Consider the following 45,693-nt stretch of genomic DNA (forward strand, 5'->3'; position numbering starts at 1 on the left):
CAGCATGCGGTGGTAGCGCGCGTACACGTCGGTGCCGATGTACCCCAGCGGGTGGCCGACGTGCAGCCCGGCGCCGGAGGGGTACGGGAACATGTCCATGACGAACATCGGCGTGCCGCCGTCGTTGTGCCAACCCGGCGACGGAGCGGCCAGCGGACCGGAGGGGTTCGGCGAGTGGAACGTGCCGTCGGCCTCCCAGCGGTCCTGCCAGCGCTCCTCGATCGATGCGGCCAGCGCTGCCGTATAGCGGTGCGCGGGCGCGTCGGTGGAGTTCTGCTCGCTCATCGTGGGATTCCTTGACTGAAGACTGGATAGTGGCGGGCTCGAGACACGAAAAAACCCCTCGCTATGGAGGGGTCGCCGTGCTGACCGATCGCGGGATGGCTGCGGCCGCCGGTTAGCGGGCGGTGCAGCCGCGCGTCAGCACGGCACGATAAGGAGCCCGGCACCCTTGCGGCAGGGACCGGCCACGGGGCTACGAACCTCGGCGCTCACCATGCGTGCACTATACCGCTCCGCCGATTCGGCTGCCGACGCGTATAACGCGCGCGGTGAAAAAGGTACACACCGGTACGGATGTGTTGACCAATGCCGATCGCCTGGCGGTCGGGCGGGATCCTGGAACAATAGTCGCCGGGCTTGGCATTCCCCCGCCGCCTTTCGCAAGCTTTTCGCACGTGCAGGTAAACATGTGGATCCGCGCTGGCGGATCGAGGAAGAGGGCAGTCGGTGACGACGCACGGCACGCTGGAGAACTACGGCCCCCCGGTCGATCTAGGGAGCGTCCGACTCGTCACCGACCGCATCGTCGCGAACGTCGAGCGGGTCATCGAGGGCAAGACGTCGACGATCTCGCTCGCGGTCGCCGTTCTCCTGGCCGAGGGCCACCTCCTGATCGAGGACGTGCCCGGCGTCGGCAAGACGAAGCTCGCGAAGGCGCTCGCGCGGTCGATCGACGGATCGGTACGGCGGATCCAGTTCACCCCCGACCTGCTGCCGTCCGACGTCACCGGCGTCAGCATCTACAACCCCGAGAACCGGTCGTTCGAGTTCAAGCCGGGTCCGGTGTTCGCGAACCTGGTCGTCGGTGACGAGATCAACCGCGCCTCGCCGCACGCGCAGTCCGCGCTGCTCGAGTGCATGGAAGAGCGTCAGGTGACGGTCGACGGCATCACCTACCCGCTGCAGAACCCGTTCATGGTGATCGCCACCCAGAACCCGACGCAGATGGCGGGCACCTACCCGCTGCCGGAGGCGCAGCGCGACCGGTTCACCGCGCGCCTGGCGATGGGCTACCCCGACCGGCGCTCCGAGCTCGCGATGCTCGACGGCCACGGCGAGCAGGACCCGCTCGACGGCCTGCGGCCGGTGTGCGACGGCAACGAGATCCGTCTGCTGATCGAGGCGGTCCGGCGGGTCCACGTGGCCGAGCCGGTCAAGTGGTACGTCATCGACCTGGTGAGCGCCACCCGCAACAACCCCGACCTGCGGCTCGGCGCGAGCCCGCGGGCCAGCCTGCAGCTGCTGCGCACCGCGCGCGCGTTCGCCGCGGTCGAAGGCCGGGACTACGTGCTCCCCGACGACATCCAGCGGCTGGCGGCGCCGGTGCTCACCCACCGGCTGATCCCCACCGAGGAGGCCGTGTTCAACCGGCGGACGGCCGACGTGATCCTGGCCGATCTCGTCGCCAGGGTGCCGGTGCCGGACGCCCGGGGCGGGCGTCGGACGCGGTGATCCGAGCCGCCCTACGCGGGCTGACGACGCGGGGCCGCAGTTTCCTGGCGGCCGCGGCAGCCGCGACCGTCTCCGCGTTCGCCCTCGGCGAGCGGGAACTGCTCCAGGTCGCGGGCCTGCTGGCGGCGCTGCCGATCCTGGCCGTGATCGCGGTCGCGCGCACCCGCTACCGGCTGTCCTGCACGCGCGCGGTCCATCCCGGCCGGATCCAGGCCGGCAACCCCGCCTCGGTGGCGCTGCGTCTGGAGAACCTGTCCCGGGTGCCGACCGGTGTCCTGCTGCTCGAGGAGCAGTTGCCGCCCGCGCTGGGCGAACCGCCCCGGTTCGTGCTCGACCGGCTGGCGAGCAGGCAGTGGAGCAGCGTCGAGTACCCGATCCGGGTCGACGTGCGCGGCCGCTACGAGATCGGGCCGCTGACCGTCCGCCTCACCGACCCGTTCGGCCTGTGCGAGCTGACCCGCTCGTTCACCCGCACCGAGCGCATCATCGTCACCCCGCAGGTGACGCCGCTGGCGTCGATCCCGCTGGAGGGTGACCAGTCCGGCATGTCGCCGAACCAGCCCCGCTCGACCGTCGCCCGCGGCGAGGACGCGGCCAGCACCCGCGAGTACCGCGTCGGCGACGACCTGCGCCGGGTGCACTGGAAGTCGACCGCCCGGACGGGCGAGCTGATGGTGCGCCGGGAGGAGCAGCCGCGCGAGTCGCTCGGCACCGTGCTCGTCGACACCCGGTTCAGCGCCCACCGCGGCACCGGTCCGACGTCCAGCTTGGAGTGGGCGATCTCCTCGGCCGCGAGCATCACCTGTCACCTGCTGCGCGCCGGCTTCGACCTGCACCTGGTCACCGACGCCGGCGTCGACGCGGAGCTGCGGCCGGAGAGCGGGGAGAACATCGCCCTGGGGATCCTGGCCGAAGCCGAGGCGAGCCGCATCCAGTCGCTGGGGATGGCGCTCGACCGGCTGCAGCACGAGCGCGACCAGCTGCTGGTGGCGGTCGTCGGCCTGCTCACGCCGGAGGAGTGCGCCCGGCTGGCCGCCGCACGCACCGGCGGGACGTCGATCGCGGTACTGATCGACTCGACGGCGTGGGCGTCGCTGCCGGGCGCGGCGAAGTCCGACGCCGAACGTCGTTACCAGGAGAACGTCGCCCGGCTCGCGGCCGCGGGGTGGAAGGTGCTGCCGGCCCGGCCGGGAGCACGGATCAGCAGCCTGTGGACGCTGGCCGGGACGGCCGGTGGCGGGGCGGCGCTGGCGGGCGGTGGCCCGGAGGCGCCGGAAGGCCACGGAGCTCCGAACGGGCAGTGGGCGTCGAACGGATCAGGAGTTCCTCGATGAACCGACGGACCTACGTCTCGGCGGTCGCCGGTGTCGCGACGCTGCTCTGCGCCACGTCGCTGCGCGGCGTCCTGGAAGGCTGGTCGTGGCTTCCGGTGGTGGGCGGCGGGGTCGTCGTCGTCACGCTGGCCGGCATCGGCGCCCGCGCGCTGCGCACCCCCTCCTGGCTGCAGCCGGTGGTCGGTGCGCTCGCCGTGCTCCTGTACACCACGATCGTCTTCGGCCACGACCGTTTCCTCGGCGTCATCCCCACGCCGGCCACGATCGTCGGCCTGCGCGCCGACGTGTCCAACGCGTTCGCCGACATCGCCGAACTCGCCGCCCCGGTGCCGGCACGCCCCGGCATCCTGCTGCTGACGGTCGGCGGCGTCGGCCTCGTCGCGATCCTGGTCGACGTGCTGGCGTCCGTGCTGGGCCGGGCCGCGCTGGCCGGCCTCCCGCTGCTGGGCCTGTACACGGTGCCGGTCGCCGTCGACCGCGACGGCATCGGCTGGCTCCCGTTCACGCTCGGCGCGGCCGGCTTCTGCTGGCTGCTCGCCGCCGAACACGGCACCACGATCCGCCGCTGGGGGCGCCCGTTCCACGCCGGCACCACCGGGACGGAACCCTCGCGCACCGGCGGGTCGCTCGTCGCCGGCCGGCTGGCGATCTTCGGCATCGTGCTGGCCGTGCTGATCCCGGCCGGGGTGCCCGCGCTCTCCGCCGAGGGCCTGCACTCGCTGTTCGAGAACGGGCTGCCGGGCAGCGGCAGCGGTCGCACCGTGACCGCGATCAACCCCGTCACCCAGCTCCGCGGGCAGCTCACCCGGGACGAACCGGTCGACCTGCTCCGCGTGCGCACCAACGACCAGCAGCCGTTCTACCTCCGCCTGGCCACGCTGGAGAACTTCACCGGCAACGGCTGGACGCTGCGCGACATGACCGCGAAGCAGGAGGCCAGGGTCCGCCGGGGCGTGCCGAACGTGTCGGGCATCAGCGGCGGCACACCCACCCTGTCGCAGGAGACGTCGGTCGAGGTCCTCGGGCTGACGCAGTCGCGGTACCTGCCGGTGTACTCGAACCCCACGTCGATCGACGTCGACGGCGACTGGCGGTTCGACCGGGGTTCCGAGGCGGTGTTCAGCACCGCCGACACCACCAAGGGCCTGCGGTACCGGTTCGAATCCCGGCGCGTGCAGTACAGCCCCGGCCTGCTCCGCGACGCCGCGAAGCTGAACGCCGGCGACAGCACGGTCAAGCGCTACACCGAGCTCAAGAACCCCGACGCCAGCGTCAAGCAGCAGGTCAACGCGCTCGTCGCGGGCAAGTCGACGGAGTACGACAAGGCCGTCGCGATCAACAACTTCTTCTCGAAAGAGAACGGCTTCGAGTACGACCTGCAGACCGCGGCCGGCACCAGCGAGAGCGCGATCGTCTCGTTCCTCGACAACCGGCGGGGATACTGCGAGCAGTACGCGTCGGCGATGGCGTACATGGCCCGGCTCGCCGGTCTGCCGGCGAGGGTGGCGATCGGCTTCGGGTACGGCACCCCGCAGGACGGGTCCTGGCTGATCACCAGCCACGACGCCCACGCGTGGGTGGAGATCATGTTCCCGGGCATCGGCTGGGTGCCGTTCGACCCGACCCCGCCGAGCGGCACCGGCAACACCGGCGACCTGTCCTGGGTCAACGGCGGCGCCTCCGACCCGGGTGAGTCGACCGAGCAGACGCCGGTCGAGGAGGAGCAGGCCGCGGCCGCGCCCACCGAGGAAGCCGCGGCGCCGGAAGCGCGCGAGCCGTTGGACGCCGACGCGGCCGCCGGGAAGAAGGAAGACGAGAAGAGCCGACCCCTGCTGTCGCTGATCCTCCTGATCCTGGCCTGGGCGTTCGGCGTACTGGCCGTCGTGGCCCTGGTGATGACCCCGGCGATCGTGCGGCACTGGGTACGGGCCAAGCGCCTGGCGTCGCTCAACCACGGCGACCCCGCCGCCGCGGCCCACGCGGCCTGGGACGAGGTCATCGACACCCTGGTCGACCTGGACGGGCCGGCCGAGGCCGGCGAGACACCGCGAGGGCTCTCCCAGCGTCTGCGGGCCGACGGGTTCGACGAGTCGGCGCAAGGGGCGCTGAGGTTGCTCGCGAGCGCGGAGGAACAGGCGCGGTACGCGCCTCGGGTGCACGCGGTGCCGGGCTTGGCCCAGGCCGTGGTGACGGTGCGGGCGGCCCTGCACCAACGGAGCCCGAAGGGTCGGAGGTTCAGGGCGGAGTTCGTGCCGGCTTCGACGCTGGAACGTGCTGGTTCGGCGGTGCGTTCCTTGCCGTCGAAGGCACGTCGGCAGTAGGGGCTTTCGCGCGGCGTGCGGCCCAGTAGCGGTGGCGCGGCCTGCGGCCCAGCAGCGGTCGCGCGGCTGGGGTGTTCGGGCTAGGGGCACCCGGGGGCCTTTCCGCTGAGTGCGCCGAGGGGCGGTTGCTCGGTGCGCGGCTCAAAGGTGGTTGCTCGGCACGCGGCCGGGCCGTTCGGTCTCGGGGCCCTTCCTCTGAGTGCGCTAGGGACGTCCGCTCGGTGCGCGCGGGGTGGACGGCGGTGGGGCCGAGGTGGCGCACGATTGCCGCTGCGACATTGCCTCGCCCCGGCTCGCAGGCGCCGTACTGGTGGAGCGAGGAGCTGTGCCTCCGGTATGCAGCGCGGTGCCGCTTACCCGCGCTCGCCAAGCCAGTGGCATGCGAGGCAAGCGCCGCGACATTGGCGTAAGAGCGCCCCACCCACCGTGTGGGAGCACCGCGCCACCGGCGTGGGAGCACCGCACCACCGGCGTAGGAGCACCGCACCACCGGCGTGGGAGCACCCCGCACCACCGGCGCAGGAGGCCGCACCACCGGCGTGGGAGGACCCCGCACCACCGGCGCAGGAGGACCCCGCACCACCGGCGCAGGAGGACCCCGCACCACCGGCGCAGGAGGACCCCGCACCACCGGCGCAGGAGGACCCCGCACCACCGGCGCAGGCGGCCGCACCACCGGCGCAGGGGGACCGCGGCGGCACCGCCGCGCCCCCGCTGGCAAGCGCTGTGCTGCTGGCGCGCAGCCGCTGTGCCTCCGGCATACGAACGCCGTGTCTTCGGCCCGCGATCCGGCAAGCCGCTGGCATGCAAGCGTCGCGCTGCGGGCCTGTTAGCGCCGATCACCACGGCGTGCCCGCACTGTGCACCACCGGTGCCTGTGCACCACGGGTGCCTGTGCACCACCGGTGCCTGTGCACCACTGGTGCGCGAGGGCCGCGCCACGGGTGTGAGAGGGCCGCGCCACGGGTGTGAGGGGGCCGCGCCACGCGCGTGGGAGTGCGGCACCACAAACTCAGGGGCGTGCGAGCACCGCGTCATGGGCGTGCGAGCACCCCGTCATGGCCGTGCGAGCACCGCGTCATGGGCGTGCGAACGCCGCGTCACGCGCGTCGAGCGCCGCACCACATGTGAGAGCGCCGCGCCACACATGTGAGAGCGCCGCGCCACGGGCGTGGGAGCGCACCGGCGGTACCGTCGCGCCTCCGCGCTCGCAGGCGCCGTATTGCTGGCGCGGAGCGCTGCGGCTCCGGCATGGGGAGCGCCTGCCGCCGGCCCGCACTCGCCGAGCCACTGGCCTGCAAGCGCGCGGCGCCACCGGCATCGGTACGCAAGCTTCGGACCCTGGCATGCGAATGTCGCGCCAGGGACATGGCGACCGTCGAGCGCCTTCGACGTGCTGGCGCCCCGTACACCGCGCCAGGCGACCTGCGCCTGGCCCCAAAAGGGCGCGCGGCCAAGAGGACTGGCAGCAGCACTCCTGGCTCTGATCGACTCAGACCGGCCCCGGGCGACGGCAGGAGCCAGCGCCAGCGGGCAGCGGGCAGCGGGCAACGCCACCGGGCAGCGGGCAACGCCACCGGGCAGCGGGCAACGCCACCGGACAGCGGGCAACGCCACCGGACAGCGGGCAACGCCACCGGGCAGCGGGCAACGCCAGCGAGCAACACCAGCGAGCAGCGGCGCAAGCGGCAGAGCGCCGAGGCAACAGAGCGCCGCAGCGGGTGACCTCGGTGGCGACCGGCTGCGGACGACGGCGGCCTCGGTGGACGGCTGACCGGGCTTGGGCAAGCCGGCGCCTTGCCTGACAACGCCCGACTCACCCCAATCCCGGCCCGAGCGGCGCCCGCCCGGTACGAACGCGGGTGAAGTAGGCGGAGAGCGCAGGACGATGCGAGCAGGTAGCGCCAGCCAGGACAGGGGCCGGCCGGAGTGAGGTGCACCTGGCCACGGGCGTGAGGCCCGACCGAAGCCGAAACCAGCGCCGACGCGCACGGCACCAAGGCGGACACGGGCCTCTGAAAGACCAGCCCGACCGTACCTGGTCGGCGGCGGAACCAGCACAGACCGACGGAGATACGGTCCGGCGTCGGGTACAAGGCCCCGACCCGGGGCAGGTGCGGAACCAGCCCGACCACGGGGGGCGAAACAAGCGCAGGACCAAGACCGGCGCGGGCTCCGAACCAACCACACAGCTGCGCGGCTACAGCTCACCCGGAGGTGACGGAAAACACTCCGGCCGCTGCCTTGGGAGCGGCGGCCAGAGTGACGGCAGCGTCAGGAGAGACGCGTGCGCTGACCGGGCGAACCGGTCAGCGCGGGTACTACCCCGGGGGAGAGCCGAACCTCCGCGCTCCCCCGTTCGCTTCGATCAGCGATCCTCGTCGGCCCGACGACGCCACCGCTCCTCGAGCCGATCGAGAAGCGACGACCGATGTCCCCGGCTGCGGTTGCGAGCTTTGGGCTCACTTCCGACGGCGTGCAGTGGCTTCTGCTCGCCGCGACCGGTGTACAGGTAGGACTGGACCCCCAGTACCGCGGCACCGAACATCACCACGAAACCGAGGATCCCCAGCAGCGGCACTCCCCCGGGAGCGATCTTGCTGACCAGGCCGAACACCATGATCGCAACACCAACGAGGAACAGAGCGACCGCGAGCGCACCGCGCCGGACCGCGCGATGCCGAGGGTCGGTCGAGCGCACCTTGTCCGCGAACTTAGGGTCGTCCGCGAGCAAGCCGCGCTCGATCTGCTCGAGCAGCCTTTGCTCGTTCTCAGAGAGCGGCACGGCACTCCTCCCCGCTCTTCAGGGCCGCTCCAACCGATCCGGAAGCCCGGACATGGGCGACCGCCGTGGAACGGCCGTTGCGGCTTTCCGACCATGAGTTTACGAGCGGTGCGCGATGTCGGAAAGACAGACGGCCACGCTCGTAGTCGGGGACCGGACAGCCGTCGGTCACAGGCTCGTTTTCACTGCTCCGAAACCCGATCACGGCTCCCGTTTCCCTCCTTTTGGCCCCGGTTAGGGCCCTTCTGACCAGTTCTTTCCCCGCGATCCGCCGGACGCACCAGCGCCGCCGGACGAACCGCTCCGCTTCCGAACCGACGGATCGCGGCGTCCACCGCCCGATCCGCCTCGGTCCAGCCGCGGTCGGGCTCGCCGAGCGTCGGTTGACGCGCGACGGACGACGACGGACCGAGCCCTTCGACACGCACACCGACCAGTCGGATCGGCATGGCAGCCGACAAACCAACATACAATCGCCGCGCTGTGTCGTAGATCTCCTGGGTGCCATCGGTGGGAGACTGGAGTGTCCGCGACCGGTTGACGGTGGAGAAGTCCGCGTAGCGGATCTTGATCACGACCGTCCTCCCCACTTGCCCGGACGAGCGCAAACGCGCCGCGGTCTTCTCCGACAGGCGGAGTAGTTCCCGGTTGATGGTGTCCTTATCCGTCTGGTCGACGTCGAACGTCTCCTCTGCCCCGATCGACTTGTCCGCGGCATCGGGCACGACCGAGCGCGGATCACGCGCCCAGGCGAGCGCGTGGAGGTGGGCGGCTTGCGCCTCCCCTACTGAACGACGCAGAACAGCCGGGGAAAGTTGCGCGAGATCGCCCACTGTCTTGAGACCGAGCCGATCGAGCTGCTCGGCGGTGCGGTCGCCCACGCCCCAGAGCGCGCCGACCGGCAGCGGGTGCAGGAATTCGAGCGCGCCGTCGGCCGGTACGACCAGGAGCCCGTCGGGTTTGCAGCGGGTGGAGGCCAGCTTCGCGATGAACTTGGTGCTGGCCACGCCCACCGAGCAGGTGATCTGCTGCTCGTCGTGCACCCGCTCGCGGATCAGCTGCCCGATGCGCGACGGCGAGCCGAGCAACCGCCGGGCGCCGGCGACGTCGAGGAACGCCTCGTCCAGGCTGAGCGGCTCGACCAGCGGCGTGACGTCGCGGAAGATGTTCATCACCGCGGCCGAGACCTCGCCGTAGCGGCCGTGCTCGGGCTGGATGTAGACGGCCTGGGGGCAGAGCCGGCGCGCCCGCGCCGTCGGCATCGCGCTGCGGACGCCGAACACGCGGGCCTCGTAGCTCGCCGAGGACACCACCCCGCGCGGACCGGTGCCGCCGACCACGACCGGCCGCCCGCGCAGCGACGGATCGCGCCGGACCTCGACCGACACGAAGAACGCGTCCATGTCGACGTGCAGGATCGTGCACCCGGTGTCGTCGGCGTCACCACCCCCGGGACCGACCCGGGGCAGCGACTGGCTCCTACCCACGCCCCGAGACTAGCTATCGGATACGACAGAAACGCCGGCTCGCGCCAGCAGCAGCGGCACTTCCAAGTCGACCGGGGCGATCGAGCCGTGCAGGCCGATGAGGCGGGACTCGCGCGGTTCGCGCTCGGTCGCGATCAGCGCGGTGTCGGGCCCGGCCGCCACGATCACGTCCCCGAGCCGCTCGAGCAGCTCCGGGCGCACCACCGGCCCGAACCACCCGGCCTCGACGGCCGCTTCCCGGGAGAGCACCCAGGCCGCGTCCCCCAGGATCGACGTCCAGGCCGCGAGCACGTCGTCCGCGGCGCCCGGCTCCGTGTAGACGTGCCGGGCCCTGGCCTCGCCGCCGAGCAGCGCCACGCCGTCGGAGAGAGCGGGGTCCGCGTCCAGGTCGAGACGAACCGACGGGTCCGCCATCCCGTGGTCACCGACGACGACGAGCAGCGCGTCGGGCGGCAGCGCGCCGGCCAGCCGCTCCACCATCCGGTCGGCGACCGCGAGCTCGTGCCGCCACGCCGCCGACCGCGAGCCGTGGACGTGTCCCGCGTGGTCGACGCTGGAGTAGTAGGCGACGGTCAGCGAGCGGGGCTCCTGGGCCACCGCGGCGACCGTCTCCGCGATCAGCACGCCCGGGCTGTCGGCCGGCCGGTACTCCGCGCCGCGCCACACCGCCCGGGTGAGCGGCGACTGGGCGAACGCGGCCGGGCCCACGTGGAAGACCGGCAGCCCGAGCGCGGTGGCCCGTTCGAACACCGTCGGCCGGGGCTGCCACTCCTCCGGCACCGTGACCCGGTCCCAGCGCAGCAGGTTGAGCAGGACGTCGCGCGACGGGTCGCGGACCTGGTAGCCGAACATCCCGTGGTCACCCGGCGGGAGCCCGGTGCCGTAGGAGGCCATGCTCGTCGCCGTGGTGGACGGGAAGCCCACGGTCAGCGGGGCCTCGCCGTCCAACGAGGCGAGGAACGGCGCGTCCGCGGTGTGCGCACGCAGCAGGGAGGAGCCCAGACCGTCGACGATCAGCACGCACACCCGGTCGGCGGTGGGCAGCCGCAGCCCCTCGTCGGCTCCGGCGAACCCGAGGGAACGCACCGCGGCCGGCAGCAGATCCGCCGCGGAGCGGCTGCCGTACGCCGGCGCGGCCGGTCTCACCGGCGAGCCAGCACGTGCAGCTGGGTGGCGATGTCGCGGTAGGGCGGGCGCTCGGCGAGCGCGAGCTCCAGCGCCACCAGTGCCTCCTCGGCGTCCGGTTCGACGTCGACGACCGCGCCGGGCACCAGGTCGGCGAGCACCCGGACGCCGTGCCACCGCTCCGGCACCAGCCCGGCCTTCGAGACCAGGGTGGAGAGCGCGTCCAGGTCGTAGCGGCGCGGTTCGAGGTCGCCGGAGAGCGCGTCCTGGGCCGACGCGAAGTGCCCGGCCAGCGCCCTGGCCACCACGGCGGCGACCCGGTTGGCGACCAGCACGCTCGCGCAGCCCCCGGTGCGCAGCACCCCCGCCACCGCCGCCAGCGTGCGCGCCGGATCGTCGACGACCTCCAGCACGCTGTGGCACAGCACCACGTCGGCGGTGCCGGGCTCGATGAAGGCCGGCAGGTCGTCGGCGTCGCCCTGGTGTGCGGTGATGCGGTCGGCGACGCCCCGCTCGGCGGCCCGCCGGGCCAGCGCGGCGAGCGCGTCCGGGCTCGGGTCGACGACCGTGACCCGGTGGCCGGCCTGGGCCAGCGGCACCGCGAACCCACCGGTGCCACCACCGGCGTCGACGACGTGCGCCGGACCGCGGCGGTCGAGCTCCGCGTTCAGCACCGCCCAGACCACGGCGTAACGCGGACCGGCATGCGTGCGTGAACGCGGCACAGGGACACCTCCGAGATAGACCTGCGAAAGACCCTAATGCTCACCGGAAATCCCGGGACGACGAAGCCACCCGCAGCGGCAGCGGCTCCATCATCTCGGCGGTCACCCCCACCACTTTTTCGACGTTCTGCAGCCGCCCACGCACCAGCACCGCGGCCGAACCCCGCGCGATCCGCCGGTAGCGCGTCCAGAAGCCCTGGGTGCAGACGACGTTGAGCATGCCGGTCTCGTCCTCGAGGTTGACGAACGTGACCCCGCCCGCGGTGGCCGGCCGCTGCCGATGCGTGATCACGCCCCCGACGAGTACCCGCGCTCCGTCCGGAAGGTCCTTCAGCGCCGCGATCGGCACCACCCCCCGGGCGTCCAGGTGGCCCCGGACGAACTCGGTCGGGTAGCTGTCCGGCGAGACCCCGGTGGCCCACACGTCCGCGACCGCTTCCTCCACGTCCGACATCCCGGGCAGCATCGGGGCCTCCACCCCGACCACGACGCCGGCCAGCCGGTCGGGCCGTCCCTGCGCGACCGCACCGGCGGCCCAGAGCGCGGCCCGCCGCGAGAGCCCGAAGCCCTCGAACGCGCCCGCGGTGGCCAGCGCCTCCACCTGCGCGGTGGTGAGCGCGATCCGCTGGGTCAGGTTCGTCATGTCGGTGTACGGGCCGTTGGCCTTCCGTTCGGCCACCAGCCGCGCGGCCAGGTCGTCGCCGATCGTGCGCACCGACCCGAGCCCGAGCCGGACGGCGTGGTCCAGCCGGGGATCGGCTCCGGGTGAGGGCCAGCCGGAAAAGGTGGGATTTATACCCTCCAGCGTCGCGTGTTCAATGCTCAGATTGAGATCCGGCCCCCGCACCGTGACCCCGTGCCGCCGCGCGTCGGCCACCAGGGACTGCGGTGAGTAGAACCCCATCGGCTGGGACGCGAGCAACGCGGCGCAGAACGCGGCCGGGTAGTACCGCTTGAACCAGGAGCTGTAGAGCACCAGCGCGGCGAAGCTCATCGAGTGGCTCTCCGGGAAACCGAAGTTCGCGAACGCGGCGAGCTGCCCGAAGATCTGATCGGCCAGCTCACCAGTGATGCCGTTCGCGGCCATCCCGGCGTAGAACCGGTCCTTGAGCGCGTCCATCCGCTCCGGCGACCGCTTCGAGCCGATCGCCCGGCGCAGCTGGTCGGCCTCGGCCGCGCTGAACCCGGCCACGTCGACCGCCATCTGCATCAGCTGTTCCTGGAACAGCGGCACGCCGAGCGTCTTGCTCAGCGAGTTCTCCAGCAGCGGATGGGCGTACCGGGCCTTTTCCAGCCCGTTCCGGCGCCGGATGTAGGGGTGGACCGAGCCGCCCTGGATCGGGCCGGGCCGGATCAGCGCGACCTCGACGACCAGGTCGTAGAACTTCCGTGGCTTCAGCCGAGGCAGCGTCGCCATCTGCGCGCGGCTCTCCACCTGGAACACCCCGACCGAGTCGGCCTCGCAGAGCATCTCGTAGACCGCTTTGTCGTCCAGCGGAATGCGGAACAGGTCGACGTCGACGCCGTGGAAATCACGCACGAAGTCGCGGCAGTAGTGCAGGGCGGTGAGCATTCCCAGCCCGAGCAGGTCGAACTTGACCAGGCCGGCGCTGGCGCAGTCGTCCTTGTCCCACTGCAGCACCGTGCGGTTCTCCATCCGGGCCCACTCCACCGGGCAGACCTCGGTGACCGGCCGGTCGCAGAGCACCATGCCGCCGGAGTGGATGCCCAGGTGGCGGGGGAAGTGCAGCAGCTGCTCGGCCATCTCGGTGACCGGCGCCGGTATCTCGGCGTCGCCGATCTTCCCCCAGTGCTCCAGCTGCTTGCTCCAGGCGTCCTGCTGACCAGGCGAAAAGCCGAACGCTTTGGCGACGTCACGAATGGCTGATTTCGGGCGGTAGCTGATGACGTTGGCGACCTGCGCGGCCCGGCGGCGCCCGTACTTCTCGTAGACGTGCTGGATGACCTCCTCCCGGCGACCGGACTCGATGTCGAGGTCGATGTCGGGCGGCCCGTCGCGCTCCGGAGCCAGGAACCGCTCGAACAGCAGCCCGTACCGCACCGCGTCGACGTTCGTGATGCCCAGCGCGTAACAGACCGCGGAGTTCGCAGCCGAGCCCCGGCCCTGGCAGAAGACGTCGTTCTGTTTGCACCAGGTGGTGATCGACTCGACGATCAGGAAGTAGCCGGGGAACCCGAGCTGCTCGATGACGTCCAGTTCGTGGTCGATCTGGGCGTAGGCGTGCGGGAATTCCGCGCGGGGGCCGTACCGGTCTTTCGCGCCCCTCTCCGTGAGATGGCGCAGCCAGCTCATCTCGGTGTGGCCGGGGCCGACCTCGCAGGCGGGCAACTTCGGGGCGATCAGCTGCAGGTCGAACGCGCACTCGGCGGCTATTTTCGCGGCGTTCGCCACCGCGCCGGGGTAGCGGGCGAAGATACGCGCCATCTCCGCACCGGACCGCAGGTGCGCGGTGGCGGCGGCCGGCAGCCAGCCTTCCATCTCGTCCAGGCTGCGCCGGGCCCGCACCGCGGCCAGCGCGGTGGCGAGCTTGCGTCGGGCCGGGGTGGCGTAGTGGACGTTGTTGGTGGCGACGCAGCGCAGCCGGTGCTCGGCCGCGAGCCCGAACAACACGTCGTTGTGCTCGGAATCCAGCGGGTTCCCGTGGTCGGTGAGTTCCACGACGACGTTGTCGCGCCCGAACCGGTCGACGAGTTCGGTCAGCGCCGACCCCGGATCGGGTGCGCTCCGCACCGAGCCCTTGCGGCAGCCGGTGAGGATCAGCCAGTGGTCGTCGGCGGCCGCGGCCAGGTCGTCGAGCCGGTAGACCGGCTTGCCCTTCTCTCCCCCGCGCAGGTGGGCCTCGCTCATCACCGAGCACAGCCGGTGGTAGCCCTCCGGATCGCGGGCCAGCACCAGCAGGTGGTTTCCCTCCGGGTCGGCGACGCCGTTCTGCGGGCCCGGCAGCCCCAGGCTCAGCTCGGCGCCGAACACCGTGGCCAGCCCGTGCGCGGCGGCGGCCTCGGCGAACCGGACGACCCCGTACATCCCGTCGTGATCAGTGAGCGCGAGGCCGGTCAGGCCCAGCCGCACGGCCTCCTCCACCAGCTCCTCGGGGTGGCTCGCGCCGTCGAGAAAGCTGAAGTTCGAATGGCAGTGCAGTTCGGCGTACGGGATGTCGTTTTTCGGCCGGTGGGTCGCCGGGGCCTCGTACGCCGCGCGTTTGCGCGACCACGCGGGCGCGTCGCCCCCGTCGGGGATCTCGCCGGAGAGCGCCCGCTCCAGCTCTTTCCACGGCAGCACCGGGTTGTCGAAGCCCATGTCAGTCGTACACCCCCGCCAGCAGCCAGGAGCCGCTCTCCAGCGCCAGCAGGAACGCCGACGGCTCCTCCCCGTCGAGCACCACCTGCATCCAGGCGCGCCGCCGGGCCTGGACCGGGCTCCACCAGCGTTCGTCGGCCGGCCACGGACCGGCCCAGGCCAGCACCGTGCGGCCGGGGCCGTTGCCCAGGCTCACCCGCGCCGGGAGGCTGGTCAGCGCGTGGCGACCGGTGACGCCGACCGCCTCGCCGTTCGGCCCGACGACGCTCACCGGCGGCGACTCGTGGGGCACCGTGGCCGGGGCAGGCGGGGGGAGTTGCCCCGGCCACGGTGGTTCGAGGGGCAGCGACGGCTCCCGCGCGTCGCGCCAGGCGACGTACCGCACCCGGCTCTCCGGGTCACGGCCGCCGCCGAGGACGGGGGTGACGACCGCTTCCGGGCCGAGCAGACCCTGCACGCGGGTCAACGCCCGGTGCGCGCGCTCGTCGTCGGCGCCGGTGTCGCCCCAGAGGCCCAGCTGGGCACCGCCGTGCTCGACGACGTCCTCGGGGGCCAGCCGCACCACGGCGACGCCAGCGGTCGGCCGGTCCTCGCGGGAGCGGCCGGTCAGCCAGCCGTCGAGCTGCCAGCGGACCCGGTCGGCGATGTCACCGACGCCCAGGACCCCGTCGTGCCGCCAGGTGCGGCTCAGCTCCTCACCGTTGGCGGTGACCGCTTCGATCACCAGGCGCGTGCAGGCCAGCCCGTGCGCGGCGAGCCGCTCGGCGAACTCCTCGGCGAGCGTGCGGGCCACGAACGCGACGGTGTCGACCCGTTCGGCCGGAGGGTCGATCTCCCGGCGGGCCGAGAGGTCGACCGGAGGGAGCCGGGCCACCAGGGGTCGGGGTTCGAGCCCGCGGGCCAGGCGGTGGGCGGCGGCCCCGTCGGGCCCGAAGCGGGCCAGGACGTCCTGCGCGGGGAGCGCCGCGAACGCGCCGACCGTGCGGATGCCGAGGCGTCGCATCAGGCTGACGAGGTCGGGTTGGTCTCCGGCCGTGAGGCTCGACGAGGCCAGGACCGCGAGGTCGAGCGGGGCGAGGAAGGCCGGCGTCTCGCCCGGCGGCACGATCCCGCCGGTGCGGGCGGCGAGCGCGGCCGCGAAGACCCCCTCCGCGATGCCGACCGCGGTTTCGACCCCGGTCTGCGCGGCGACCAGGTCGACGACCCGCTCGGCGACGGCCGGCTCGGAACCGAAGTAGCGGGCCGGGCCACGGACGCGGAAGGCACACAGGCCCGGACGGACGATCTCGACGCCCGGCGACAACTCCTCGACCGCCGCGACGACGGGTTCGAAGGCCCGCGCATCGCGGTCGGGGTCGTCGTCGAGCAGCACGAGCTCCGGACAGAGCGCCTGCGCGTCACGGCGACGCTGCCCTCGGCGGACCCCGTCCGCGCGGGCCACCTCGGAGCAGGCCACGACCCGGTTGGCGGCCAGCACGGCGATCGGCAGGTGCAACGGAACATCGGCGGCCACCGCCGCGGCCACCACGGGCCAGTCCGGCGCCCACACCGCCACCACCCGAGCCGGCCCGAGCCGCCCCGCAGAGTTCCCTGCTGCGTTCTCCCGCGCCGGGGTCTCGGGCGCGGGGCTCTTACCCGCCGCACTCACCGGAGGGCCGTCAGCCGCTGCCGTGGAGCCGTCGCCCGCTGCTGTGACACCGCCAGCCGCCGCCGTGACACCGCCAGCCGCCGCCGTGCCACCGACAGCCGCCGCCGTGCCACCGACAGCCGGCGCGGTCGCCGGGACGCCGTCAGCCGCCGCGGTCGCCGGGACGCCGTCAGCCGCCGTACTTGCCGGGACGCCGTCAGCCGCCGTACTTGCCGGGACGCCGTCAGCCGCCGTACTTGCCGGGACGCGGTCGGCCGCTGCCGTGGTCGCCGGGACGCGGTCGGCCGTGGTCGCGGGGTCGAGGTGCGACGGGCCGTTCATCCCGCCTCCGGTGCTCGGAGCTTCCGCGGAGCGGGTTGCGGCAGGGATGAGGCCGGCACGACCCCCGGCAGGTTCGGCACGATCGCCCGGATCCGCACCGCCGGCGCCCGTCGCTCATCAACAGCAGCTGCGGCGCGATCGGCTGCGGTGCGATCAGGCCCAGCGCGGTCCGCTGCGGCTGCGATGCGGCCGTTCACCGCGCGGTCCGCTGCGCCATGGTCGGCTACGACACGGTCAGCTGCGACCGCGGCGGCGACGCGACCAGGCACGGCGCGACCAGGCGCGGCGGGGCCAATCACCGCGGGGCCGGGCACAGCGGGGCCGGGCACAGCGGGGCCGGGCACAGCGGGGCCGGGCACAGCGGGGCCGGGCACAGCGGGGCCGGGCGCAGCGGGGCCGGGCGCAGCGGGGCCGGGCGCAGCGGGGCCGGGCGCAGCGGGGCCGGGCGCTGGGCGGTCGGCTGCGGCGGGGTCGGCTGCGGCGGGGGCATGGCTGGCGGCGATCGGCTGGGGCCGGCGTGTGGCCGGCTTCAGCACGGTGGGCGCAGGGCGGACGGGGCGCAGCTGGGGATCCGGGTCGGGGACTGCGCGGATGGGAGCCGCGGGCTGGAGGACGGGGGCGATGCGGCCGTCGGGGGTGGGGAGTAGGACCACTACGTGGCGGGGGCGGGAGGCGTTGCCTCGGCCCTCGGCGACGACTGTTACGCGGCGTTGGCGTAGGCGTCCGTCGCCGCGGCCGGCGCCCTGCCAGAGGGCGTCGGTGAGGGAGAGTCGCAGGTCGGCGCTCGGCCAGGATCCGATTCCGACCAGCACCGCGCCGCGCTGGCGTGCCCTTGCCGTGAGGCGGCGTACCTCGGCCAGCCCGAGTCCGCGGGGGTCGCCGACCACCACCAGGTCGAATCCGTCGAGCAGTGCGCCCACCACTCCGGCCGGGTCGGGGCCGGGGTCGCGTACCAGCGCCAGCCGGTCGACGGTGACGCCCGCCTCGGCTGCTGCGACCACGCCGAAGGCAGGGAGGCCCACCACTGCGCACCACGAACCGGCGCTCGAGACCGCGGCCAGTAGCGCGACCAGCAGGCTGCTCGAACGGCCTACCGCGAGGGTGGAGCCTCGGGCCAGGCCTCCGGCTGGGAACAGGGTCAGTAGCGGCTCGGGGGCCGGTAGCAGGTCGGTGACCTGGTGCTTTTCGGTCAGCGTCGAGGCCGACCGGACCGTCTCGGCCAGCGCGGCCCGTGCCGCTGCCTTCCCGCTCACCGCGCACCACCCGCCGCGGGCAGCCCGCCCCCGCCCGCCACGGCCAGCCCACCGCTGACCCCCACGGCCGCACCGCCGCTGGCCCCCACGGCCACGCCGCAGCTGACCCCCACGGCCACGCCGCCGCTAACCACCCCGACCACGCCCGCGCTGATCGCCCCGGCCACGCCAACGTCATCCACTGCGGCTAGGCCGACACTGACCGCCCCGACCACACCGCCGCTGACCGCTGCGACCAAGCCTGCATCCACCGCAGCCAGGCCACCGCCATCCACCGCAGCCAGGCCACCGCCATCCACCGCAGCCAGACCACCACCATCCACCGCAGCCAGGCCGCTGCTGGCCGCTGCGGCCAGGCCCGCACCCGCCACAGCCCGGCCGCCGCCATGGACCACAGCCAGACCAGCGCCATCCATTGCAGCTAGGCCGCCCCTGACCGCTGCGGCCAGGCCCGCGTTCGCCGCAGGCAGGCCGCCGTCACGGGCTGCGGGCAAGGTGCTGTCATTCTCTGGGGCTGGGCCGTCGTCGATCGCTACGCCGCCGCTGGTCGTTGGAGCCGATACGTGGCCGACCGCAGCGGCTGGCTCGTTGCCGGCTGTGCGGCTCGGCTTTGCTCTCCCCCGTCGCGCATCCATCGCGCCACGCCCCCTGGTTCTTCGCCCTGCTACCCGGAACCGGCGAAGCCGGTCAATCACGCACGCCCGACCGGCGAACCGGCCACGCCCTCATCTCCCGCCGAGCACCCGACCGGCCGAACCGGCCACCCGACCGAACCGACCGAACCGGCCGAACCGGCCGAACCGGCCCCGCCCAAGCGGAGCACCCGACCGACCAGCCTTGCCCAGGCAGAGCACCCGACCGACCAGCCCCGCCAAGGCAGAGCACCCGACCGACCGGCCTTGCCCGAAGCACCAACCGCGCCTCAGGCAAAGCACCCAGCCACGCACCCCGCCCGCGCCGGACGGAAGCTCACCCAGCCGCCACAGCAGCCAACCCACGCACCCAGCCAGCCCAAGCACGCAGCCAGCCCGCAAGCAGACCGCGCAATCGGGCCGCGCGGCCAGCCCACGCGGCCAGCCCACGCGGCCAGCCCACGCGGCCAGCCCACGCGGCCAGCCCACGCGGCCAACCGCGTGGAATCAGCCCGCTCGAGGAGTCTCGGCGGGTAACTGGGCCGGTAGGCCGAGCATCGTTTCGACGAGCGTGCAGAAGCGCTCGGCATCGCGGAGCAGATCGTCGGCCTCGCGGGTGGTGGCTGCGCGGGGCAGGCCGGCCTCGGCCGCTGCCCGCTTCACCGCCGCGGTGGCGAAGAACGCCGCCCACTCGCCCAGCTCGGGAGCGACCTGGGTGAGCAGCACCCACACGCTGGCCGGACGCGAGCGCGGGCGGCGCACGCCCGGGGGCAGTGGCCGTGCCCGGACCGCGAGCACCGCCGCGGCAGCACGCAGCGCGGCCAGGTGCGCGGTGGCGTAGCGGGGGCCCGGTGACCGGGTGACCGCCGCCTCGCCCAGACCGTGCCGGGCCAGCGCGAGCAGCTCACGCGGGGTGCGGTGCGGCAGCGCGGAGGCCGGCACCGAGACCGGCGTGCCGCCGGACGCGTCGCCGACAGCCGTCGAAGGCCGGACCGTGACGGGCACCGGGTAGGTCATAGCTCCTCCTCGAGGATGTCGATCCTGGTGACGGTCCAGCGACCGACCGCCCAGTCGAAACTCAGGTCGAAAACGCCGGCGAGCGCGGGCACCGGCAGCAACGCCGAAGGACTGGCACTCACCCGCCAGACCTCCTCATCGGGAGGACCGGCGACGGCGGGCTCGGGAGGCTCCGCGGCACGCGCGGCGCGCCGGGCCTCCAGTTCGTCCACCACGGGCGGGGAAGGAGGGAGATCAGGACGCGTGGAGGAATCGGGCCGAAGCGAGTGGCGGTAGCGGTGATGCGTGAGCACCACCCGCACCCGATGGATCTGACCGTTCCAGCGGAACTCCACCGGAGCGTCCGCGCCGGCACCACGCCGGACCTCGGTCTCCTCGGCCACCGTTTCCCCTCCACGCCGTACCGCCGAGTGCCCGGACGGACACCCGGCGCCGCTCGAGGGGAAGGTGAGCGGCGCCACCGGCTCGGGCAAGGCGCTTCCCCTCGCCTTACCCGAGCCGGCAGCAGCCTTCACCGCCGGCAGAAAGGGTCGGTCCACCGGCGGTGAAGGTTCCCGGAGGCGGGTCGCGACACCCGCTCCGGAGCGTTCGAACGAGTGTTCGAACTAGCCCCACAGTAACCCCGCCCCGAGCCCGGCGCAACGCCGACGCACTGCTCAGCCACCTCAAGGCAAGATGTTCGGGTGAACACCGTTGATCGCCGCCGTCTCGCCGACCTGACCAGCCGCGAAAGAGCCCGGTTCGCCGAAGCGAACCCCCGCTCGGCGTCGGCCTACGCAAACGGAAAGCACCTGTTCGGCCGCACTCCCATGACCTGGATGGCCAAGCAGGCGGGTGGGTTTCCGCTCTATCTCGCGACCGCACGCGGGGCACGCGTCACCGACCTGGACGGGCACACGTACATCGACCTCTGCCTGGGCGACACCGGCGCGATGGCCGGGCACTCCCCTGCGCCGGTGGTCGAGGCCGTGCGGCGCCGAACCGCCGACGACGGCGGCCTCACCGCCATGCTGCCCACCGAGGACGCCGAGTGGGTCGGCGCCGAGCTGACCCGGCGCTTCGGTCTCCCGCAGTGGAGCCTGTCGCTGACCGCCACGGACGCCAACCGATGGGCGATCCGGCTGGCCCGCGCCATCACCGGCAAGCCGAAGATCCTGGTCAACAGCTACTGCTACCACGGCAGCGTCGACGAGTCGCTGATCGTCGTGGGGCCGGACAACAAACCCCACATCCGCGAAGGCAACGTCGGCGCACCGGTCGACACCCGCGTCACCAGCCGGGTCGCCGAGTACAACGACCTCGAGGGCCTGGAAGCCGAACTCGCCAACGGCGACGTCGCGGCGGTGCTGATGGAGCCCGCGCTCACCAACATCGGCATCGTGCTGCCCGAGCCGGGCTACCTGCAGAAAGTCCGCGAGCTGACCCGCGCGCACAAAACGCTCCTGATCAACGACGAGACCCACACGTTCTCGGCCGGCCCGGGCGGCTGCACGAAGGAATGGAACCTCGAGCCCGACATCCTGACGATCGGCAAGGCGATCGGCGGCGGCGTCCCGGTCGGGGCGTACGGGCTGTCCCACGAGGTGAGCGAGCGGATCGAAGCGCGGAAAGACCTCGACCTCATCGACATGGGCGGTGTCGGCGGCACGCTGGCCGGCAACGCGCTGTCCGTGGCCGCGACCAGGGCCACGCTCGAGCACGTCCTCACCGACGAGGCGTTCGCGCACATGACCGCACTCGGCACCCACCTCGCCGAAGGCACCGCGGACGCCATCAAGACCATGCCCTGGTCGGTCACGCAGCTCGGCGCCCGGGCCGAGTACCGCTTCGCCGACCCCGCGCCGACGAACGGGGGCGAGTCACACGCGGCCGGCGACGCCGAGCTCGACGACTACCTGCACGTCTACGCGGCCAACCGGGGCATCCTGCTGACCCCGTTCCACAACATGGCCCTGGTCTGCCCGGACACGACAAAAGACGATGTCGACGCCCACCTCGAGGTCCTGGAGGCCGCGGTCAAAGAACTAGAACAAGACCGTTGAGAACGTTCCGACCTGCGTGAAGCCGCAGCGCTGGTAGACGGTGCGGGCGGCGTGGTTGAAGTCGTTCACGTAGAGGCTGACGATCGGCGCGACGGTGCGGAGCGTGTCGGCGACCACGGCCGCCATCGCCGCCGTCGCCACGCCCGTCCCGCGCCGATCGGGGTGCACCCAGACCCCCTGCACCTGCGCGACCCGGTTGCTGACCGCGCCGAGCTCGGCCTTGAACACGACCTGGCCGTTCTCCATCCGCAGATACGAACGCCCGGCTCGCACCAGTTCGGCGACCCGGGCGCGGTAGGCGACCCCGCCGTCCCACTCGACCGGTGAGACGCCGATCTCCTCGGTGTACATCGCGATGCACGCCGGCAGCAGCGCGTCGAAGTCACGCATGTCCGCGCGCCGGACCCACGGGTCGGGCGCGACCGGGGGCAGCGCCGAGGTGGCCAGCAGCGGCTGGGAGGCACGCACCTCGCGAGGTTGGCCCCAGTCGCCCACCAGGTCGTCCCAGAGCGGCAGCACCGCCTTGTCGGGCCCGACGATCGACGAACAGACCCGCCCCTGCTCCCGGGCGACGTCAGCGAACGCGCGTACGGCCTCGGGCTCGGTGGTCAGCGGCACCAGGTTCGCGCCGGAGTAGCACAGGCCCTCGACGGCGCCGTCGAGCGTGTAGCCCCAGAGCTGGGCCCCGAGCCTCCAGCGCGAGATCCCGTGCGTGCCGATCCGGGCCGCGACGAACACGCTCGCGACCGGATCGGCGTCCAACAGCTCTTCGACCTCGGTGCGGTCGGCGTCCCGCAGGACCCGGACCGGCCTGGTCGTCAGCACGAGGCACTCACGGCTTCCAGCCTGCCACGGACTCCCCGGCGGGCCAAAGGTCTCAGTGCACCTCGACCGTAGGGGCGAGCCCGCGCAGTTCCTCCGGCAACTCGGCGCCCATCTCTTCGGCCAGCCGCAACGCCTCTTCGATCAGCGTCTCGACGATCTGCGACTCCGGCACGGTCTTGATGACCTGGCCCTTGACGAAGATCTGGCCCTTGCCGTTGCCGGACGCGACGCCCAGGTCGGCCTCGCGGGCCTCACCGGGGCCGTTGACGACACAACCCATCACCGCGACACGCAGCGGCACCGGCAGCCCCTCGAGGCCGGCGGTGACCTCCTCGGCCAGCGTGTAGACGTCCACCTGGGCGCGGCCGCACGACGGGCAGGAGACGATCTCCAGGCCGCGCTCACGCAGGCCGAGCGACTCCAGGATCTGGTTGCCGACCTTGACCTCCTCGACCGGCGGGGCCGAGAGCGAGACCCGGATCGTGTCGCCGATGCCCTCGGCCAGCAGCGCACCGAACGCGACCGACGACTTGATCGTGCCCTGGAACGCCGGGCCGGCCTCGGTGACGCCGAGGTGCAGCGGGTAGTCGCAGGCCCGGGCCAGCTGGCGGTACGCGTTGATCATCACGACCGGGTCGTTGTGCTTGACCGAGATCTTGATGTCGCGGAAACCGTGCTCCTCGAACAGCGAGCACTCCCACAGCGCGCTCTCGACCAGCGCCTCGGGCGTCGGGCGGCCGTACTTCTGGAGCAGCCGCTTGTCGAGCGAGCCGGCGTTGACCCCGATCCGGATCGGCACCCCGGCGTCGGAGGCCGCCTTCGCGATCTCCTTGACCTTGTCGTCGAACTGCTTGATGTTGCCCGGGTTGACCCGGACCGCGGCGCAGCCGGCGTCGATCGCCGCGAAGACGTACTTCGGCTGGAAGTGGATGTCGGCGATCACCGGGATCGGGCTCTTGCGAGCGATCGCCGGCAGCGCCTCGGCGTCGTCCTGGCTGGGGACGGCCACCCGGACGATCTGGCAGCCGGACGCGGTGAGCTCCGCGATCTGCTGCAGCGTCCGGTTGACGTCGGAGGTGGGCGTGGTGGTCATCGACTGCACGCTGACCGGGGCGTCACCGCCGACCGGGACGCTGCCGACCATGATCTGCCGGGACACGCGTCGTTCGGTGAGCTTGGGGGCGGGGGGACGGGGCAAGCCGAGCGAGACGGCGGTCACAGCGAAGTTCCTTTATCGGGTGGTGAGCGTGATCGGGTTGATGATGTCGGTCGCGACCGTCAGCAGCGTGATGCCACCGAAGATCAGCACGACGGCATAGGTGATCGGCAGCAGCTTGGTGTAGTCGACCCGGCCCGGGTCGGGCTTACCGCGCTTGGCCGCCCACCACGACCGGACCTTCTCGAACCAGGCGATCGCGATGTGCCCGCCGTCCAACGGCAGCAGCGGGAACAGGTTGAACACGCCGATGAAGAAGTTCAGGTTGGCCAGCAGCAGGAAGAAGATCGGCCAGATGCCGCGCTCGACGACCTCGCCGCCGATCCGGCTGGCGCCCACGACGCTGACCGGGGTCTCCGGGTCGCGTTCCTGGCCGAGCAGGGCGTCCCAGAGCTTCGGGATCTTCTCGGGGAAGTTCGCGATCGCCTTGAACGTGCCGGCGAAGATCTGGCCGGTGTAGTCGGCCGCCTGGCCGATGCCGTCGACCGGCCCGTAGGTGACGGTCAGCGGGGCGTCGGAGCCTTTCGGCGAGACCCCGAGGAAGCCGACTTCCTGCACGTTCGGCTTGTCCGTTGTGCTGATGTCGAGGTTGCGGCGGATGACCGTGATCGTCGTGGTCTCGGTCCGACCGTCCCGGACGTAGGTCAGCGGCACCGCGCCGGCCGGCGACTTGCGGACCATGGCGACGAGCTCGCCGTACGTCGGCGTGCTGGTGTTGTTGAACGACGTGATGCGGTCGCCGGGCTTCAGGCCCGCGGCCGAGGCCGGTGAGCGGGGGTCACCCTTGGCGACGTCGCAGGTGTACGAGTCGGGGGTGGCCGGGACGCAGTCGTTCACCGCGCCGAGGACGGCCGGTTCCTTGTTGGCGTCGTAGGCGGCGCGCTCGGGGTTGGGCAGGCCGATGAACACGGCGGTGACCCAGAGCAGCACCACGCCGAGGATGAAGTGCGTGATCGAGCCGGCGGCCAGCACGATCGTGCGCTTCCAGACCGGCCGCTTCCAGAAGACCTTGTCCTCGTCGGCCGGGTCGACCTCGTCCAGCGGGGTCATCCCCACGATCGAGACGAACGCGCCGGCCGGGATGGCCTTGAGGCCGTACTCGGTCTCCTTACGGCGGAACGAGAACAGCGTCGGACCGAAGCCGATGAAGAACCTCGTGACCTTCATTCCGAACGCCCGGGCACTCCACATGTGGCCGGCCTCGTGGAGGGCCACCGAGATCAAAATGCCGAGGGCGAACAGAATAATTCCACCCGTGTACGCCATCGGCGCTTACCTCGACCCTTCTACAGCGGAAACCGCCGTCACAGCTTCCGACCGCGCCCAACGCTCGGCCGAGAGAACGTCCTCGACGCTACCTGGCTCGTCCAAGAGTTGACCTCCGGCCTTTTCGGCCGATTCAACTACAGAACGTACAGTGTCAACGATTCCCGTGAACGGGAGCACACCCGCGATGAACGCAGCGACACATTCTTCGTTGGCAGCGTTGTAGATCGCCGGCAGACAACCACCGGCCGTGCCCACCTCGCGCGCCAGCCGGACGGCCGGGAAGGCGTCGTCGTCCAGAGGTTCGAACGTCCAGGTGGCGGCCTTCGTCCAGTCGACCGCGGCGGCCGCTTCGGGCACCCGGTCGGGCCAGGCCAGGCCGAGCGCGATCGGCAACCGCATGTCGGGCGGGCTGACCTGGGCGAGCGTCGAGCCGTCGACGAACTCCACCATCGAGTGGACGAGCGACTGCGGGTGGACGACGACGTCGAGCTTCTCGTACGGCAGGCCGAACAGCTCGTGGGCCTCGATCACCTCGAGCGCCTTGTTCACCATCGTCGCCGAGTTGATCGTGACGACCGGGCCCATCGACCAGGTGGGGTGGGCCAGCGCGTCGTCGACCGTGACGCCGCCCAGCTCGGCGCGGGTGCGCCCCCGGAACGGACCACCACTCGCGGTGAGGATCAGCTTGCGCACCTCGGCGGCCGCCCCACCACGCAGGCACTGGGCCAGCGCCGAGTGCTCGCTGTCGACCGGGACGATCTGTCCGGGTTTGGCCAGGGCACGCACCAGCGGACCGCCAGCGACCAGCGACTCCTTGTTGGCCAGCGCGAGCGTCCGGCCGGCGGTGAGCGCGGCGAGCGTCGGCGCCAGACCGATCGAGCCGGTGATGCCGTTGAGCACCAGCCCGTTCTCCCCCAGCGGCCAGGCCGCCAGGTCGGCCGCGGCGTCGGGACCGGCGAGGATCTTCGGCAGCGCGAACTTGCCCTCGCTCCAACCGCGACGCTGGGCCTCGGCGTAGAACGCCAGCTGCAGATCCTGGGCGGTGCTCGCTCGGGCGACCGCGACCGCGTCGACCCCGAACTCCAGCGCCTGGGCGGCCAGCAGTTCGACCTGGGCGCCCCCGCCGGCCAGACCGACCACGCGGAACCGGTCGCGGTTCCGGCGGATCACGTCGAGGGCCTGGGTTCCGATCGAGCCGGTGCTGCCGAGGAGGATTACCTCGCGCGAACTCATGGGGCCCATTCTCGCGCACCGGGGTGCGAACCGCTGAACGGGCACTTCGTCCACATCCGAGCGCGTCGTGTCGGTCACAACGACGACAGACCGGACGGGACACTACAAATCAGCCGAATGGCCAGTGTGAACTCGGTCAATGACACGAACGATGAACAGTTCGCACTCGGGCGGTTACCAGAAGCCGTCGGGCTCGTTGTGTGGTGTGGCAGGGCGGTCACGCCGGCCGACGGGCACCGGGCGGTCAGTCGGCACTAACAGCGGAGACCGCCGCAGCGGAAGTTCGCGAGGGGGTCTTGGAGTCGTGACTGTGATGGTGAACCGTCGGGAGCGCGTCCGGGCGGCGACGGTCCAGGAAATCAAGGACGTGGCGCGGAGGCAGCTGGTCGGCGACGGGCCATCAGCGGTCTCGCTGCGGGCCATCGCCCGCGAGATGGGGATGACTGCACCGGCTCTGTACCGGTACTTCCCGAGTTTCGACCACTTGGTGCAGTCGCTGGTGACCGATCTGTCCACCGAGCTGTGCGCGGCCGTCGAGCACGCACGTGACCTGGCGTCCCCGGACGACGCCGGTGCGCGGCTGCTGGCCGTGTGCCGGGCCTTCCGGGCCTGGTCGGTCGGGCACCCGGCGGAGTTCGGGCTGATCTTCGGCGCACCCACGCCGGGGTACGGGACGCCGGCCTACAACGCCGGTCCCAGTGGGTTGACGCCCACCCAGACCAGCCGGGCCGCGGCCAGCGACTCGGCGGGGTCGGACAACGAACCGGCCGAGCGTCTCGACAACGGCGGCGCCCGGTTCGGGCGGCTGTTCCTGTCCGCGTTCGCGGACGTGTGGCGCGAGCGTCGCTTCCCGACGCCGGACGCGGAGTCGCTGCCGCCGCGGCTCACCGAGCAGCTCGCCGCGTACCGCCAGCGGCTGGGCAGCACGCTGCCGCTCGGTGCGCTCGCGGTGGTGTTCGGTTGCTGGATGCGCCTCTACGGCCTGGTCAGCCTCGAGGTGTTCAACCACATGAGCTTCGCCCTGCCCGACCCCGAGCCGTTCTTCGAGGGTGAGCTGGCGGAGATCGCCGCCCGCCTGGACATCACCGAGGTCGAGCCGGCGCTGCACTGACGTTCCACGCGGTGCGCGTTCCGGGCCGCACCGTTCCGAGATCGGCATCCCGGAGGGAAGTGCACACCGGTGACACAGGTAGCCACTCCGGCCCCCCGGCGCCGGAGTGGCCGGAGACCGGGACCGGCGGACGTCCGTCGCCTGCTGACCGAGAGCACCGGACCCCAGGTCCACGCTCAACCGATCCTCGACCTGGTGTCGGGAACGCTGAGCGGCTACGAGGCGCTCGCGCGGTTCCGGCAGTTCCCGGCGGCGACGCCGGACGACTGGTTCGCCGCCGCGCACCGGGCCGGCGTCGGCGCCCAGCTGGAGGCCTGCGCCGTCGCCAACGCCCTCGAGCTGGGGGCGACCCGTCCACCGGGCACCGTGCTCTCGGTGAACGTGAGCCCGAACGTCATCGACTCCCCCGAACTGCAGGCCGTGCTTCCGGAGGACCTGACCGGTCTGCAGTTCGAGGTCACCGAACACGAGCTCGCCGACGACGGTGCCGCGCTGCTCGCCGCGCTCGACCGGCTGCGTCAGCGCGGTGCCCGGATCGCGGTGGACGACGTCGGAGCGGGGTACGCCGGCTTCAAACGCCTGGTCGCGCTCGCGCCGGACGTCCTCAAGCTCGACCGGACGCTGGTCACCGGCATCAGCCGGGAGCCGCGCAAGGGCGCGATGGTCGAAGCGATAGTGCATTTCGGGGCCCGCACCGGGGCCCGGGTGTGCGCGGAAGGACTGGAGACCGTCGAGGACCTCGCGGCCGTGACCGACCTCGCGGTCGGGCTGGGCCAGGGCTGGGTGATCGGCCGGCCGGCCGCGGAGTTCTCCGCGGTCGACCCGGTCGCTCGTCGGGCCTGGCAGGCCTCCCGGGGTCCCCGGCAGCTGCACGATCTCGCCGAGGTGCTGGAGAGCCTCGCCGAGGTGCGGGACCTCGACGCGGCCGCCGCCGTGCTCGCCGGCTCGGCCACGCTGCTGGGGTGCCAGGCGATCGGCCTGGCCGTCCTGGAACGTCCACGTCGGGCGTCGGCCCCGGCCGAACTCCGCCTGGTGACGCCGGAGGGGGCGTCGTCGGACGGACGGTCGGAGCGGCCCGGCGGGGCGGGCTGGCCGTGGCCGCTGCACCGGGCACCCACCGCGCGTCAGGTGGTGGACGAGCGGGCGGTGTGCCAGGTGCTGGTGACCGATGTGGACCCGGACACCGCCGAGCGCACCTGGCTGGCCGCGACCGACACCCGCTCGATGGTGCTGTTCCCGCTGGTCTCGGCAGGTGCGGCGGTGGGCGTGCTGGTGTGCGGGCGCCGGCACGAGCACCGGTGGGGCCGGGCCGAACTCCGCCCGGCCCGCACGGTGGCGGCCGCCGCCGGCGCCGTCATCGCGGCAATTCGTCCCTAAGCAGTGGAGTCACGCAGACCCCAGGGCGAGCCGTAGGCCGTCAGCAGGTCGAGGAACGGGACGGCGTCGAAGGCCTCCGGGCCGAGGACGCCGGTGCCCGACCAGGTGCCGTTCGCGAGCAGCTCCAGCGCCACCACCGGGTTGATCGCGGTCTGCCACACCACGGCCTGTGCGCCGTACCCGGCCATCGTCTCCGCGTTGTCGACGACGTGGTACAGGTACACCTCGCGCGGCTCGCCGTCCGTTCCGGTGCCCTTCACCCAGGTACCGGCGCACGTCTTGCCGGTCATCCGGTCGCCGAGCGTCGCCGGGTCGGGCAGGCAGGCGGCGACGACGTCGCGCGGGGACACCTCGACGCCCTTGACGCGGACCGGCGCGGTGCGGTCGAGCCCGAGTTGGTGCAGGGTGCGCAGCACGCCGATGAACTCCGAGCCGAGGCCGTACTTGAACGTGACCCGCTTGGCGGGCACCCAGCGCGGGATCAGCAGCACTTCCTCGTGCTCGACGTTGACGCACTCGACCGGGCCGATGCCGTCCGGGAACTCGAAGATCTCCGGCTCGCTGAACGGGGCCGTGGTGAACCAGCCGCGGTCGGACTCGAAGACCACCGGCGGGTTCAGGCACTCCTCGATCGTCGTCCAGATCGAGAAGCTCGGGGCGAAGATCGGCTCGCCGTCGTCACCGGTGACGACGAGGTTCGCGCCGTCCCGGATGCCGATCTCGTCGATCTCGCTGAACAGGTGGTCGGCGGCGTAGCGGGCGAAGACGTCGGAGAGGCCCGGTTCGACGCCCATGCCGACGAGCGCGAGCCGCCCGGCGTCGCGCCAGGCCTCCCCGGCGGCGAACTGCTCGGCGCCCAGAGCGGTGCCGACCTGCTCGTACGGGTGGGTGGGGTGCGGCGCGGAGAGCGACATCGCCATGTCGAGGTAGTCGACGCCCGCGCTCTGGGCGGCGCCGAAGATCGGCAGGACGAAGCGCGGGTCGACGGCGTTCAGGACGTGGGTGACGCGGTGCTCGGTGATCAGCGCCTCGATCGCCGCGGAGTCGGACGCGTCCACGGCGGCGGCGACGAACCGGGGATCCCCGTCGGGCACCGCCTTCGCGGCGCGGGCCAGGTCGTAGTCCGCGATCACCATCGTCTCGAAGAACTCACGCCGGGCCGCGATCGCGGCCACCGCGCTGCCGACTCCACCCGCACCCACGACTAATACGCGCATGCGAGCCACGGTAACCGACGGAATCAGCGAAAAACTAGCTCATGACCTTCGGGAATCGAACCCACAAGGGTGCGGAACGCACTGAATTCCGCAGTTTCCTCCGGCGACTCGGCGTAGGGCGAGATGCGGCTCAGCTCGGTGACCGTCATCCGGATCTCGAGCGGCCCGAAGACCAGCTCACCGTCGGTCGTGAGCGCATCGAGGGTTCGGGTCCAGCCCTCGGGCACGCGGGCCAGCACCGCGAAGAAGGGAGCCCCCAGCGTCAGGGGCTCCCCGATCGGTTCCGCGGGCCGACGTCGAAAGATGCCTTTACGGACGGGCCGGACGACGACGCTACGCACCCGCGTGGGCGCTCCGGATGGGGTGGCCGACCGACGTGAGGCACTTGCCGTCCTCGAGACGCCACTTCCAGCCGTGCATCTGGCAGGTCAGGACGCCGTCCTCGACCTTGCCGAACTTCGTCAGGTCGGCCTTGAGGTGCGGGCAGCGACGCTGCACCTCCCAGCCCTCCAGCTCGATGTTCTCGTCGTCGGTGTTCTGCTCGGCGAACCAGCCCTCGGCGTAGTTCAGCCGCTCCTCGCCGAGGCACTTGAAGAACGCGTAGACGAACTCGTTGTACGGCCCCACCCGGTGCGCGGTGAACCGGCACGAGAGGAACAGGCTGTTCACCCAGTCGATCTCGTGGATCGCGACCAGGTGCTCGAGCAGCTCACGCGGCGCGGTGAACCGGTAGCGGACCCGCTCGCCGTCGTAGGCCCGCACCTCACGGTTCACGAAGTCGAACAGCACGTCGACGTCGCCGAGCTCGGCCGAGAGCGCGGTGAAGCGCACCGGCCCGTTGATGCCGGTGGCGATCGTGTCGGCCTGCTTGATCAGCGGCTCGATCCACTCCTTGAGCGCCGGGAGCAGCTCGATCTCCGGGTGCGCCCAGCCGGCCTTCTCGGCCTCCAGCGCGGCCTTCTTGCGCTCCTGGTACGCCCGCAGGTACGGCTCCTTGTTGGCGCCGAACACCGTGGCCGGGTCGTACGGGTGCTCGACCGGCGCGCCCTCGACGTCGAAGTCGCAGACCGAGCCCGGCAGCAGCAGGACACCGTTGCCGCGGCCCTTCTCGGCCATGTGGTCGAGGAAGACCTGCTGGTCGGGGAAGATGTTGCCGGGGTCGGTGCCGAAGTCGTTGAACTGCCAGAGCTCCTCGTCGAGGAAGCACGGCGGGCCGGCGATCGGCACGACCCAGGTGGCCTCGAGGTCGTCGATGTAGCGCAGCGTCCGGTCGAACTGGCGGGCCCGCTTCTGCTCGCCGAAGACACGCTTCGCGTGGTCGGTGAGCTCGTAGACCATCGGGTACCAGATGGCGCCGGAGTACTGGAGCATGTGGATGTCCACGTGGCCGAGCTCGGCGAACGCCGACAGCTCGGTGGGACGGGCGTCGTTCTGGTTCAGCAGTTTCGTGGTGCCGTCGTCGAGCCAGAGCGACGAGTCCCCGATCGGCCCGTCGGTGGGCGAGATCAGCGCCTGGATCATCACTTTCAGCCCGTCGAGGTCGTGCACCTCGCCGTTCTTCGTGCGGAAGATCTTCGTGAACCCGAGGTCGCGCAGCGCGTCGTGGAGTTCGTCGGTGGGGTACTCCGGCAGCAGCACCGTCGCCGACTTCGAGATCCGCTTCAGGTTCTCGGTGTCGTAGTGGTCGCGGTGCAGGTGGGAGACGTAGAGGTAGTCGACCTTGCCGATCTCGTCCCAGTCGAGCTCGGAGTTGTCGGGGAACGGGAACCACGACCCGAAGTAGGCCGGGTTCACCCAGGGATCGCAGAGCACGCTGCCGTGAGCGGTCTCGATCAGGGCGCTCGCGTGGCCCAGGCCCGTCACTCGCACAGCGTTCCGACCCTCCCGCGGCGCGCGGCGCCGCCGTCGACGATTCTTGATTCCTTACCGTAGCGGGCGGACAGAAACGCGCCGGTCCGGCCCGACGGTTGCATCGCACACCGATGGGCAATACCGGTGACCGTGACCGATACCCCCACCCCGGGCCCACTTCCCGCCGACGACAGCGGGTCGGGCGGCGAGAGCACGCTCACCGTCGTCGTCGCCGGAGTGGCGAACCTGGCGATCGCGATCGCCAAAGCCGTCGGCGGCCTGCTCGCCGGTTCGTCGGCGATGCTCTCGGAGGCGGCGCACTCGCTCGCCGACACGATCACCGAGGTGCTGCTGCTCACCGCCGTGAAGCGCAGCGGACGCCCGGCCGACGAGAACCACCAGTTCGGGTACGGCCAGGCGCACTACTTCTGGGCGTTCATCGCCGCGCTCGCCACGTTCACGGCCGGGTCGGTGTTCTCGATCTTCCAGGGTGTGCACACGATCCTCGAGGGCGAGGAGCCCGGCGACTTCCTGGTCTCCTACGTCGTGCTGGCGGTCGCGTTCGTCGTCGAGGGCATCTCGCTGAGCCAGGCGGTCCGCCAGATCCGCGGTGGGGCGCGCCGCTGGCGCATCCACCCCGCGCGATACCTGCGCCGGACGCCGGACACCGCGCTGAAAGCGGTCGCGTTCGAGGACTCGGCCGCGCTCATCGGCCTGCTGCTGGCGGCGGGCGGACTGGCCGGCACCGAGTTCACCGGGAGCCCGGTCTGGGACGGGGCGGCGTCGATCCTGATCGGCGTGCTGCTCGCGGTCGTCGCCGTGACGCTCGGACGGGAGAACGCGTCGTACCTCGTCGGCCGGGCGGCGGCGCCCCGGGTGCAGGAGGCGATCCGCCGGACGATCGAGGAGACGCCGGGCGTCGACCGGGTGGTGACGCTCTACACCCAGCACCTCGGCCCGCGTGAACTGCTGATCGCCGCGAAGGTCGACTTCTCCGACGGCGACGCCGACGCGGTGGAGCACAGCGCCGAGGAGGCCGAGCGCCGGATCCACGAGAACGTGCCGAACGTCCGTGAGCTGTTCCTCGACCCGACCCCTCGGCGGGGTGCCCACTAAGCTGAGCGGCACTGTGAGTGAGCACTACTTTTCGTCGAGTCCGTCGGCGGCGCGGGCGCCGAGAACCGTGCGGCTGGCGCTGCGTGACGTCCAGGCCGGGCTGGCCACCGACAGCGGTGTGTTCTCGCCGACCGCGGTCGACGCCGGCACGCTCGTCCTGCTGGAGACCGTGCCCCCGCCGCCCGCGGCCGGGAACCTGCTCGACCTGGGCTGCGGCTACGGGCCGATCACGGTGACGCTGGCCCACCGCGCGCCCGGGGCCACGGTGTGGGGCGTCGACGTCAACGAACGGGCGCGTGAGCTGGCCGCGCAGAACACCGCCGGGTACCCCCACGTGCGGATCGCGGCGCCCGACGACGTGCCGGACGACCAGCGCTTCGCGGCGATCTGGTCGAACCCGCCGATCAAGGTCGGCAAGGGCGTACTGCACGGCATGATGCGCCGGTGGCTGCCCCGGCTCGCGCCGGACGGCGTCGCGTACCTGGTCGTGCAACGCCACCTGGGGGCCGACTCGCTGCACAAGTGGCTGGAGGCCGAGGGCTTCCCCACCGAGCGGCTAGCCTCGCGCAAGGGGTACCGCATTCTGGCCGTGAGAGGGAACGAGTGATCCATCAGCTCCGGGGAACCGAGCTCAAGCGCCTCCACCGCACCTGGCGCCGGCGTAGCGACAGTCGGCTCGCCCTGCTGCTGGACGACGTCGGCAACCCCTACAACGTCGGGTCGATCACCCGGTCGGCGGCCGCGTTCGGCGTCGACCACCTGTACCTGGCCGGGTCGTCGGTGTCGCCGCGGGCGCCGAAAGCGGCGAAGACCGCGCTCGGCACCGACCGGTACCTGCAGTGGTCGGAGCACCCGACGATCACCGAGGCGATCGGGGCCGCGAAGAACGACGGGTACCGCGTCGTCGGGGTCGAGCTCGCCGATCCGGCGGCGCCGCTCGCCGACCTCGACCTGTCGGTGGACGTGTGTCTCGTGCTGGGGCACGAGGAGCGCGGCATCTCGACGACCGGGCTCGCGGAGTGCGACGCGGTGGGGTACGTGCCGCTGATCGGCCGGGTCGGCTCGCTGAACGTGGCCACCGCGGCCGCGATCGCCTGTTACGAGGTCCGCCGCCAGGGCTGGGCGGACGGCGAGTGGGCCGACGCGGAGTCCGCCGAGGCATGACTACCCACGCGGTGCGGGTCAACCAGCTCGGCTATCCGGCCGGGTGGCCCCTCCGCGCCACCGTGGCGACCGACTCCCCCGCCCCGCTGCGCTGGGAGCTCCGGGGCTCCGCCGGGGCGACGGTCGCGGCCGGTGAGACCGTCGTGCACGGGTCCGACCGGGCGGCCGGCGAGGACGTCCACACGATCAGCACCACGGCCCCGGCCGGCGAGGACCGCTGGACGCTCGTCGTCGACGGGGTCGAGAGCGTGCCGTTCGGCACCCCCGACTACCGCGCCCTGGCCCGCGACGCCGGCCACTTCCTGTACCTGCAGCGCAGCGGCGCGCCGATCGCCGATCCGCGGTTCGGCCGCCCGGCCGGGCACGTCGACGTCGCTCCGAACCGCGGCGACGGCGCGGTGGCGTGTCACCGCGCGGACTGCCCGCGTCGCCGCCTGCTGTTCGGTTGCCGCGGCCACGACCTGCGCGGCGGCTGGTACGACGCCGGCGACCACGGCAAGTACGCGGTCACCACGGCGGTGACGGTGTGGCTGCTGCAGCACGCGGTGGAGCGCTCCGGCGATCCCGCCCTGCTCGACGAGGCCCGCTGGGGCCTGGAGTTCCTGCTCGCGGCCCAGCTGCCGACCGGCGACCCCGACGCCGGCATGGTCTTCGCCGCGGTGCACGACGTGCGCTGGACCGGTCTGCCGCTGCGCCCCGACGAGGATCCGCAGCCGCGTACCGTGCGGATCCCCACCACCGCGGCCACGTACGGGCTGGCGGCGGTCGCGGCGCAGGCCGCGCGGGTCTGGGAGGTGCACGACCCGGTGTTCGCCGCGCGCTGCCGCACCGCGTCCGACCGGGCCTGGAACGCGGCCACGCACAACCCGGTCGTCAACGCGACGGTCGCGGAGGCCGCCGACACCGGCGGCGGTCCCTACGACGACGACGACGTCCGGGACGAGCGGTACTGGGCCGCGGCCGAACTGGCCGCGCTGACCGGGGCCGAGGAGTACCGGTACGCGATGCTGCACTCCGGGCTCGACCCGCGCGCCGCGCTCCACGAGGGCTTCGACTGGCGCTCGACCCTGCCGCTGGCCCAGCTGACGCTCGCGCTGGGCCCGGGCTGGACGGCCGCCGCCGCCGCGAACGAGGCCAGGGCGGCGCTGGCCACGGTGTCCGAGCAGCTGCTGGTGAACATCGAGGGTCACGGCACCCCGTACGTCCCGGCCGACGGGCGGTACTGCTGGGGCTCGAATTCGCGGGTGCTGGCCCACGCGATGACGCTCGGGGCCGCCGCCGACCACACCGGCGACGCCCGGTTCTTCGCCGGCGAGCTGGCCTGCCTCGACTACCTGCTCGGGCGCAACGCGACCGGCTTCAGCCAGGTCACCGGGTACGGCGCGCGAGCCGCGGCCCGGCCCCACCACCGGTTCTTCGCCCAGGCGATCGATCCGGCCTACCCACCGGCGCCGCCCGGGGTGGTCGTCGGCGGCCCGAACAGCGGCCTCGACGACCCGGTGGCGGCCGGGGCACGCAGCGGCGCGCCGCCGCAGAAGTGCTGGATCGACGACCCGGGGTCCTGGGCCACCAACGAGGTGACGATCGGCTGGAACGCCGCGCTCACCCTGGTCTCGGCCCACGTGGCGGCCCGGCTGGCGCCCCGGCGCTCGTTACCGGCGGCGGCGTAGCGGCGAGGAGCTCGGACACGAGCGCGCCGACCTGCTCGACCTCGATCAGGAACCCGTCGTGGCCGTAGGGCGAGTCGATCACGCGCAGCTCACCGGCTCCGGGGATGCCGTCGGCGAGCTCCTGCTGCTGGGCGAGCGGGTAGAGCCGGTCGCTCGACACCCCGGCGACCACCGTGCGTGCGATGACGCGGCTCAACGCGTCGGCGAGGGAACCGCGGTCGCGGCTGACGTCGTGGCCGTTCATCCCCTCGGTCAGCGTGACGTAGCTGCCGGCGTCGAAGCGCCGGACCAGTTTGTCGGCGTGGTGGTCGAGATAGGACTCGACCGCGAAGCGGCCGTCGTCCTGGCGGGTCCGGCCGAAGCGGGCGGCCAGCTCCGGTTCGGACCGGTACGTGACGTGCGCGATCCGCCGGGCGATGCCCAGGCCCGCCACCGGCCCGGGACCGGGGTGGTAGTCGCCGCCCTGCCAGGCCGGGTCCGACCGGATCGCGTGCAGCTGCGGTGACGCCCAGGCGATCTGGTCGGCGGACGCCGCCGCGGTGGTGGCCAGCAGCAACAACCGCCGCACCCGGGCGGGGTACGACACCGCCCACTCCAGTGCCCGCATGCCTCCCATCGACCCGCCGAGCACGGCCGCCCACGCCGCGACCCCCAGCTCGGACGCCAGCGCGGCCTCCGCGGCGACCTGGTCGCGGATCGTCACCCGCGGCCAGCGGCTCCCCCACGGCTTCCCGTCCGGCGCCGTCGACGACGGCCCGGTCGAACCCCGGCATCCGCCGAGGACGTTCGGCGCCACCACCCACCACCGGTCGGTGTCGACGGCGAGCCCGGGCCCGACCAGGCCGCGCCACCACCCGCCCTCGCCGGCGACGTTGCTGTCACCGGTGAGGGCGTGCAGGATCAGCACCGCGTTCGAGCGGTCCGGCGCCGGGGTGCCCCACGTCCGGTAGTAGAGGCGGGCGCCCGGAACCGTCGTCAGGACTTCGCCGCCCGGAACCCCGCGTCCAGGTCGGCGAGCAGGTCGTCGAGCCCTTCCAGGCCGACGGCCAGCCGGATCAGCCCCGGCGTGACCCCGGTGGAGCGCTGCTCGTCCGGCGTCAGCTGGCTGTGCGTCGTGCTGGCCGGGTGGATCACCAGGCTGCGGACGTCGCCGATGTTCGCGAGGTGGCTGAACAGCTCCAGCGAGTCGACGAACTTCTTCCCCGCCTCGACGCCGCCGCGCAGCTCGAACGACACGATCGCCCCGGCACCTCCGGGCAGGTACTTCTGCCCGGTCTCGTACCAGGGGCTGCTGGGCAGACCGGCGTAGTGCACGGCGTCGACCTCGTCGCGGCCGGTGAGCCACTCGGCGATCGCCTGGGCGTTGCGTACGTGGCGCTCGATGCGCAGCGACAGCGTCTCGATGCCCTGCAGGATCAGGAAGCTGGTGAGCGGGGCGATCGCGGCGCCGGTGTCACGCAGCTGCTGCACGCGCAGCTTGGCCGCGAACGCGCCGTGCCCGAGCGCCTCCCAGTAGCGCAGGCCGTGGTAGCTGGGGTCGGGCTCGTGGAAGTCGGGGAAGCGCTCGGCGCCGGCGCCGAAGTCGAACGTGCCGCCGTCCACCACCACGCCGGCGATCGCGGTTCCGTGGCCGCCCAGGTACTTGGTGGCCGAGTGGACCACGATGTCGGCGCCGTGCTCGATCGGGCGGAGCAGGAACGGCGTCGGCACGGTGTTGTCCACGACCAGCGGGACGCCCACCTCGTGGGCGACGTCGGCCACCGCACGCACGTCGAGCACGTTGCTGCGCGGGTTCCCCAGCGTCTCGGCGAAGAACAACTTCGTGTTCGGACGCGACGCCGCGCGCCACTCGTCGACGTCGTCCGGGTTCTCGACGAACGAGACCTCGATGCCGAGCTTGGGCAGCGTGTAGTGGAACAGGTTGTACGTGCCGCCGTACAGCGAGGCGCTGGAGACGAAGTGGTCGCCGGCCTTGGCCAGCGTCAGGATCGTCGCGGTCTCGGCGGCCTGACCGGAGGCGAGCGCGACCGCGGCGATGCCGCCCTCGAGCGCGGCGATCCGCTGCTCCAGGACGTCCTGGGTGGGGTTCATGATGCGGGTGTAGATGTTGCCCGGCTCGGCCAGGCTGAACAGCGCCGCGGCGTGGTCGGTGTCCCGGAACACGTACGACGTCGTCTGGTAGATCGGCGTCGCCCGGGCGCCGGTCGTCGGGTCCGGTGCGGCACCGGCGTGGATCTGTCTGGTCTCGAACGACCATGCGCTGTCAGCCATGCCCGCACCATACCTACCATGAAGATAGGAAAGCTAGGGAGTCGCCTGGGTCTCCGCGGCCAGCAGGCCGTCCAGCTCCCCCGCGCCCACCGGCTTGGAGTACAGGAACCCCTGCGCGCGGTCGCAGCGCAGCTCACGCAGTGTGTCCGCGCGTTCGCTGGTCTCCACGCCCTCGGCCACCGTCGACAACCCCAGCGAGTGCGAGAGCTGCAGGATCGCCTTGGTCAGCGCGGTGTCCTCGCTGTCGGCCCCGTCCGGACCGTCCATGCTGAACGCCCGGTCGATCTTCAGGATGTCGACCGGCAGCCGACGCAGGTACGACAGCGACGAGTACCCGGTGCCGAAGTCGTCGATCGCGATCCGGATCCCGCGGGCACGCAGCTGCTCGAGTCGCTTCACGACCGCGTCGGTCTCGGCGGCGGTCGCGGCGATCATCGTCGACTCGGTGATCTCCAGGACGAGCGCCTGCGGCGACAGCCCGCTGAACCGCAGCGCGCCGACCACGGTCGAGACGAACTCCGGGTCACGCAGCTGCGCGGTGGCCACGTTGACCGCGACCGAGATGCCGAACCGGGCGTACCAGTCGGCCGCGTCGACGCACGCCTGGCTCAGCACCCAGGCGCCGATCGGCACGATCAGGCCGCTCTCCTCGGCGACCGGCACGAAGTCGGTCGGCGACATCCGCCCCTGCCCCGGCATGTCCCACCGCAGCAGCGCCTCCACCGAGCTGATCCGCTCGGTCACCAGATCGACGACCGGCTGGTACTCCAGCACGAACTCGCCGCCGGCCACCGCGCGACGCAGCCCGGCGAGCAGCTCGACCTTGTCCAGGTGTGCCGTGCGCAGCTCCTGGCGGTACGGCACGACCTGGTCCTTGCCCGCCCCCTTGGCCGCGTAGAGCGCCAGGTCGGCGTTGCGCAGCACGTCGCTCGGCGTCGCCGTGCCGCTGCCGACGTAGAGCCCGACGCTCGTCGTCATGTACAGGTCGTGCGCGGCGACGTGGAACGCGCTGCGGAGCGTTTCGGTGAGGCGCCGGCCGACCGCCAGCGCCTCTTTTTCGTCGGTGTCGCCGATCAGGACCGCGAACTCGTCACCGCCGAGGCGGGCGAGCAGGGCCCCGTCGGGCAGGGCCCGGCTGAACCGGTCCGCCACCTGGACCAGCAGCTCGTCGCCGATCGGGTGCCCGTGGGTGTCGTTGACGTCCTTGAAGCCGTCCAGGTCGATCAGCAGCAGGGCGTACGAGCGGTCGCCGTCCGACGCCGGCTCGGCGTCGGCGAGCACGCGGTCGAGCGCTTCGGTGAGCTTCGACCGGTTGGCCAGCCCGGTGAGCGGGTCGTGCAGCGCCCGGTAGGTCAGCTGGCCCTGCAGGGCCTGCTGCTCGGCCAGCGCCGAACCGAGCGCGGCCGCCTGCGCGGCCTGCTCCTGCTCGCGCCGGAACGACTCCCGGGCCTGCCCGGCGCTCCGGACCGCCAGGTAGAAGCAGAACAGCGTGGTGACCGTCACCGGGTACCCGACGTCGATCAGCGGGTCGAGCTCCCACTCGTTCACCGAGGCCAGCACCGTGTAGACCGGGTAGACGAACACCGTGAGGCCGAGCATCGTCAGCTTCGCCCGGCCGGTCGGGCGCTGGCCGTCGAGCGGAGGCCGCCGCTCGGTGACCGAGGGATGCCAGGCCGCGACCGCCATCAGCAGGTACCCGCTGAGCACGATGGCGCCGGGAGCGCCGGTCGCCACGACACCGGTCGGCTGCCCGCCGGTGACGCTCCGGAGCAGGTCACCGACCAGGAAGAACAACGACGCCAGGCCGACGAGCAACTGGGTGGTGTTCCGGATCGACACCGTGAACACCATCACGGCCATCACCAGCAGCAGCAGGTCGCCCAGCACGAACGCGAACGCGCTCAACCGGTCGGCGCCGGGCTCGCCGCGCAGATAGGGAACGGCGAACAGCAGGTAGAGCACGAGGCTGACGCTGTAACTGACCGCCAGGCCGTCGACGACCCGGTGGGTGCGGTACCCGCCGCCCCGGGTGATGATCCCGACCAGACCGGCCACCAGCAGCGGAAACGACAGGATCCGGATCACCTGGGTGGCGGTCAGCGGCACGCCGGGGAGAATCGCCGTGTGCGGTAGCGCCTGGTACACGACCAGGCCGGTCAGCCGCGTGGCGAGCCCGGCGCCGAGCAGGAGCCACGGCCAGACCGGGGCGGGCCGGAGAACCGCGATCCCGACCCAGAGCGCGAGCACCGCGCACAGCGCGGTCGCGACGTAGGCGACCGGCGACTGCGGGCCCGGAGCGGCGAGCAACAACCAGGGCACCACCAGCGCGGCCACCGAACCGGCGAGCCAGTGCGTCCGCCGACGGGCCACCGCCTGCTCCGCGGCGTGCGCGACGCCGTCCAGCGGCGTGGACACGCCGGCGCGGGTACGCACGACCAGCCCCTCGGTCGGCGCAGTCTGGGTCTGCACGGTTGTCTGTACGGACGCGCGCGACCCGACCTGACGGTTTACTCCGACCTTTGCGTCAGAAGCTCCGGCGTGTCGCGCCCCGGACACGGGGCGGTGCGCGTGGCCAGGAACGTCTCCACCGCGGCCGGGGGCAGCGGAGGGGTGAAGTAGTCACCCTGCATGAGCCGGCAGCCCAGCTCGCGGAGCCACTCGACCCGGTCGGCGCTCTCGACCCGCTCGGCCACCGCACGCAACCCGAGCGTCCGGCAGATCTCCAGCACCGCGCGGGTCAGCGCGGCGTCGACGAGCGGGTCGGTGGTGGTCTCCAGCTCACCGGCCCGGCCCAGCGCGGGGTCGAGTTTGAGCACGTCGACCGGTATCTGGCGAAGCAGGGCCAGCGACGACTGGCCGGTGCCGAAGTCGTCGACCGCGATCCGCACCCCGGTGCCGCGCAGCTGGGTGATGCGTGCGGCGAGCGCGGCGGTGTCCCCGCTCACCGCCGACTCGGTCAGCTCCAGCACCAGCGCGTGCGGCGGTAGGCCGCTCTCGGCCAGCACCGAGTCGACCAGCTCCGGCAGGTCCGGGTCGAGCATGAGTCGCGCCGAGACGTTCACCGCCACACCGACGCCGTACCGCTCGAACCACGGCCGCGCCTCGGCACACGCGGTCCGCAGCGCCCAGGTGCCGATCGGCACGCTCAGGCCGGCCGTCTCGGCCACCGGCAGGAAGTCGCGGGACGGCACCGGCTCCCGGCCCGGCGGGGCCCAGCGGATCAGCGCCTCCACGACCGTCGCCCGGCCCGTCAACACGTCGATGGACGGCTGGTAGTGCAGGACGAACTCGTCCCGCGTGACGGCCTCGTGCAGCCCGGCGGCCAGCGCGGCGCGCTCGGCGTGGGCCGCGCTCAGCGTCGGGGAGAACACCGACACCTGGTTCTTGCCGTTCTGCTTCGCCGCGTAGAGCGCGAGGTCCGCGTCGCGCAGCAGGACACCGGCCAGTCCTTCGCCCAGATCCTCGCCGATCACCCGGGCGCCGACGCTCGCGGTGACGCACAGTTCCCGGCCCTCGACCGGGTAGGGCTCCGCGACGACCTCGACGATCCGCCGTCCGAGCGCCACCGCACCGGCCCGGTCGGCCCGGCACAGCAGGATCGCGAACTCGTCGCCACCGAGGCGGGCGACCACCGTGTCGGTGGCCGCCGCCGTGGCGTCCGCGCCGACCACGGCGGAGAGCCGATCGGCGGCGAGCCGGAGCAGGGCGTCACCGGCCGGATGGCCGAAACCGTCGTTGACGGCCTTGAAGCCGTCCAGGTCGAGCAGGAGCAGCGCGGGCCGGCTCCCGGACGGCAGCGCCGCCAGCGCGTCGGTGAGCGCGCCCCGGTTGGCCAGCCCGGTCAGCGCGTCGCGCAGCGCCCGCTCACGGGCGTCGGTGGCCTGCTGGTGCACCCGCAGCAGCAACGCGATCGAGAGCACCGCCATGCCGGCCACCGGGACGACCACGTTGCGCCAGGGGTCCAGCGGCGAGATCGTCAGCGCGGAGACCGTCAGCGCGATCGGCGGGGCGACGACCGCGACCAGGAACAGCGGGATCCGGGCGTTCGAGCCGCCCGCCGGCGGGGAGGGGACACCGGCCGCGTGCAGCACCCACCAGCGCGACGCCGTCGCGGTGACGACGCCGGCAGCCAGCGTGACGGTCAGCGCCCACCCCGGGTTCTCCTGGTCGAACAGCGGGCCCCACCAGAACAGGCTCGAGATCAGCACCAGACCGATCGCGGCGACGAGCAGCCCGGTCTCGGTGCGGCCGTCGGCCACCAGCACGAGCCGGAGCACCGCCACCCACCCGGCCAGCGAGACGACGGTGAGCAGCACGACCGTGACCAGCGCGCTCGGCCCGGACGGCAGGATCACCACCCGGGAACCGATGAGCGTCGCGACGCTGGTGCCGATGCCGAAGCCGACCACGGTCAGGTCGATCAGCCCGCCCCGGGCCGGCGTCAGGTTCGTCGCCCGGCGCAACCGCACCAGGCCGACGACCACGGTCGTGAGCCCGCCGAGGTGCAGCAGGAACGCCAGGAACGGATCGGGCTGGCCACCGGCCGAGAGACGGACCGCCAGCGCGCCGTCGCCGAGCACGACGATCGTGATTCCGATCAACGTCGTCGGCGCGCCCGGCGCCGCGTACCCGATCTCGGCGACCTGGTCGGTGAGCGTGGTGAGGATCAGGTAGAGAACGACCGACGCGTAGAGCGACACCGCCAGCTGCAGCGGCACGAAAGGCAGCACGCAGAGCGGCAGGCCGCCCACCAGTGGACGCCCCAAGCCGCGCAAAGGACCCGGGAGCCCCGCTGGTCGCGCTTTCGGCACGCCCTTAGCTATACAGGGCTCACGCTGAGTTAGGTAGCACGAAGGGCCCCTCGCGGGGCCCTTCGTGTGGATCAAGCGGCCCGAGCGGCCTCGGTCGCGGCCGGCTCGAGCGCGAGCGCGACCACGTCCGCCACGTCCTCCATCAGGTGGATCGTGAGCGCCTCACGCACGCTGGCCGGGACGTCGTCCAGGTCGGCGGCGTTGCGCGCCGGCAGCAGCACCTCGGTCAGCCCGGCCCGGTGCGCGGCGAGCAGCTTCTGCTTCACCCCGCCGATCGGCAGCACCCGCCCGGTCAGCGAGACCTCACCGGTCATGCCGACCTCGGCCCGCACCATCCGCCCGGTGAGCAGCGACGCGAGCGCGGTGACCATGGTGACGCCCGCGGACGGGCCGTCCTTCGGCACCGCACCGGCCGGCACGTGCACGTGCAGCCGGCGCCCACGCAGGTCCTCCGGGTCGGCGCCGAAGCGGTCGCCCTGGCTGCGCAGGTAGGAGAGCGCGATGTGCGCCGACTCCTTCATCACGTCGCCCAGCTGGCCGGTGAGCACGAGCTCGGGCTCACCGCTCTTGTCGCCTCCGGGGGCGGCGTTCGCCTCGATGAAGAGAACATCGCCGCCGGCCCCGGTGACGGCCAGGCCGGTCGCCACGCCGGGAACCGCGGTGCGCTGGGCCGACTCCGGCTGGAACCGGGGCCGTCCCAGGTAGTCCTTGAGCGTCTCCTGGGTGATGTCCACCGGAGTGGTCGGCGCGTCGTCGCTCGCGAGCTTCGTGGCGACCTTGCGGAGCACCCGGGCGAGGGAACGCTCGAGCTGCCGCACGCCGGCCTCGTGGGTGTACTCGCCCGCGATCAGCTTGAGCGCGTCCTCGTCGATCGTGACGTCGGTGGGCTCCAGGCCGGCGCGCTCCAGCTGGCGCTTCCAGAGGTGGTCACGCGCGATCGCGACCTTCTCGACCTCGGTGTAGCCGTCCAGGCGGACGACCTCCATGCGGTCGATCAGCGCCTCCGGGATCGCCTCGGCGACGTTCGCGGTGGCCAGGAACAGCACGTCGGACAGGTCGAGCTCGACCTCGAGGTAGTGGTCGCGGAACGTGTGGTTCTGCGCCGGGTCGAGCACCTCGAGCAGCGCCGCCGCGGGGTCACCGCGGTAGTCGGCCCCGATCTTGTCGACCTCGTCGAGCAGGACGACCGGGTTCATCGCGCCGGCCTCCTTGATCGCCCGCACGATGCGGCCCGCCTGCGCGCCGACGTACGTGCGCCGGTGACCGCGGATCTCCGCCTCGTCGCGGACACCGCCGAGCGCCACCCGGACGAACTTGCGCCCGAGCGCCCGGGCGACCGACTCACCGAGCGACGTCTTGCCGACGCCGGGAGGACCGACGAGCGCGAGCACCGCGCCGCTCCCCCGTCCGCCGACGATCTCCAGGCCGCGCGCGGCCCGGCGGTTGCGCACCGCCAGGTACTCCACGATCCGGTCCTTGACGTCGTCCAGGCCGGCGTGGTCCTCGTCGAGGACGGTCCGTGCGCTTCCGACGTCGGTGGTGTCGTCAGTGCGGTTGTTCCACGGGAGTTCGAGGACCGTGTCGAGCCAGGTGCGGATCCAGGACGCCTCCGGGGACTGGTCGCCGGTGCGCTCCAGCTTGTCGACCTCGCGCAGGGCGGCCTTCTTGACCTTCTCCGGGAGGTCGGCGGCCTCGACGCGGGCCCGCGGGTCGGCCTCGGGGTTGTCGTCGTCGCCGGAGAGCTCGCCCAGCTCCTTGCGGATCGCGGTCAGCTGCTGGCGCAGCAGGAACTCGCGCTGGGTCTTCTCCATCGACTCGCGCACGTCGTCGCGGATCGTCGCGGCGACCTGCAGCTCGGCGAGCTGGGTCTTGCCCCACTCGAGGACGAGCTCCAGACGCTTCGCGACCTCGGGGGTGTCGAGCAGCTGCCGCTTCTGGTCGGTGTCGAGGTAGGGGGCCCAGCCGGCCACGTCGGCCAGCTCGCCGGGCTCGGTGATCCGGCGGATCATCTCGACGACCTGCCAGCCGGCTCCCTGGGTGGCCTCGTCGCGGTGGCCGAGGATCTCCTGGACGACCTCGCGGTACTCGGCCGCGAGCCGGTCGACCTTCTCCTGGTCGGTGGCGCTGATGCGGTCGGGCATCGTGGTGGCCTCGACCCACAGCGCGGCGCCGGGGCCGTTCACGCCCTGACCGACCCGGGCGCGGGTCTGTGCACGCAGCACCGCGGCCGGGCGGCCGTTGGGGAGGCGGCCGACCTGGTCGATCGTGGCCAGCACGCCGATCTCGTGGTACTTGCCGTCGATGCGGGGGACGATCAGCAGCTTCGCGTCGTCCTCGTTGGTGACCTTGGCCTTCGCCGAGTCGATCGCGGCGCGCTCTTCGCTGTCGAGCTCGACCGGGATGACCATTCCGGGAAGCACGACTGCGTCGGCCAGCGGGAGCACCGGCAGGGTGAGAGTGGTGACGGGCCCGCGCGGCCCGCCGGGGGATCGATCCATCGCCGTACCTCATAGCAGTCGGGAAGTTGAGTGCACCCGACTCAATGCTTACAGCGTTGCGGTCATTCCCGCGGGGGGCGGTGTTCGCTCTGAGCAGATCCGGGGGTTCGCGGTGGCGGCTCGGTGGTGCGCTCCGCTGCTGGTCAGAGGGCGCGTACCGCTTTTGTCGGCCTGGCGCGGACCGGCGGTCAGTCGGCGAGACCCGATCATGCTCGACAGGAGCGGAGCGGCGGCAAGGGGTAGGTGCGGCGGCAATGCAGGCAGCCGAGGAGGTAGCTGCGCCGGAGGCGGCGGAGGTAGCTGCGCCGGAGGCGGCGGAGG

General features: G+C 72.4%; 33 protein-coding genes and 1 pseudogene (1 of these 34 only partly in view). 10 read left to right on the forward strand and 24 right to left on the reverse strand.

All coding sequences use genetic code 11. From position 1 onward, the window contains the following. Positions 1-285 carry the beginning of a leucine--tRNA ligase gene (gene leuS, locus ABD437_RS00955; protein WP_344646771.1) on the reverse strand. 2,580 nt of this gene lie to the left of the window's left edge, so the window shows 285 of its 2,865 coding nt (coding positions 1-285); it begins with the start codon at positions 283-285; its stop codon lies off the left edge, out of view. A gap of 462 nt (positions 286-747) precedes the next feature. On the opposite strand from leuS, the gene ABD437_RS00960 reads away from it, so the two are divergent. The 3 genes from ABD437_RS00960 to ABD437_RS00970 are packed head-to-tail and all read left to right on the forward strand — an operon-like array spanning position 748 to position 5,389. Further along, positions 748-1,734, forward strand: coding sequence for an AAA family ATPase (locus tag ABD437_RS00960; RefSeq protein WP_344646809.1), 987 nt, complete (start codon positions 748-750; stop codon positions 1,732-1,734). Then, the gene (locus tag ABD437_RS00965) at positions 1,734-3,068 is read left to right on the forward strand and encodes a DUF58 domain-containing protein (RefSeq protein WP_425558062.1); all 1,335 of its coding nucleotides are present in this window, start codon (positions 1,734-1,736) and stop codon (positions 3,066-3,068) included. Before ABD437_RS00960 ends, ABD437_RS00965 begins: the two co-directional genes overlap by 1 nt. Further along, on the forward strand, positions 3,065-5,389 hold the full coding sequence (locus ABD437_RS00970; protein WP_344646773.1) for a transglutaminase TgpA family protein: 2,325 nt from the start codon (positions 3,065-3,067) through the stop codon (positions 5,387-5,389). Before ABD437_RS00965 ends, ABD437_RS00970 begins: the two co-directional genes overlap by 4 nt. A gap of 2,368 nt (positions 5,390-7,757) precedes the next feature. On the opposite strand, the gene ABD437_RS00975 is transcribed toward ABD437_RS00970, so the two are convergent. From ABD437_RS00975 to ABD437_RS01025, 11 genes are all read right to left on the reverse strand, one after another. Beyond that, positions 7,758-8,174, reverse strand: a complete 417-nt coding sequence (locus ABD437_RS00975) for a DUF3040 domain-containing protein (protein ID WP_035857072.1) — start codon at positions 8,172-8,174, stop codon at positions 7,758-7,760. Positions 8,175-8,356: 182 nt separating this feature from the next. Continuing rightward, positions 8,357-9,661: a DNA polymerase IV gene (locus ABD437_RS00980; protein ID WP_344646774.1), complete on the reverse strand. Its 1,305-nt coding sequence runs from the start codon at positions 9,659-9,661 to the stop codon at positions 8,357-8,359. A 9-nt stretch (positions 9,662-9,670) separates the two neighbouring features. Further along, on the reverse strand, positions 9,671-10,807 hold the full coding sequence (locus ABD437_RS00985) for an alkaline phosphatase family protein (protein WP_344646775.1): 1,137 nt from the start codon (positions 10,805-10,807) through the stop codon (positions 9,671-9,673). Next, the gene (locus ABD437_RS00990) at positions 10,804-11,511 is read right to left on the reverse strand and encodes a class I SAM-dependent methyltransferase (RefSeq protein ID WP_344646776.1); all 708 of its coding nucleotides are present in this window, start codon (positions 11,509-11,511) and stop codon (positions 10,804-10,806) included. Before ABD437_RS00990 ends, ABD437_RS00985 begins: the two co-directional genes overlap by 4 nt. A gap of 40 nt (positions 11,512-11,551) precedes the next feature. Continuing rightward, positions 11,552-14,830: an error-prone DNA polymerase gene (locus ABD437_RS00995; protein ID WP_344646777.1), complete on the reverse strand. Its 3,279-nt coding sequence runs from the start codon at positions 14,828-14,830 to the stop codon at positions 11,552-11,554. 1 nt (position 14,831) lies between these two features. Then, complete coding sequence (locus ABD437_RS01000) at positions 14,832-16,388, reverse strand: DNA polymerase Y family protein (protein WP_344646810.1); 1,557 nt, start codon at positions 16,386-16,388, stop codon at positions 14,832-14,834. Between the two features lie 706 nt (positions 16,389-17,094). Beyond that, positions 17,095-17,289, reverse strand: a complete 195-nt coding sequence (locus tag ABD437_RS01005) for a hypothetical protein (RefSeq protein WP_344646778.1) — start codon at positions 17,287-17,289, stop codon at positions 17,095-17,097. 759 nt (positions 17,290-18,048) lie between these two features. Then, positions 18,049-18,234: a hypothetical protein gene (locus ABD437_RS01010; RefSeq protein WP_344646779.1), complete on the reverse strand. Its 186-nt coding sequence runs from the start codon at positions 18,232-18,234 to the stop codon at positions 18,049-18,051. Between the two features lie 5 nt (positions 18,235-18,239). After that, on the reverse strand, positions 18,240-18,464 hold the full coding sequence (locus ABD437_RS01015) for a hypothetical protein (protein ID WP_344646780.1): 225 nt from the start codon (positions 18,462-18,464) through the stop codon (positions 18,240-18,242). Between the two features lie 727 nt (positions 18,465-19,191). Continuing rightward, a complete protein-coding gene (locus tag ABD437_RS01020; RefSeq protein WP_344646781.1) occupies positions 19,192-19,701 on the reverse strand; it encodes an SAV_6107 family HEPN domain-containing protein in 510 nt (169 codons plus the stop codon). Next, positions 19,698-20,084: a DUF6504 family protein gene (locus ABD437_RS01025; protein WP_344646782.1), complete on the reverse strand. Its 387-nt coding sequence runs from the start codon at positions 20,082-20,084 to the stop codon at positions 19,698-19,700. Before ABD437_RS01025 ends, ABD437_RS01020 begins: the two co-directional genes overlap by 4 nt. Before the next feature lie 300 nt (positions 20,085-20,384). Between ABD437_RS01025 and ABD437_RS01030 the strand changes: the two genes are divergently transcribed. After that, positions 20,385-21,743: a transaminase gene (locus tag ABD437_RS01030; protein ID WP_344646783.1), complete on the forward strand. Its 1,359-nt coding sequence runs from the start codon at positions 20,385-20,387 to the stop codon at positions 21,741-21,743. Here the strand turns inward: ABD437_RS01030 and ABD437_RS01035 are convergent. From ABD437_RS01035 to dxr, 4 genes are read right to left on the reverse strand one after another with little or no spacing between them, the layout of a single operon-like run. Continuing rightward, entirely contained in the window at positions 21,726-22,568 is an 843-nt protein-coding gene (locus ABD437_RS01035) for a GNAT family N-acetyltransferase (RefSeq protein ID WP_344646784.1), read from the reverse strand. The genes ABD437_RS01030 and ABD437_RS01035 overlap by 18 nt on opposite strands. A 52-nt stretch (positions 22,569-22,620) precedes the next feature. Further along, a complete protein-coding gene (ispG, locus tag ABD437_RS01040) occupies positions 22,621-23,787 on the reverse strand; it encodes a flavodoxin-dependent (E)-4-hydroxy-3-methylbut-2-enyl-diphosphate synthase (protein WP_344646785.1) in 1,167 nt (388 codons plus the stop codon). Positions 23,788-23,799: 12 nt separating this feature from the next. After that, positions 23,800-25,050, reverse strand: coding sequence for a M50 family metallopeptidase (locus tag ABD437_RS01045; RefSeq protein WP_344646786.1), 1,251 nt, complete (start codon positions 25,048-25,050; stop codon positions 23,800-23,802). Positions 25,051-25,056: 6 nt separating this feature from the next. Next, positions 25,057-26,268 (reverse strand): 1-deoxy-D-xylulose-5-phosphate reductoisomerase, encoded by a 1,212-nt coding sequence (dxr, locus tag ABD437_RS01050; protein ID WP_344646811.1) that lies wholly within the window; start codon positions 26,266-26,268, stop codon positions 25,057-25,059. Positions 26,269-26,599: 331 nt separating this feature from the next. Here dxr and ABD437_RS01055 point away from each other — a divergent pair, with 331 nt between their 5' ends. Then, positions 26,600-27,397, forward strand: a complete 798-nt coding sequence (locus tag ABD437_RS01055) for a TetR/AcrR family transcriptional regulator (protein ID WP_344646812.1) — start codon at positions 26,600-26,602, stop codon at positions 27,395-27,397. A gap of 69 nt (positions 27,398-27,466) precedes the next feature. Continuing rightward, a complete protein-coding gene (locus tag ABD437_RS01060; protein WP_344646787.1) occupies positions 27,467-28,774 on the forward strand; it encodes an EAL domain-containing protein in 1,308 nt (435 codons plus the stop codon). On the opposite strand, the gene ABD437_RS01065 is transcribed toward ABD437_RS01060, so the two are convergent. From ABD437_RS01065 to ABD437_RS01075, 3 genes are read right to left on the reverse strand one after another with little or no spacing between them, the layout of a single operon-like run. Then, positions 28,771-29,991, reverse strand: coding sequence for a saccharopine dehydrogenase family protein (locus ABD437_RS01065; RefSeq protein WP_344646788.1), 1,221 nt, complete (start codon positions 29,989-29,991; stop codon positions 28,771-28,773). The two genes, ABD437_RS01060 and ABD437_RS01065, sit on opposite strands and share 4 nt — an antisense overlap. A 23-nt stretch (positions 29,992-30,014) precedes the next feature. Continuing rightward, positions 30,015-30,332 (reverse strand): hypothetical protein, encoded by a 318-nt coding sequence (locus ABD437_RS01070; RefSeq protein ID WP_344646789.1) that lies wholly within the window; start codon positions 30,330-30,332, stop codon positions 30,015-30,017. Further along, positions 30,325-31,854 carry a Rieske 2Fe-2S domain-containing protein gene (locus tag ABD437_RS01075; protein WP_344646790.1) on the reverse strand — a complete coding sequence of 510 codons (1,530 nt, stop codon included), beginning with the start codon at positions 31,852-31,854 and terminating at the stop codon, positions 30,325-30,327. The genes ABD437_RS01070 and ABD437_RS01075 overlap by 8 nt, the downstream gene beginning before the upstream one ends. A 132-nt stretch (positions 31,855-31,986) precedes the next feature. Here ABD437_RS01075 and ABD437_RS01080 point away from each other — a divergent pair, with 132 nt between their 5' ends. The 4 genes from ABD437_RS01080 to ABD437_RS01095 are packed head-to-tail and all read left to right on the forward strand — an operon-like array spanning position 31,987 to position 35,792. Continuing rightward, positions 31,987-32,958 carry a cation diffusion facilitator family transporter gene (locus ABD437_RS01080; protein WP_344646791.1) on the forward strand — a complete coding sequence of 324 codons (972 nt, stop codon included), beginning with the start codon at positions 31,987-31,989 and terminating at the stop codon, positions 32,956-32,958. Between the two features lie 13 nt (positions 32,959-32,971). Further along, a complete protein-coding gene (locus ABD437_RS01085) occupies positions 32,972-33,565 on the forward strand; it encodes a class I SAM-dependent methyltransferase (protein WP_344646792.1) in 594 nt (197 codons plus the stop codon). Beyond that, complete coding sequence (locus ABD437_RS01090) at positions 33,562-34,122, forward strand: TrmH family RNA methyltransferase (RefSeq protein ID WP_344646793.1); 561 nt, start codon at positions 33,562-33,564, stop codon at positions 34,120-34,122. The genes ABD437_RS01085 and ABD437_RS01090 overlap by 4 nt, the downstream gene beginning before the upstream one ends. Continuing rightward, the gene (locus tag ABD437_RS01095; protein WP_344646794.1) at positions 34,119-35,792 is read left to right on the forward strand and encodes a glycoside hydrolase family 9 protein; all 1,674 of its coding nucleotides are present in this window, start codon (positions 34,119-34,121) and stop codon (positions 35,790-35,792) included. The genes ABD437_RS01090 and ABD437_RS01095 overlap by 4 nt, the downstream gene beginning before the upstream one ends. Here ABD437_RS01095 and metX read toward each other — a convergent pair. From metX to lon, 5 genes and pseudogenes are all read right to left on the reverse strand, one after another. Beyond that, positions 35,725-36,783 (reverse strand): annotated as a pseudogene (gene metX, locus ABD437_RS01100) (homoserine O-acetyltransferase MetX); the annotation flags it as partial. The gene ABD437_RS01095 and the pseudogene metX overlap by 68 nt on opposite strands. Beyond that, positions 36,768-38,063 carry a bifunctional o-acetylhomoserine/o-acetylserine sulfhydrylase gene (locus tag ABD437_RS01105; protein ID WP_344646795.1) on the reverse strand — a complete coding sequence of 432 codons (1,296 nt, stop codon included), beginning with the start codon at positions 38,061-38,063 and terminating at the stop codon, positions 36,768-36,770. The gene ABD437_RS01105 and the pseudogene metX, both read right to left, overlap by 16 nt. A gap of 33 nt (positions 38,064-38,096) precedes the next feature. Further along, entirely contained in the window at positions 38,097-40,532 is a 2,436-nt protein-coding gene (locus ABD437_RS01110; RefSeq protein WP_344646796.1) for a putative bifunctional diguanylate cyclase/phosphodiesterase, read from the reverse strand. Between the two features lie 38 nt (positions 40,533-40,570). Beyond that, positions 40,571-42,829, reverse strand: a complete 2,259-nt coding sequence (locus ABD437_RS01115) for a putative bifunctional diguanylate cyclase/phosphodiesterase (RefSeq protein WP_344646797.1) — start codon at positions 42,827-42,829, stop codon at positions 40,571-40,573. A 116-nt stretch (positions 42,830-42,945) separates the two neighbouring features. Next, positions 42,946-45,372 carry an endopeptidase La gene (gene lon / locus ABD437_RS01120; RefSeq protein ID WP_344646798.1) on the reverse strand — a complete coding sequence of 809 codons (2,427 nt, stop codon included), beginning with the start codon at positions 45,370-45,372 and terminating at the stop codon, positions 42,946-42,948. Positions 45,373-45,693 lie beyond the last annotated feature (321 nt).

Source organism: Cryptosporangium japonicum (assembly GCF_039524755.1).
Lineage (GTDB): Bacteria > Actinomycetota > Actinomycetes > Mycobacteriales > Cryptosporangiaceae > Cryptosporangium > Cryptosporangium japonicum.

Bases quoted from the DNA above. Each gene is read 5' to 3' on its own strand.
- ABD437_RS00970 (WP_344646773.1), top strand. From the start codon at position 3,065: ATGAACCGACGGACCTACGTCTCGGCGGTCGCCGGTGTCGCGACGCTG.
- ABD437_RS00995 (WP_344646777.1), bottom strand. From the start codon at position 14,830: ATGGGCTTCGACAACCCGGTGCTGCCGTGGAAAGAGCTGGAGCGGGCG.
- ABD437_RS01005 (WP_344646778.1), bottom strand. From the start codon at position 17,289: ATGCCCCCGCCGCAGCCGACCCCGCCGCAGCCGACCGCCCAGCGCCCG.
- ABD437_RS01015 (WP_344646780.1), bottom strand. From the start codon at position 18,464: ATGGCGCTGGTCTGGCTGTGGTCCATGGCGGCGGCCGGGCTGTGGCGG.
- ABD437_RS01020 (WP_344646781.1), bottom strand. From the start codon at position 19,701: ATGACCTACCCGGTGCCCGTCACGGTCCGGCCTTCGACGGCTGTCGGC.
- ABD437_RS01045 (WP_344646786.1), bottom strand. From the start codon at position 25,050: ATGGCGTACACGGGTGGAATTATTCTGTTCGCCCTCGGCATTTTGATC.
- ABD437_RS01055 (WP_344646812.1), top strand. From the start codon at position 26,600: ATGGTGAACCGTCGGGAGCGCGTCCGGGCGGCGACGGTCCAGGAAATC.
- ABD437_RS01065 (WP_344646788.1), bottom strand. From the start codon at position 29,991: ATGCGCGTATTAGTCGTGGGTGCGGGTGGAGTCGGCAGCGCGGTGGCC.
- ABD437_RS01095 (WP_344646794.1), top strand. From the start codon at position 34,119: ATGACTACCCACGCGGTGCGGGTCAACCAGCTCGGCTATCCGGCCGGG.
- ABD437_RS01105 (WP_344646795.1), bottom strand. From the start codon at position 38,063: ATGGCTGACAGCGCATGGTCGTTCGAGACCAGACAGATCCACGCCGGT.
- lon (WP_344646798.1), bottom strand. From the start codon at position 45,372: ATGGATCGATCCCCCGGCGGGCCGCGCGGGCCCGTCACCACTCTCACC.